The organism is Pseudomonas sp. LBUM920 (assembly GCF_003852315.1).
Classification (GTDB): domain Bacteria; phylum Pseudomonadota; class Gammaproteobacteria; order Pseudomonadales; family Pseudomonadaceae; genus Aquipseudomonas.
In genome coordinates this window covers 3,465,609-3,520,799 of sequence record NZ_CP027762.1, presented here as the reverse complement: position 1 = coordinate 3,520,799, position 55,191 = coordinate 3,465,609, and the positions used below count along the sequence as shown (strand labels likewise).

Here is a 55,191-nt window from a genome sequence, read left to right as displayed (position 1 = left end):
AAACAGCGTCATGTTGCTCACTTTCATCATTCAACCATCAAGATGAATCGTCAGCGATTGGTGGTTACAGCATCATCCTCAACGGTCAGGGTGAGCCGGTATGTGTCATCAGGCTTGTTTCGCTGCGTATCATTCGTTACTGCGACGTGAATGAAGCATTTGCAAGAAAGGAAGGCGAAGGGGACCTCAGCCTCGGATATTGGGCGCAGGGTCATAAAGATTTTTTTCAACGGGAGGGCTCGTTCGACGCGGCGATGGAGCTTGTGGCAGAAGAATTCGAGTTGGTGGAAGTGGTGTAAAGCACAACGTTATCCAACGGTCTTTAGCGTGCTGGCAACGGGTTATTTTTTCAGTGGCAATGTTCGCTTTGGGCCGACAACAGCCGTTCAGGAAACTGCACCTCAACTACTCCAGGCTGCCCGCGAGCACCAGAAAGGCTGGCTACACCGGCGGGCGTCGAGCGATGCGTGCGTTGAGGCCGCAATGGCGACAACGCACGTGGATCATTTCACCGCTGACAATCAACACCAGGCGAGGCGCTTAAAACCACGAACTACTCGGGGCATCGGCGTTGCCCATATGCCTGACAAAGGCTGCGCCTTCGATATGGTAAACCGTTGGTTCGTCGGCGAAATAGGTCTCCAACCCCTGCATAAACAGCCGATGGTCCTCACTCGCCTCGAACCCTGGCGTGTGATCTTCAAGTGATGCCCACTTCACGATCAAGTTGAACACCTGCGGCGTTTCAATGCCTTGTGCGAGCAGGTGCCCGCAATAGCCCTTCGCTCGACACAGCAACGGCTCGACCTGGGTAAATGCGCGCCTGAACGCTTCAACCTGTTCTGTGTAAACCGGGAGCTGGGCGATTTCATAAATCATGGTGTTCCTCCAAAAATGAGTTCAACGGTGCTCACGCCATGAGCGATGGCACGACGGCAATCGCGACTTTTCCTTGAACACCGTTGTGGCGGCTTTCCAGCCGAGCATGGGCCAACGCGATGTCGGCCAACGAATAAACCGCGCCCACGTGGGGCCGCAGCTGACCGCGTTCCACTAATGCGCTCAGCTCGTCCAGCTTGCCGCGATGTTGTCGGGTGAACACAAAGTGATAGGCCGCGTTTTTGCCCCAGGCCTGAACCAGGTTTTGCGGCTGCGTGATGTCCACGATCGAGACCACGCGGCCCCGTTGTGCAAGCGCGTCGGGGCTGCGTGACAAGGTGTCGCCGCCGAGGGTGTCGAACACCACATCGACGCCGCGGCCCGCCGTTTCGCGCAGGATGGCCTCGACGTAATCCTCGCTTTCGTAGTCGATGATCACGTCAGCGCCCATGCTTCGCGCAAACTCAATGTTGGCCGCGCGCACGGTGGTGAACACCCTTGCCCCGATGGCTTTGGCCAGCTGGATTGCCACGTGGCCGACGCCGCCTGCGCCACCGTGTATCAGCACGCTTTCGCCAACCCTGAGCGCCGCGCGTTCGGCGAGTGCTTCCCACGCAGTGCCGCCGACCAGGCTGAGGCTGGCGGCTTCGAGGTGGCTGAGCGAGGCAGGTTTTTTGCCAATGATGCTTTCGGCGGCCACGTGGTACTCGGCGTAGCTGCCGGGGCCGTCGAATATTTGTGGGGTGTACCAGACTTCGTCGCCTGGGGCGAAGGCGGTCACACCTGGCCCGATGGCTTCGACAACGCCAGACACGTCGTGGCCGGTAATGGCTGGGAGTGGCACCGCGTCGGCGTAGTCACCCCGTCGCACCTGGTAATCCAGTGGGTTGATGGCAGTGGCATGTACGCGCACCAGAACGTGCCCCGTATGGGGCACGGGCTTGGGCACGTCGCAGAGTTCGAACGCCTCGGGCCCGCCAAAGGAGTTAAGAATCATCGCTTTCATTGCATTACCTCGTTTCGGGAAAAAGGGATATCGGGAAACATCGATATTATGCGATGAAAAAAAACCTAGAGTTCTTTCCCCAGGATCTCCGTCAGCGCGCGGATGTTGGCTTCGTTACGTTTGTAGTAGGTCCACTGGCCGATACGGCGGATTTCAACCAGGCCTGCGCGGTGCAGGGTCGCCAGGTAGTCAGACACGGTCGACTGGGAAAGGCCGACGCCTTCCTGGATGCTGCTGACGCAGACGCCCACGGTATGAACGTCTCCCTCGTCTTGGGCGGGGAAGTTTTTTTCGGGATCTTTCAAACCTTGCAGGATATCGAGTCGCGTGCGGTTTGAGAGGGCTTTGAATATGTCGAGTAGGTCCATGCGCTCGATAGTATCGGGATTTACCGATATGTCAATGTGCGAGTCAGCCGCCCAAGTTTGAGCTGAGGGCTGCCGCCAGCGGATGAGAAGGCTTGCGAACGATCACATCAAAACGGTGCCCGTTGAGCAGGCCGGAAGGGTTTGTGCTGGATGTGTGCGACTCACGAAGCCGCGTTATTTCCAAGCCCTCGCACATCGCGCGAATGGCCTGCTCGGTGTGGAAGGTCATGTGCGTAGGCGTCGGCCAGCTACGGTGTACGCCAAACCGATGCCCGACGAACACGCCGCCGGGCACCAAGGCATGCAGCACCTGATCCCAGAGCCGCGGGAACCCAGCAGGGCGACAAAAAGGCAGGGCCAGCCCGGTAGGGATAACGCCTCTTTATAAGTCATGCGGCAGGCGCTGCCAGCTCAGGAAGGCGATGGCAGCGCATTCTTGCGCCCACATTCTTCAAGGCCATTTCGCGCTTTACTTGAGCGCAGGCGCAAAATAATCTCTGCCCGGCAAGCGGCGTCCTGCCGTTTTCAGGCACAGCCAGGCGCGTCACATTTATTGGACGAATTGCGGTAAGGCTTGCGGTTGAGCACATTCAACAGCGGCCACCTTTCAAGGAGAGACTGTTTGGCGAGCACCGATGTTGTTCACACACTGCGCCTGCCGGCCGACCTGGATTATTACGACCGCAGGTCGATCCTGCTGCCGGTCGATGTCACCGCGCTTGAAGCCTGGAACATCATGACTGCCGAACCGGGGCCATTCCTGCACATGGCGTTTGGGATCAGGGACGCCATTTGCGCATTGTTTGGTGTGAAACGTATTGGCGGGTTTTCCGGCACGCGGCGAGAGCGTGTGCAGGTCGGCGAGCGGCTGGACTTCTTTTTGGTGGAGCACAGCGCTCCCGACGTACTGGTGCTGACCGAGCGCGACCGGCATCTGGATGTGATGATCTGCCTGTCGATCAGCGATCGTGTGTTCACGATCACCTCATCGGTGGTCATTCATAACGCCTTTGGCCGCTTTTATAGGGTGCCGGTCGGTCAGGTGCACAAGCTGATCGTCAACCGTGACCTGAAGCGACTCCAACGCAGCCTTGAAGGGTAGGGCGGCGGCTCAGTCGCCCTTTTTCCATCGCCGCGTAATACGCCACCAGCGCATTGGCGTGGCCATGGCCCATGCCGTGTTCGGTTTTAAGCCAGGCGACCCTTTCCATGTGCTTCTGGGCATTGACGGTTTTGAGCAGGTCCAGCCAATGGCTGATGGGCTGCCCATACTTTTTTTCAATGGCGGGGAAGTACGACGCCGGCCCGTTTGTTGTTGTGTCGTCGGTCATGCTGCACGCTCCCTTTGGTGCCCACGGTCAGCGAGGGGATTCTCGCCTGAACTCAGGCTAGTAAAACGTGAGGGATTTCGCCTGCCCATGGATACCCGTTCGACATTTTTGGAAGATAGCTAAGCAAGTTAGCTATATGCTAGTGTGGTTGCCACCTCGCGATCCTGAGCAGTCAAACGCATGAAACCATCCGCATCTGTCCCCGTCCCTGACCACGACCCACGTGGCCTGCAGATCGCCAGCGATGCTGTTGCGCAGCAGCTGCAACAGATCGCCATCCTGACGCGCAAAGCCGCCAGCCATCTTGCCGATTCGTTGTCCATCAACCAGACCGACATGGCGGCGCTGGAGCACTTGATTACGGACGGCCCGTTGCCACCGACCGAGCTTGCCTCGCGCCTGTCGGTGACGACCGCCGGCATCACCCAAGTCATCGACCGCCTGGAGCGCGCCGGCCATGTGATTCGTGAGCGCCAGCTTGATGACAAGCGCCGCGTGATGGTGTGTCCGGTTCCCGCCTCGGTGGCCCTGGCTTATCAGCACATTGCGCCAATGCTCAGCGGCCTGAACGCCGTACTGGAGGCGCTTGGGGGCCAGGAGCGCGCGGTGGTCGAGGCGTTTCTTGGCCAGGTGATCGAGGTTTACCGCAGCACGTTGCCGGGCAGCAGCGCCGCTTCAAATCCACAGCAGGAGGCCTGATGAAACGCCAAAAGATTCTTGTCACCGGCGCCAGTGTCGCCGGCCCGGCGCTGGCATATTGGCTGTCCCGGCAGGGCATGCACGTCACAGTGGTCGAAAGGGCACCGGCTTTTCGCGATGGCGGGCAGACGATCGACGTGCGGGGTGCGGGCCGTGTTGTGGTGCAGCGCATGGGCCTGGAGGAACTGATTCGGGCCAATACAACCCACGAACAAGGCATTGCCTTCGTTGACCGCCACAACCGGACCAAGGCCTTCATCGGCGTGAACGACTTTGACGGCGAAGGGCCGATCGCTGAACTGGAGATTCTGCGTGGCGAACTCGCCAAGCTGTTGATCCAGCACAGCGAGGACCGGGTCACGTATCGGTTTGGCGACAGCATTGAAACCCTGCACGACGATGGCCAGCAGGTGCATGTGCGCTTTGCACAGGGGACCGAGCAGGTTTTCGACCTGGTGATTGTGGCGGAAGGAATTGGCTCGACCACGCGCAATCACGTGTTCGGCAACGAAGTCCAGCGCCGCCCGCTGGATGTATACACCGCCTATTTCACCCTGCCGCGTGAGCCAAGCGACGGCCAGATCATGCGCTGGTACAACATTCCCGGCGGTCGCTGCGTGTGTTTACGCCCAGACAACCTGGGCACCACGCGGGCGTTTTTGTCGTTTCAGCAAGCACCCAACGGCTACGAAAAACTCGCGCCAGACGCGCAGAAATCCTTGCTCAAGCAACGCTTTGCCGACGCCGGTTGGGAGACGCCCCGCGTATTGGCGGGGCTGGATGACACAACCGACCTTTACCTGGAAGCGGTAGGTCAGGTCAAAATGCCCCGTTGGTCCAAGGGCCGTATTGCACTGGTGGGCGACGCAGCCTATTGCGCCTCGCCCATCAGTGGCATGGGCACCAGCCTGGGCCTGTGCGGGGCGTATGTGTTGGCCGGCGAGCTGGGGCGCCATGCAGATCACACCCAAGCGTTTGCCGCCTATGAAACCCTGATGCGGCCCTACGTGGCTCAGGCGCAAGGCGTGCCCAAATTTGCACCGCGGTTGGCGTCACCTCATTCGCGCGTTGCAATAGCGCTCGGCCACGCCGTATTGCGGCTGGCGACAGCGCCTGTTTTTAAAAAGCTGCTTGGCAAGTTTCTTTCCCCCAAGGCTGACGCCATTGACCTGCCGGACTATGCCCTGAAACGTCAATTCAAATGAATGACCTTCTTTGAGGTGTATAGGCGTATGGTGGTTTATACCCTCAGTTCAGGCATTCAACATGGACGGCAATTTAGGCGGGCGCTTAAAGGAAGAGCGCAAACGGCTTTTACTCTCCCAGCACGATTTTGGTGTGATCGGGGGCGTGGCCGAAAACGCACAAGGCCACTATGAAAGGGGCGAGAGATTACCCAAATCGGATTATCTGATGGCTATCCGTCGCAAAGGGGTCGATGTGCTTTACGTGCTGAGCGGTGAGCGTTCGCACATGAGCGCGGATGACCTTACTGTGGAAGAAACCGAAGTCGTCAATCAGTACCGCACGCTGCACGAGGCGGATCAGGGCGCGATTGCTCAGATCACCTCCTCATTGTCCCGAGACGCATGACTTCATTGATGAAACCTGCGCCCCAAGGCATCCAGGCGCACGGCAATCGGCGGTAACCGTTCACTGCTGCGCGCCAGCGTTTCCACATCATCCGCGGTGCTTTGCGCAATGCTTTGCACCGCCTGCAAGCGCCCGACAATCTCCAGGTTGGCCGTGGACTGCTCGCGCGTGGTGCTCACAATTCGCCCATTCAGTGCGTCGATGCGCGCGATATCGGCGCCTACCGCTTGCAGCATCTGTACCGCCAACTGGCTGTCTTGTACGCAACGCTCTACGCCTTGCTGGCTGTCATGCATCGCCTCGACGGCCTGACGGCTGCCGTGTTGCAAGCCTTCGATGATCTGTTTGATTTCCTGCGTAGACACCGCCGTGCGCTGGGCCAGGCTGCGCACTTCATCGGCGACCACGGCAAACCCTCGGCCTTGCTCGCCGGCGCGCGCGGCTTCGATGGCGGCGTTGAGGGCGAGCAGGTTGGTCTGGTTGGCGATGCTGCTGATCACTTCGAGCACCGAGCCGATCTGCTCTGCCTGCACGGCGAGGTCTTGCACGGTTGAGTGGGTGCCGTGAATGCGTAGAGCCAGTTGGCTGATTTCATGCTGCGCGCGGCCGACGCTTTCCTGGCCGCGTACGATTTGTTGGCTGGCTTGGCCTGCGTGCTCGACAGCCTGTTCAACGTGCACGGTGATGTGGCCCATGGCGTCTTCCATGCGCTGCATCGAGCCGGTCATCTGGGTGATTTCTGCCAACTGATGGCGTGCGCCTTTTTCCAGGGTGCCGCTGGCACTGGCCAGTTCCTGGCCGAGTTGGCCAAGGCCTTGGGAGTCGCGAGCCACACCGTCGATCAGGTGGGTGATTTGCTGCAGGAAGTGGTCAAAGCGCTTGGCCAGGGAGACGTGCACCTTGCCTTCACCTTGGGCGGTTTCGACGGTGAGCTGGGTGGTCACGGCGAGCATTTTCTCGAGCATTTCCTGGCTTTCGACCGCCTCACGCTGGCTGTGAATGGCCAGGTAGAGCAGGGCGACGGTCTCCATCACCACATAGAAAGCGTGGACGAACACCATGCTCCAGCCGCCGTGGTGTTCCATCACAAACACCGGCAAGCCTTGATGTTGCAAGGCATGAAAGACCACGTGATGCACGGCGATCGTTGCCGCCGCGACCAGGATTGGCAGCCAGTCGCGGTAGAACGTCAGCACCGCCAGCAACGCGAAAATGCCGAAGTGTGATTCGATCACGCCTTGCGCCTGGTTGATGTGCAGGGCAGCCATTACCATCAGGCCGGCGCCCAGCAGGCAGCGCATCAAGCGTGTCCCGCCGAGGGCGCGATAGAGCACCGTCAGCACCACACTGGTGCCTGCGCCCACGGTCAGTGCCTGCAGCCAAGTGTCGTGCCAGAACGCCAGCCCGAGAGAGAACAGAAACATCAGCCAGACCAACGCCAGCATGATGCGATCGGCCTTGCGGTAGTGCTCCAGAAAACGCGGACGGGTGGGCATTCACTCTTACTCCATGTGATCGGCGGGTAACAGGCAAGCATGCGGCGTGCCACGACGGGCCGCCGGTGGAGTGAAGCAGGTATGCGTGTGCTGTTTGATTCAGGGATGCCAAAACCTTATCGGCATCCCTGAACGGGACTTTAAGAACGGCTATCCGAACGGCTATCCGAACGGATAGCCAACGCTGCGATAACGATCAGAAGGTGTACTTGGCGGTCAGCATCATGTTGCGCGGGTTGCCGTAAGCATCACCGCCGTAGCTCACCGAGTTGGCGATGGTGGAGTAGTAGCGCCGGTCGAAGATGTTGTTGGCGTTGAGCTGCAGGTCCAGGTGCTGGTTGACCTGGTAGCCGGCCATCAGGTCGGTGACGGCATAGCTGCCCTGTTTAAGCCGATATTTGCTGCCGTCCGCGAGGTCAAGGTCGTTGTACATGCGGCTCTGCCAGGAGACGTTACCGCCCACACGGAATTTTTCCAGCGGGCCCTGCAGGTTGTAGCGTGTGGTCAGTTTGAACAGCTGTTCTGGCGTGTCGGTGTCGAACTGCTTGTTGACCTTCTGCGGGTTGGCCTCATCCTTGATGGTGTGCGTACGGGCGTAGGTGTAGCCACCGCCGACCTGCCAATTCTCGGTTAACGCGCCTTGTAGTTCGACGTCGATGCCCTCGCTGCGAATTTCGCCGGAGGCTTCGTTGCAGGAGGCCTGCGGGCAGTTTGGCACGAACACTTGCACCGCCCGGTTCTCCTGATCGACGCGGAACAGCGCCAGGCTCGCGTTCAGCGCGCCGCCAAGGTATTCGCCCTTGATGCCGACTTCGTAGTTCTTGCCGACAATCGGCTTGACCGGCTTACCGGACGTGTCCTTGTCACTCTGCGGCGTGAAGATGTCGCTGTAGCTGACGTAGACCGAGTGATGGTCGTCCAGCTCATAAATCAAACCTGCGTAGCGGGTGAGGTTGCGGGTGACATGATAGTCGCCGTCGCCGTCACGGTTGTCATAGTCATACCAGTCCAGGCGTCCGCCGAGGATCAGTTTCAACGGGTCGGCGAGGCTCAGGCGCGTGGTGACGTAGACGCCGTCCTGAGTGGTGACTTCGCGCTGGTTGTCGGTGTGGACGAAGTCTGGCTTGCCCGCGGTGAGTGGCCAGTTGGTGTCGTACGGACTGTAGCTGGTCAGGTCATAGATGCGCTTGCTGGCGCCCACCACCAGTTCATGGGTACGCCCGAACGCCTGGAAAGGGCCGCTGGCAAAGGCGTCGATGCCGGCCTGGTTTTCATCGTAGGCCGCCTGGTAGACCGTGCGGGCCGGGGTGTTGTTGACCCAGCGCGACTGGTAGGAGCCTGAAAACAACGCGTTCTGTTCGGCGTAGTTGGCGTTGACTTGAAGGCTCCAGTCGTTGGCCAGGCGCTGACGCAGCTCGGCGAACACCGTGTTGATTTCCTGGTCCTTGTTCTCCCAGCGAGTACCCGGGTTGTAGGAGCGCGGCAGGTCCAGATGATGGCCGTCCTGACCGACCATCGCCGATCCCCAGAAGTAGTTGGTCTTGTCCTTCTGGTTGGAGAAACCCAGGGTCAGGGTGGTGTCTTCGCTCAGATCCGCTTCGGTGACGGCGTAGAACAGGCCGTGATCTTCCTGGACTTTATCGATGAAACTGTTGGCATCACCGTAAGAAGTGACCACCCGGCCGCGCAATGTGCCGCTGTCGTTGAGCGGGCTGGATGCGTCCAGCTCGCCACGGTAATTGTCCCAGCTGCCGGCGGCGCCGGTGAGGGTGACTTTCTGCTCGTCCAACGGCCGCTTGCGGATCAGGTTGATGGCCGCTGAAGGGTTGCCGGCCCCGGTGACCAGGCCTGTTGCGCCGCGCACTACCTCGACGCGGTCGAACATGGCCAGGTTCGGCTGGGCGCCGACTGTGGCCCCGTTGTAGCCGCTGGGAATGCCGTCATACATCAGGTTGTCGATGTCGAAACCGCGCGAGGTGTACGACTGCCGGCCAGGCCCGTTGGAGAAGTTCAGGAACAACCCGGGCGTGGCCTTGACCACGTCGTTGATGCTGGTCATCGCCTGGTCATCCATGCGTTGTCGCGTGATGACGGTAACGGCCTGTGGGGTTTCGCGCATCGTGAGTGGAAGTTTGGTCGCCGTTGCCATCGAGCCGGTGGTGTAGGACGGGCTGCCTTCGGTGGTCGCACCGAGTTGCTGCTCGGTGTTGATCTGCGTCGCGCCCAACTCGACGACGTCTGCTGGCTGCTGCGCGTCGGCGGCGAAGGCCGCTTGTGAGCTGGCAATACAGATGGCCATCGCGATCAAATTGGGTGAAAAACCTTTACCGCCATGTTGTTGCACAGACATGAAACCGACTCTCCCGGAAGTGCTGTCCCTAGCGAACAATAAAGATGATGATAATTATTCGCATCAGTGTGTCAGATTGGATCCGAGCAAAAAAGCCTTTGACGTTAAATGCTTAACAAATTTTTCACATCGTCGATGCAGCCTTATCGCTAGCTCCGGCGCCAGCAGGTAGTCAATATCCGGCGCAGAACCCCGGTAGTTGGGACGCTATAGTTGTTTTTACACAGCGTTACGTTTAAACATGCGGGTTAATTCCTAACCAGCAAGTCAAGAAAAGGCCCCGTCACGATGAAAGTCAGCGCACGCAACGTATTCAAAGGCCAAGTCAGCCAAGTGCAGGAGGGCGCCGTTAATGCAGAAGTCGTCCTGACCCTGGCCGGTGGTGAGCAACTGGTGGCGGTGGTGACCATACAGAGCGTGCGCAACCTGGGCATCGCCGTGGGCAAAGAGGCCGTGGCACTGATCAAGGCGCCGTGGGTCATGCTGATGACCGATTCCAGCGACATTCGCCTGTCGGCGCGCAACTGCCTGGAAGGCACGGTACTGAGCGTCAACGACGGTTCGGTCAACGCCGAAGTGGTGATCGAATTGGCCGGTGGTTCGAAGGTTTACGCCATCGTCACCCGCGACGCGGTGGCGGAGTTGGGCCTGGCGCCGGGCGTCAGCGCGACGGCGGTGATCAAAGCCTCGCACATCATTCTCGGCGTGCCGGCCTGATCAACGCACGGTGGCCCGAGTCCATTCGGCCCACCGTGTTCAATTGGCACCACTGTTCAAGCCAAAGAATGTCCTTCCCGACAGTCGTGCGCTGAGCAGCAAAAAACACTCCCCGCCCAAGGCCGGTACCCGCGCCAGGTCGTCGCGATAAGGTCACAGGTGATCGGCGTCGAACACGGCCTTGGCGAACGCTGCCGGTGCTTCCTGCGGCAGGTTGTGGCCGATCCCGCCATTGATCTGGCGAAATTCGTACTTGCCGGTGAAGCGCTTGGCGTAGTCCTCGGGTTGCGGGTGCGGTGCGCCGTTGGCGTCGCCTTCGAGGGTGATGGTCGGCACGCCGATGGTGGGCGATTGGGCCAGTCGCTGTTCCAGCGCGTCGTATTGCGCCTCGCCTTGCACCAAACCCAGGCGCCAACGGTAGTTGAAAACCGTGATGGCGACGTGATCGGGGTTATCCAGGCCTTTGGCGCTGCGCGCGAACGTGGCGTCGTCAAAGGCCCACTTCGGCGAAGCGGTTTGCCAGATCAGCCTGGCAAATTCGTGGGTGTTCTTCTGGTACCCGGCGGCGCCGCGCTCGGTGGCGAAGTAAAACTGGTACCACCACTGCAATTCCGCCTTGGGCGGCAGCGGTTGCTTGCCGGCGGCCTGGTTGCCGATCAGGTAACCGCTGACAGACACCAATGCCTTGACCCGCTCCGGCCACAGCGCCGAGACGATATCCGCCGAGCGCGCGCCCCAGTCGTACCCACCGAGCACCGCTTGCTTGATCTTCAGTGCGTCCATGAAGTCGATCACGTCCTGTGCCAACGCTGCCGGTTCGCCGTTGCGCAGGGTTTTATCCGACACAAAACGCGTGGCGCCATAGCCGCGGGCATACGGGATCAACACGCGGTAGCCTTTGGCTGCCAGCCACGGCGCGACATCGGCATAACTGTCGATGTCGTAGGGCCAACCGTGCAGCAGGATCACCACCTGGCCGTTGGCCGGGCCAACGTCGGCGTAGGCCACATCGAGCACCCCGGCCTTGACGTGCTTGAGCGCGCCGAAGGCGGTTTGGTGATGGCTGGCCGGCGTTGGCGGCTCGGGCATTTCAGCATGAGCCACGCCCAGGGCGCCGAATGGCAACAAGGCCAATGCCAGAGCAAGCGGACGGTGTTTGGAGCGACGGGTCAACAGAGTGTGCATGGCGAGCCTCCTGCGGCTGATGGGTGCCTGACACTCAGTTGACCGCTGCGCTGTATCGCGCATGTTTCAGGAACGGTCCCGGGTTAAACGCTGTGTATCGCCACGGCTGCTGTACACAGTGCGATACATAACCGCCTGCTCTACGTGAACACGATCTCATACGGCTCGCGCATGCGTTCGAGCAGTTCCTGGGCGAGCATCGGCGCGAGCCCGATGGCCGGGTCGCCGACCAATTGGCTGGCGTAGGCATGAGCGGCGTGCAGTTTGCGCGCGACGCTCCAGCTGTCCAGACGCACCTTATGCGCCCGTTGCCAAGGCATCATCGCCGCTTCACGCGCCGGACTGTGCCAGGCCCAGATGGGCAGTTCATAAAGCCGCGCGCCGATCAGGCTACAGGCCTTGGCGCTGGCACGGCCGACGGCGTCGTGGTCGTCATTGCCGTCGTTGCGCCACGTGGTGAACACCACGTCGCCCGGCTGCAGGTAACGCGCGATGAACTGGCTCATCGGCTGTTCACTGCTCGCCAGGGCGTCGTCACGAAATCCGCCGCGAATCCACTTCAAGCTGTGCAGCGGCATGCCCAACCTGCGCAGCGCCTCGGCGCTTTCCTGTGGGCGGATCACACTCAGGCGGCTCGCCGGCCATGCGTGAGACCCCGGATGGCTGGCGCTGCCATCGGTGATCGAGATCAGCAGCAGCGGGTGCTCCAGGGTACTGAGCAGTTGCAGCAGCCCTCCACACGCCAGCACTTCATCGCCAGGGTGCGGAGCAATCACCACCACGCGCGCACCAGGTGGCACCAGCGAAGAGGGAGGGATAGCGGGAATTTGCGCCAACTGTGGCGCGCTGTTCCAGATTTGCGCGGGGCCGCGGCGGCCCTCGCTTAAGGAGGCAGGCTTCATGGGTGTCACGTCCTTGTCGATTGATGCTGGGCCGTACCCCGTTGACGGGACGACGCTCTTTTTTTTCAGCGCAGACTCCGCTGCGGTGATGCGCGGCACTCCAACCCTGGAATACCGGCAAGGCGCTCTCAGCATAGTCAAGGATTCATGGCTTTTACATCGTGAAATGTTGATTTTTTCAGCTGGCCTGCATGAGGCTTTTCAAATAGTCACCAAAACCGCCTTCGGCGCGGCAGTCGAGCCGGCCACTGGTAATCACCTGTGGCCGGTGGCTCCACGCGATGGACGCGCCGCAACGCTCCAGATTGCGCACCAGTTGCACATCTTCATGGCAGGCCAGTGGCTCGAACCCGCCGGCTCGCACATAGGCGCCAGCACTCACGCCCAGATTGGCACCGTGTACATGCCGATGGCCGTCTCGGGCCTGGTAGGCCTGGGTGTAGCGAATTTGCGCCGCGGGGTCGAAGCCGTCACTCCAGCCGACCACGGTCACGGTGCCGCACACCGCGTCCACACCCAGCGCCAATTGCGCCACCAGCCAGTCAGGGGCGACGCGGCTGTCGGCGTCCGTGCACGAAATCCAGCGTGCACCTTGATTCAGCAAGTGCCGTGCACCCACACCGCGCACCTGCCCGACATTGCGCGCCTGCACGTGCAGGCTTTGCACCGCATAGGCCTGCACGATCGCCGCACTGCCGTCGTTGCAGCTGTCGAGCACGGTGAGAATCTGGACCTTTTCGCCGAGCAGCTCCGGATGGCGTGCGGCAATCAACGCAGACTTCAGGCATTCGCCCAGCAGCGCTTCTTCGTTATGCACCGGGATCAGAACGCCGATCATCGCAGCCCCTCGAGGGTTGCGACCGAGGTGCGGTCGCGGCTCCACAGGTCGAGCAGGAAATCACTTTCGTGATGCTGCACCACCGGCGGCATATTCAGCCTTTGCTGCAGCAGGGCATGCACTTGTTCAGCGGTCTGCGGGCACCCTTCAATGCGTGGGCGCCAGTGACAGGCCAGCAGTTGCCCGTCTTCGGTCAAGGCGCCAAGGGCGCAGTCAACCAGGCGGTGCAGATCATCGGCATCCAGGTAGTAGCACAGCTCGCTCAACACGATCAGTTCGAATGAACCTGTCGGCCACTGTTCCGGCAAACGGCTTTGCTGCACCTCGGCATGGGCAAACCCCCGCAGCCGGGTTTGCGCCAGCGCCACGGCGGCACTGGCCGTGTCACAACACACCAGGCGGTCACAGCGCGGCGCCAGTTCGGCGCTCAGCTCGCCGTTGGCGCAACCGGGTTCGAATATCGACGCATACCGCGGGCGGGTCAGCGCCGCCAGGGTCAGCGCGCGTTTGCGCTGCTCGTACCAGCGTTGGCGAAATGCCCAAGGGTCGTCATTGCCGGCGAACAGTTGGTCGAAATACGGCGTGGCCACGCTCATACAAACACCACTTCAAAAGGCTGCAGCAGGCGTTCCACCACATAAGGTGCGAGCACAGGCGGCAGGCCGATCTGCGGGTCGCCCTCCAACTGGCTGGCAAACGCGTGGATGGCATGACGCTTACGCGCCACTGTTTCGGGCGTTAGCAGGATTTTGCGCGCGCGGTCCCACGGCACTTGGCTGTCTTCCGGGGTTGCCCAGTGCCAGGTCCATACGGGCAATTCATACAGGGTCGCCCCAACCGCATGCGCGGCCTTTGCACTGGCGCGGCCGACAGCCTCATGGTCGCAGTGCCCATCTTCGCGCCACGTGGTGAACACCACGTCGGTGGGTTTGAGGTAGCGTTGAATGAACGCACTCAGCTGTTCTTCCTGCGCCGCCACCTGACTGTCGCTGAACCCTGCGCGCAGCCATTTGAGGCTGTGCAACGGCACACCCAGGCGGTGCAATGCCTGGGCTGATTCCTGCGGACGCACCACACTCAGGCGCTCCACCGGCCAGCGCTGGGAACCCGGATGGCTGGCGCTGCCATCGGTCACGGAAATCAGCTGAATCGGCCGGCCAATGGCCGCCAGGCCTTGCAGCAGGCCGCCGCAACCGAGCACTTCATCGTCCGGGTGCGGGGCAATGATGACTGCCCGATGCCCTTCGGGTACCAACTGTTCGACGCTGATGTGCGGCAGCTCGGCCATGTGCGACGAGGCTTGCCACTGATGCAGTGGCGTGCCCTGGCCTACGATCGGATTGGGTTTCATAACTGCCACCTCCCTGTGGGTTGCTCGGCCACCTGTTCGCCCAACGCCGCCAGGTCGCGCTCTGCATGGCTTTGGCGCACGTACACCGGCAGGTCCGCCATCAACTGGGCAAAGTGCGGGTCTTTGCAATAAGGCCCTGCACCTGCCGCACGGCCCACATGGTGGATGACCTGCTCGACAGTGTCTTCGATGCACGCCCGCACCTGCTGCGCTAACAGCCGCGCATCCGCGCGTGGAGCGCGGTCCACCTGTTCTGCACTGTCACGCAACACACAGGCCGCACTGTTGAGCACGCTGTCTACCGCGCCCAGGTGGGCGAGGGCATGGGGCTCGGGGCGCTTGCTGCACTGCTCGCGCAACACCTCGGCCAGGCGTTGCGCGCCGCCGTACCAGCAGGCGGCAATGCCAATCCCGCCTTGCCAGAAGCCAGGGCGGGACAGGTAATCTCCCGGCCCGCCGACGGCAATACCCTTGGCCCCGTCAAACACAATCTCGACGCTGCCAGTGGCGGCCATGCCCACGGCGTTCCAGCCTTCATTGGTGACCATAATGCCGGGCTGATCCATGTCCACGGCAACCAGTTGCTGACGGTTTTCGTCGTCCCAGGCGGTCAGCAAGCCATGACTGACCACCGCCGCCCCGGAACACCAGGCCTTGCGCCCATCGACGATCAACCGATGGCCATCACGGCGCACACGCACCTTGGCGGTCGGCGGTTCGGCGGCCCACATGCCCCACAAGCTGCCCAAGGGCGGCAGGGGGCTGTCGAGTTCAGCGATGATCGCCAACGCATCGGTGTGGCCTTCGAATAACTTGCACAGGCGCAAATCGTGGCCCGCCACCTGCGCCAGACGACTGAATCGCTCCAGCGTCTGGCCACTGCCGGGTAACGGCAGCTGGTCCAGGCCTTCTTCCTGAAGTGCCTTCAGGGCTTGGCCCAAAGCGTGCGTGTCCGCATAGCCCCGGTAGCTTTGAAGGAATCCATGCAACGCCATTTCACACCTCGTCGTGCTGCAGTTCAAACAGCAACAGCGAGCGGCCGGTGACTGCGTACTCGTGCTCGAAATCAAAGCGCTCCTGACCGCGCACCGCTGGCTCATTGGTGTCGAGCATGCAGGTCCAGAACTCGCCTTCCGGCACCGGTGGCAGGCGGAAATTGACCATGTCGTGGTGGGCGTTGACCACCAGCAGCAACGTCGCATCGCCACCCGGGCGGCGAATCCCGGTTTCCTGGGCGCGGCCATCCATCAGCATGCCCAGGCAGCGGCCATGGCTGTCTTCCCACTGTTCGGTGGTCATCTCGTTGCCATCCGGCGCCAGCCAGGTGACGTCCTTCACCCCGATGTCTTCGTTGTAGTCACCCACCAGGAAGCGTCCACGGCGCAGGATCGGATACGCCAGGCGCAGCTTGATCAGGCGTTTTACAAACTTGAGCAGCGCCTTGCCGTCGTCGTCCAGCTCCCAGTTGACCCAGCCGATCTCGCTGTCCTGGCAGTAGGCATTGTTGTTGCCGTGCTGGGTGCGAGCGAATTCGTCACCGGCCACCAGCATCGGTGTGCCTTGGGCCAAGAGCAGGGTGGCGAAAAAGTTGCGCATCTGGCGCAGGCGCAGCGCGTTGATTTCCGGGTCTTCGGTAGGCCCTTCGACGCCGTGGTTCCAGGACAGGTTGTTGTTGCTGCCATCCTGGTTGTTTTCGTCGTTGGCTTCGTTGTGCTTGTCGTTGTACGACACCAGGTCGTGCAAGGTGAAGCCGTCGTGCGCGGTGATGAAGTTCACCGAACTGTACGGGCGTCGACCACGCTGGTTGAACATCTCGCCGGACGCAGTCATGCGTGCAGCAAAGTCTGCCAACTGGCCGTCATCGCCTTTCCAGAAGGCGCGCACGGTGTCGCGGAAGCGGTCGTTCCATTCCACCCAGCCCGGTGGGAATTTGCCCACCTGGTAGCCACCGGGGCCGCAGTCCCACGGCTCGGCGATCATTTTCACCTGGCGCAGCACCGGGTCCTGGCGGCAGGCCACGAGGAAGCTGTGGCGTTCGTCGAAGCCATCGCGGTAACGGCCCAGAATGGTCGCCAGGTCAAAGCGGAAACCGTCCACGTGCATCTCGGTGGCCCAGTAACGCAAGGAGTCGGTGACCATTTGCAGCACGCACGGGTGGCTCAGGTCCAGGGTGTTGCCGGTGCCGGAATCGTTGATGTAGAAGCGCTTGTCGTCAGGCATCAGGCGATAGTAGGAGGCGTTGTCGATACCGCGCATGGACAGGGTCGGGCCGCGCTCGTTGCCTTCGGCGGTGTGGTTGTAGACCACGTCGAGGATCACTTCCAGCTTGGCTTCGTGCAGGTGCGCGACCATTTCCTTGAACTCGGCGATCTTGCCGCTGGCCAGGTAACGCGGGTCCGGGGCGAAAAAGGCGATGCTGTTATAGCCCCAATAGTTGGTCATGCCTTTTTGCAGCAGGTGCTGGTCGTTGACGAATGCGTGCACGGGCAGCAATTCCACCGACGACACACCCAGCTGGCGGATGTGCTTGAGCACGTCATCTTCCATCAGCCCGGCGCAGGTGCCGCGCACCGACTCGCCAACCGAAGGATGGCGCATGCTGATGCCGCGCAAGTGGGTTTCATAAATGATCGTACGGTCCCACGGCACCCGCACCGGCTGGTCGTTACCCCAGGTGTGCGCCGGGTCGATGACCTTGCACTTGGGCACGAAGGGCGCGCTGTCGCGTTCGTCGAAACTGAGGTCATCGTCGGGGTGGCCGATGGTGTAGCCGAACAACGCTTCGGACCATTTGAGTTCGCCCACCAGCTGTTTGGCATAGGGGTCGATCAGCAATTTGTTGTGGTTGAAGCGGTGACCATTGGCCGGGTCATATGCACCGTATACGCGGTAGCCGTAAGTCAGCCCAGGGTGGGCGTCGGGCAGGTAACCGTGGAAGGTTTCGTCGGTGTATTCAGGCAGTTCGATGCGTTCCAGCTCAACTTCGCCGGTGTCGTCAAACAGGCACAGTTCAACTTTGGTGGCGTTGGCCGAGAACAGCGCAAAGTTGACGCCCAGGCCGTCCCAGGTGGCGCCGAGGGGGAAGGGCAAACCTTCACGAATCCGCGACGGCTCGTTTTCCGGCGTCGGTTGGTTTTTATCTGGTTTGCTCATTGAGTTGCTCCTGCAAGGGTCTTTTTTCGGGCCGAGCGCGACCGTGCTGGCGATCGTTCAGCTGACGCAGTGGATATTCAAAAGGGAACCTCCTGCCGGCAACGCCGGGAGGAGGCCCGTAAGGTCGTGACGCTTAAGGCTTGGGTTTTTTCGGCGCTGCGGGCTTTTTCGCCGCAGGCGGCGCCGGTTTGCTCGCTGCCGGTGCCGGCGGCTTGGCTTTGGGCGCAGGTTTGGGCGCGGTTTTTGGCTTGGCAGCGGCCTTGGGCTTGCTTGGCGTCAGCGCTTCGGCTTCGGCCAGTTTGCGCGCCATCTCCCAGTGGCGAGTGTCCTCTCCGTGGGGCTTGCCCTCGGATTCCCAGATCTGATGCGCCAATTCGCGAATACGTTTGTCTTCAGTACTCATCACAATGCTCCTCACAGAAAAGTTTCAGCTTTCTTGATCATCAGGATTGATAAAGACATTGACCGGGAAATCCCCCAGGGCAGCGCTGATCAACAGCTCCTTGTTTGGTGTGACTGCGCCTGTATGAAAAAGTCCCTTCCAGTTTTGCGTTGTCGCGGCGAACGGTAATTTAACCCGCGTATCGCCCCAAACCTGCGCGTCGATGTGGGGCCGCTCACCGTTTTCCAGCAAGCGATGAGGCCAGCGCGGCACCACCACCAACAGGCGTTTGCCTTGATGTTCGCGACAGAATGCAACCACGTGTTCTGCGTGCGTGCCGGTGACCTCCAGCGGTGTGTAGTGGCCGCTGCGAAAGATCTCCGGGTCGGCCTTGCGCAACGCCAGCACCTGGGCAATCAGCGCCTGCTTGACGCGCCCGTCGCGCCAGTTGGATAACAGTTCAGGGATGTCCGGCGGTGTGTTCAGCGCGTGTTGCCGCGCGCTGAAGTCCACCGGACGACGGTTGTCCGGGTCCACCAGGCTGAAGTCCCAGAACTCATCGCCCTGGTACAAGTCCGGCACACCCGGCACCGTGATTCGAAGCAAGGATTGCGCCAGGCTGTTGACCGCACCGGCCGCGGCAATCGCGTGAGCGGCGTTGCCCAGGGCGGTGCGCAATGCGCTGCCCACATCGCTGAGCAACAGGCGCGACAGAAACGCCTCGACGCCTTGCTCATACGCCTCGTTCGGCGCGCTCCAACTGCTTTGCAACTTGGCTTCGCGCAGGGCCTTTTGCTGCCATTGCCAGAGGCGCTGCTGGTAATTCTCGACGTCCAGGTGCAGGTCCAGCGGCCAACTGCCCAGCAACACTTGATACAGGATCAGCTCATCACCGGCCGACGGGCTATTGGCATCCTCGCGCAAGGGGGCGGCGAGGGTGCGCCAGTGCTCAACCTGTTCGACATACCACGGCGCGCATTCACTTAATACCGCCAGGCGTGCGCGGGTATCTTCGCCGCGCTTGTGGTCGTGGGTGGCGGTGGCCAGCAGGTTGTCGGGAAAGGTCTGCAAGCGCTGTTGGTTGACGGTGTGAAACGCCGCCACAGGCGCACTGAACTGCTCGGTGCTGAAACCCACGTCATTGCGCGACAGCAGTACTGCCGAGCGATAGAACGCGGTGTCTTCCACGGCCTTGGCCGCGGCCGGAGAGGTCAGTTGCTGGAAGCGTACACAGGCATGTTTGAGTATCTTGCGCTCGCGCCCGATCGGGCGATGGCGCCACGGCTGGCCGCCCAGCCATTTTTCCAGGTGATCGAGCACCGGCCAGTCGCCTTCGCTCAACGTGCTGCGGGCACCGGCCAGGGCTTGCAGGAAAAACACGTCATCGTTTTCGCTGCGGCCACGGGCGCTGATGTAAGTGCGGTACACCGGGAAGTGCACGATCAGCTCCTGCAAGGCGCGGCGGATCGCGCCCAGGGTCAGGTCGCGGGTCATCACATCGTCACGGGCCACCTGCAGCAGGGCCTGGGCCACACTTTCGAAGTCACCGGCCAGCGAGCCATTCAGGATCTGCTGGCGTGCCAGCCAGGCTTCTTCGATAAAGGCCGCTGGCCGTCCGCTGTGGCGGGTCCACAACTCGGCAAGCGGCTCGAAGCCTTGAGGATCATGCTGCAGCAACGACAGCTGATTCATGAATTCGTAGCCGGTGGTGCCGTCTACTTTCCAATCTTCGCGCAGGGTTTCGCCTTCACCGAGGATTTTTTCCACGAAGATCGGCAAGTGCCGTTCGGGCGACAGTGAATCAACCCGACGCCGCAGCTTGCGGCAATAACCGCGTGGGTCGGCCAGGCCGTCGATGTGGTCGATGCGCAGGCCATCTATCAGGCCCTCGCTGATCAGCTCAAAGATCTTGCCGTGGGTGGCCTCGAATACCGCCTTGCGTTCAACGCGCAAGCCGCCCAATTCATTGACATCAAAGAAGCGCCGCCAGTTGATATCGTCCGCCGCCGTGCGCCAGCTGGCGAGCCGGTAGACTTGTTCTTCGAGCAATTGATGCAGGCGATTGAAACCCTCGGGCTGGCGTGCGTCGAACTCGCCCAGGCGTTGCTCGATGGCACGGCGCACGTCGCTTTCGGTCGCGCGTTCGGCCAGCGCCTGCTTGAGCCAGGCGGCTTCGTGGTAGGCATCATCCTGATAGGCCAGCGCGCTGAAACGCTCGGCCAACGGCCGGAGCAGCGCGTCGGCGCCGAGGATCAACGCGTAGTCGCGCGGGCAGATCGGGAAGCGGTGCTCGTAATGCTCGACGTAAAACGCCCCATGCTCGGCGTCAAAATGCAGCGTCAGCGCGCCGGTCTGCAAAGCCTCGCCATAGTCGCTGCCCAGAAACGGCATCAGCAGTTGGCCTTTGAGCAACGGGTCCGGCGAGTGCCACTGAATATCGAAGAACTCGCTGTAGGGGCTCAGGCGTCCCCATTCGAGCAGGTCCAGCCACCACGGATTGTCCGCGCCACCCACGGCCATATGGTTGGAGACGATATCGAGGATCAGCCCCATCTGGTGTTCGCGCAGTGCAGCAACCAGGCGCCGCAACGCGGGTTCGCCGCCCAGTTCGGGGTTGACGGTCGTCGGGTCGACCACGTCGTAGCCGTGCATGGAGCCGGCGCGGGCACTGAGTATCGGTGAGGCGTACACATGGCTGATGCCTAGCTGGGCGAAGTACGGCACCAGAGGCACCGCATCGTCCAGGGTAAAATCTTTATGGAATTGCAGGCGCTGGGTAGCGCGCAGGGGCAGTGCTTTCATCGGTCACGCTCATAGGCTTGGTTGCGCGCAACGGCCAGCAGTTCGAGGCGGCGGGCGGCGCCGGCGTTGTCGAGCAGGCTGGCGGCTTCGCCCGGCAGGCGACGGCGCCAATTGGGATGGGTGTCGGTGGTGCCGGGCAGGTTGGCTTGTTCTTCGATGCCCAGCGCGTCTTCCAAAGGCAGCAATACCAGCGGCGCACGGGTATGGCCGAGGTAGCGCACGCTGGCGTCGATCATGTGGTCGGTGTCGTTGCGGATTTCATCGACAAAGTTCTGCGGGTCCTGGCTCAAGGCCTGGCGCAGTGCCTGACGTTCGCGCAGGCGGTGTTCGCTCCATTGCTCCACCGTCGGTGCGTCGATCAGGCCGAGCTGGATATTCCACTCGATGTCGCGGCTGTGCCACCAGCCGTTGAGGGTCGGCAAGTCGTGGGTGCTGGTGGTCGCCAGGGCGTTGTCCGGCCAGTCAAGGATCGGCCTGAATTGGCCATCGTGACCTTGCTCGAATAGCAGCACGCGCATGCCCAGAATCGAACGCGCGCTGAGTTTTTCGCGCAGGCCATCGGGCACGGTGCCGAGGTCTTCACCCAGCACAATCGCCTTGTGACGCTGGGATTCCAGCGCCAGCAGTCGCAGCAGGTCGTCCACCGGGTAATACAGGTACGCACCCTCGCGCGGGGAGGCATCCATGGGGATCACCCACAGGCGTTGCAGGCCCATCACATGATCGATGCGCAGGCCACCGGCATGGGCGAAGTTGGCCCGCAGCATCTCGATGAAGGCGCGGAAGCCGTTGCGTTTGAGGCCTTCGGGGGAAAACGCAGAGATGCCCCAGCCTTGACCGGCGCGGTTGAGAATATCGGGCGGCGCACCCACGGTGAGGTTCGCCAGCAATTCATCCTGGCGGCTCCAGGCCTGGCTGCCGCCGCCGTCGGCGCCGACGGCCAGGTCGGCAATCAGGCCGACGCCCATGCCGCTGCCACGCGCGGCTTGTTGCGCACGCTCCAGGCAACGCGCGATCAGCCATTGGCTGAACGCGTAGAAGCCGATTTCGTCGCGGTGTTCAGCGGCGAACTTAACCAGTTCAGGGCTTTGCGGCGAGCGCCAGGCTTCAGGCCAGTGACGCCAGTCGAGGTCCTCTCCCGCGGCGGCGCGAACGGCCTGCACGGCTTCGAAACGGCAATGGTTCTCCAGGGCTTCACCGCCGTTCTGGCGAAAGCTCAGGAAATCGGCATGCTGCGGGTGTCCGCCGTGGCGGAAGTCTTCATACAGCGCGCGCAACAGGCGCTGCTTGGCCTTGGCGGCGGCGGGCCAGTCGATCAGGGTGTGCTGTTCCAGCGTGTGCAATTCTTCGGTCAAACCGCAGGCGTCGATGGCATTGCGCACTTCGCGCTCGCCCAGGATGCAGGCAGGCGAGGCGTACAGGCTGTTCAGAAACAGGCGGCTGGACGGCGAGTAGGGGCTATAGCGCTCGGTGTCGGCGCTGAACATCGCGTGCATCGGGCTGATCGCCAACGCATCGGCGCCGCGTTCGGCGGCGGCGCGAACCATGTGCTCCAACGCCTGCGTGTCGCCAAAGCCACCGTCGCCCAGACGACGCAGCGCGTACAGTTGGGCGCTCAAACCCCAGGCGCGCGCCGGTTGGGCGTCGACGGCTTCAGCCACGCTGTAGCAGTGAGCGGGCGCCACGGCCAGGGTGAAGGTCTGGTCGTCGATGTGCACCTGGTGATAGCCCAGCGCGATGACGCCTGGCAGCACGGCATCACCGTCGAGGCGCAGCTCCAGGGTTTCGCCGGTTTCCAGGCTGACCCGGCAGGGCGTGTCTGCGGCAAAGTAGCGTGCCAGGTCGAGGCCTTCGCCGCTGTCGACGGTCATCAAGGGCGGCAGATGTTTGTCTTGCTGCACCTGTTCGAGTTCGAGCAGGCTGGCGTTGATTTCGGCATCGGTATCGGCCGGGTGGCCCAGGCCTTTGAGAACGGCGCGCAAGGCGCCGGGTTTAACATGTTGCGGACGGCCGTTCGCGTCGATCCAATCGACGGCCAGGCCCGCTCGGCTGGCGAGTATTTCCAGGTTCGCTTCGCTCAAAGGTGCTCTCCAACAGGGGATAGGGCAACGCGTGCGCTGAAAGGCGCCAAGTGCGCCCCTTCACCGGCAGGCGTTTCAAATAGCAGGTGCGGCGGCGCAGGGTGATCCAGCGGTTCGGCGCCCAGGTTCAAGTCAATCTGCAACACACTACCGTTGCCCAGGCGCCAGCGCGCGCTGACGGCGCCTTGCCCCAGCACCTGCGCGCCCAAGGCCACGCTGCCGGGCAAGTGCGGCACGATCTGCTGGTGGCGCAGGCTCAACAGTTGGCGGTAGAACTGGGCGTGCTGGTTTTCGGTGAAGGCGGGTGCTGATTGTAAAAAGGTGGGCAGGGCATTCGGGTCGGGAATGTGTTCACGCCTTTGCGGGTCTTTGAATGCGGCAAAATCAGCAAACTCGTTGCGCCGGCCTTCGCGCACGGCTTCGGCCAGCTCGCCATGGTGATCGGTGAAAAACAGGAACGGTTCCTCGGCATTCACTTCATCGCCCATGAACAGCAACGGAATCATCGGCGACAGCAGCAATAACGTCGTGGCTGCCTTGAGCGCCTGCGGTGAGCACAGCTGATGCAGGCGTTCGCCCAGTGCGCGGTTGCCGATCTGGTCGTGGTTCTGCAAAAAGGCCACGAAGGCGCTGGGCGGCAAGTCCCCACTGGGTTCGCCGCGCTCATGGCCGTGGCGGGTGGTGTGGCCCTGATAGATAAAACCCTCACCCAGGCAGCGCGCGAGTTTTTCGGTAGGGTTTTCAGCGAAGTCGCTGTAATAGGCGTCGGTTTCGCCGGTAAGCAATACGTGCAGCACGTTGTGGAAGTCATCGTTCCACTGCGCGTCGAAATCGTTCTTCAGCAGGCTGGCCTGGTTCAGCTCGTTTTCCAGCACCAGCCAGACGTGCCGACCTGTGTCTACCTGTTGGCGAACACGGTGGGCCAGCTCCTTAAGAAAATCGGGATTGTCGATCGCGTGCACCGCATCCAGGCGCAGGCCATCAAAGCGGTATTCGAGCAACCACATCAAGGCATTGTCGAGGAAGAAGTCGCGCACCTCGCGACGATCAAAATCAATGCCTGCGCCCCAGGGCGTGTGCACGTCTTCTTGAAAGAAACCGTTGGCGTATTGGCCCAGGTAGTTGCCGTCCGGGCCGAAGTGGTTGTAAACCACGTCGAGCATCACCGCCAGGCCGTGTTCGTGGGCGCTGTCGATCAATTGCTTGAGCTGTTCCGGCGAGCCATAAGAGGAGTGGGGCGCATAGGGCAGAACCCCGTCGTAACCCCAATTGCGTTCGCCGGGAAATTGCGCCAACGGCATCAATTCAATCGCGGTGACGCCCAGTTCAGCCAGGCGTGGCAGCTGCTTTTGTACGGCGGCGTAGCCACCCAGCACACCCACGTGCAGCTCGTAGATCACCGCTTCGTGCCATGGGCGGCCTTGCCAATGGCTGTGTCGCCACTGATAGGCGAGTGGATCGACAACCACACTCCAACCATGAACATCCTCGGCTTGCGCTCTGGATGCCGGGTCGGGTACGTCGTTTTCGCCGTCGATGTTGTAGCGGTAGCGAGTGCCCGCCGGGCACTGTATCTCTACCTCAAACCAGCCATCTGCCTGGGGCAGCATGGCGATGGACTTGCCGTCTTCCAATTCAACGCTGACATAAAACGCGTCTGGCGCCCACAGGGCAAAACGCGTGTGTTGCGCGTCCAGCATGATTGCGCCGTGGGGCCAGGTTTCCAGAGTCCGTGACGGCATCTATGAAGCCCTCCCTTGATTATTTGTTCGATTTCCCCAGTGCTTTAACCACAAGCTGTTCGTACAGTTCGGCGTAGGGTTCCACCGCCTGGGACCAGTTGAACGGCTGCGTCATGGCGCGGCTGCGCATCGCATTGAGCAGGCCGGTATTGGCAAATACCCTGAAGGCGCGGCTCAACGCTTCCTTGTAGCTTTCAACCGTGGATTCGTTGAACAGAAACCCGGTAACGCCATTTTCAATGGTGTCGGCCAGGCCACCGGTATTGCGCGCCACCGGCAGCGAGCCGAAGCGCTGGGCGTACATCTGGCTCAAGCCGCAGGGCTCATAGCGCGATGGCATCAACAGGAAGTCACTGCCGGCGAACATGCGGCGGGCATCGGTTTCGTTGAAGCCGATGCGCACGCCCACCTGGCCTGGGAACCGCAGGGCCAGCTCACGCATGGCGTGTTCTTCTTCAGGTTCGCCTCGGCCGATGATGGCAATCTGGCCACCGTTCTCAACGATAAAGCTGCTGACCGCCTCGGTGAGGTCCAGGCCTTTTTGGTACACCAGGCGCGAAACCACCGCAAACAGCGGGCCGGTGGAGTCGTGCAGGCCGAACAACTCGCGCACATGGGCGGCGTTGATGGCTTTGCCTTCCCAGTCACCAATGTTGAAGTTGTGGGTCAGGTGCGTGTCAGTGGAGGTTTCCCAGCTTTCATCGATACCGTTGGGGATGCCACTGAGCAGGCCTTGTTGAGTCTTGCTCGCCAGGAAGCCGTCGAGTCCGCAACCGAATTCCGGCGTGGTGATTTCCTGGGCGTAAGTGGCGCTCACGGTGGTGATATGGCTGGAATACGCCATGCCGGCCTTGAGGAACGACATTTTGCCGTAGAACTCCATGCCTTCCTGTTGCAGGGCATGCGGCGGAATCCCCAGTTCAGGGGTGGAAGCCAGGCTGACCACGCCTTGGTAGGCGAGGTTATGAATGGTGAACAGCGTTGGCGTACGCGAACCACGCCAGTGCATGTACGCCGGTGCCAGGCCTGCTGGCCAGTCATGGGCATGCACCAGGTCCGGGCACCAGTGGATCTGTGCGAGGTTGGCGGCCATGTCGGCGGCGGCCAGGCCCAGGCGTGCGAAGCGAATATGGTTGTCCGGCCAGTCGCGCCCGTTGTTGGCGCCGTATGGCGTGCCTTCGCGCTCATACAGTTCGGGGCAGATCAGGACATAGATGACCAGACCATCCTTGAGATCCATGCGCCCGATCTTGCACGGCGGCAGCGCTGCATGGCCACCCAGTTCGCCGATGATATGGATCGGGTTGTCGCTTTCCATCACTTGCGGATAACCCGGAATCAACACGCGCACGTCGTGCAGGTGCGCCATGGCGCGGGGCAGGGCGGCGGACACGTCGCCCAGGCCGCCGGTTTTCACCAGGTCGGCGAATTCGGAGGTGACGAACAGGACTTTCTTTCGGTTCGGGTTCTGACTCACGATCGGCCGCACAGTGTTGGGCAGGTCGGCCAACGCAGTGGGCCCCCCTACCGGCTGACTAAAACGCTCTCCCTGAGTATCTACTGCAGCACTGATCATAATTCTCTCCGACATGTCTGGTTGGCTAATGGCCCGCTGCCATCGGCTCCGAAGACCGCATCCTGCGGCCAGGCGCACAAGCACTGTACAAACTGGCAAGGCGTATGCCAGTTGCACTCATTGCTAAAAAAGAGTGGATGGACGGGCATTTGGCGTGAACCGCGTGCACTCGCCTCCCTTAAAAACTGGACCTACGGCAGAGTTGGAAAGTTTCGATTTTTTGCGGGGTTTTTATTTTGGAACGGACCCATCGGTCATGAGTTTAGGCCAGATCCTAGAGCCTGTAGGGTTTATGCGGGAATTTTGTAGGACAAAAAGCTTTTAACCTTATGCAAGGTTGAATGCTTGCGCTGATCGTGAGGGCTGCCCAGCAAGGCCTGGCCCCGAAGTTTGTTCGCGCCGGGTTGCAACACTGCCCGATGTTCTGCGGTCGAGCCAGAGGCCGCTTCGCGCGCACCAGCGGGTGCACGCACCTCGCCACAGCAGTGCGTACGCCCTTGATTGGTGCGCTACCCGAGCACGCGAATGGGCATGCCGCCGGCCCAGGCCTGGATAGCCTCGATCATCTGCTGGTAGAACTGCCGGTAATTCTGCTCGCTCACGTAACCCACATGTGGCGTGGCCAATACATTGGGCAAGCGCCGAAACGGATGCTCCGCAGGCAGTGGCTCTTGGCTATACACGTCCAGCGCCGCCCCAGCCAGGCGTCCGGTGGACAAGGCCTGCACCAGTGCCTGTTCGTCCACGATCGGCCCGCGCGCCGTATTCACCAGCCGTGCGGTCGGCTTCATCCAGCCCAGCGCCTGGGCATCCACCAGGCCACGGCTGCGATCGCTGAGTACCAGATGCACAGTCAGGATGTCGGCCTGTTCAAACAGCTCACGCTTGCTGACCCAGGTCACTCCCGACTCGGCCGCACGTTCTGGCGTGAGGTTTTCACTCCAGGCAATCACGCGCATGCCGAACACCTGGGCAAATTGCGCGACCTTCTGGCCAATGCTGCCCAGGCCCAGGATTCCCAGGGTCTTGCCATACAGATCACCGCCCAGGCCAACCTGCCAGCCGCCGTCGCGCACCGCATTGGCCTCGACCAACAGGTTGCGGGTCGAGGCCATGATCAGTGCCCAGGTCAATTCCGGCGCCGCCTGCTTATAACTGTCGGTGCCGCACACCTGGATTCCCAAGGCCTTGGCCGCCGCAATGTCGATGGCGGCATTGCGCATGCCGCCGGTCACCAGCAATTTCAGCCGGGGCAGGCCCTCCAACAGAGCCCTGTCGAAGGTCGAGCGTTCGCGCATCACGCAAATCACTTCAAAGCCCTTCAAGCGCTCAATCATCCACGCAGTGTCCGCCGGGTAGTCGTGCAGGAAATGCACCTGGCCCACCGACTGCAGCACCGACCAATCCACCACGCCACTGGCTACATCCTGCCAATCATCAATGACTGCGATCTGTACCGACATTCACGAGTGCCTCGAAAAAGGTTGGATTAAAGGGCGTTCAACCCCTGCAACAGCGTCTGATTAAACTTAACTGGCTCTTCCATCTGCGGCGCGTGCCCAAGGCCCGGGAATTCCACCAGGGTTGCGCGGGGGATCAACTTGGCCACTTGCTTGCCGAGCACGTCGTAATGACCGAGCCTGGCCTTGACCGCCGGCGGCGCGATATCGCTGCCGATGGCGGTGGTATCGGACGTGCCGATCAGCAGCAGCGTGGGCATCTGCAAATCCTTGAACTCGTAGTACACCGGCTGGGTGAAGATCATGTCGTAAATCAACGCCGAGTTCCATGCCACCTGGGTGTGCCCCGGGCCTTTGTTCAAGCCGGCGAGCATGTCGACCCAACGGTCGTACTCTGGCTTCCAGCGCCCGACGTAGTAAGTGTTGAGTTCATACTGGCGAATGCCGTCGGCGCTCAGTTTCAGCTCGCGTTCATACCATTGGTCAACGCTGCGATAGGGCACGCCCAGCGCTTTCCAGTCTTCCAGGCCGATCGGGTTGACCAGCGCCAGCTGCTCGGTCTGCGCCGGGTACAGCAGCGCGTAGCGGGTGGCAAGCATGCCGCCGGTGGAGTGGCCGACGATGGTGGCCTTTTGAATGCCGAGTTTAGCCAGCAGTTGGTGGGTGTTGAGCGCCAGTTGCTGGAAACTGTATTGGTAGTGGTCGGGCTTGCTGGACGTGCAGAAGCCGATCTGGTCGGGCGCGATCACCCGGTAACCGGCGCCGCTCAAGGCTTTAATCGATTCATCCCAGGTGGCGCCGCAAAAATTCTTGCCATGCATCAGTACCACGGCGCGCCCGTTGGCCTTGCCTTGGGCGGGCACGTCCATATAACCCATCTGCAGGCTTTTGCCCTGGGACTCAAAGTTGAAATGCTCGACGGGATAGGGGTACTTGAAGCCTTGCAGCTCGGGGCCATAGGCGGGGCCCTCAGTGGCGGCGAAGGCGGGGACGGCAGTGCTCAGCAACAGGCTGGCTGCGCACAGTGAGCGGATCAACGTCATGGGTCAGGCTCCGAAAACAGTGTCTCGGATGCTGTGGCGAGGGGATTAAGCGAGGATTAACGGAGCGCCGCGTGATCAGCCAGCGCCCCTGCGATAATCGCTTCAGGGCGCGCTCAGGCCCTGCAGCAACGCCGCGTTGAACCGTTCAGGGTCTTCCACTTGCGGCGAGTGGCCCAGGCCGTCGAATTCCACCAGCGTGGCACGCGGTATCAACTGGGCGACCTGCTTGCCCAGCACCTTGTAGTTGCCGATTTTCGCCTGCACTTGCGGCGACGCCAGGTCACTGTTGAGGGCCGTGGTGTCCTCGGTGCCGATCAGCAGCAGCGTCGGCACCTGCAGGTTTTTGAACTCGTAGTACACCGGCTGGGTGAAGAGCATGTCGTACAGCGCGGCGGAATTGCGCACCACCTCCGTGTGGCCGGAGCCATTGGTCAGCCCTACCAGCATGTCCACCCAACGGTCGAAGGCCGGTTCCCAGCGCCCCGCGTAATAATGGCGCTGTTGATAGGCGCGCACGCTTTGGTAGGTCAGCCGGCTCTCTGACTGAGCCCACTGGTCGACGGTACGGTATGGCACACCGAGGGCTTTCCAGTCCTCCAGGCCGATGGGGTTGACCATCACCAGTTGCTCGGTTTGCTGTGGGTAGAGCAAGGCGTAGCGGGTGGCAAGCATGCCGCCGGCGGAATGGCCCAGGACCGTGGCCTTTTGAATGCCAAGCTTTTGCAGCAATTGATGGGTGTTGATCGCCAGCTGCTGGAAGCTGTATTGGTAGTGATCAGGCTTGCTGGAGGTACAAAAGCCGATCTGGTCCGGCACTACCACCCGATAACCGGCATCGCTGAGCGGTTTGATCGAGCCTTCCCAGGTGGCGGCGCAGAAGTTCTTGCCGTGCATCAGCACAATGCTGCGGCCATTGGGCGTGCCTTTGGGCGCAACGTCCATGTACCCCATTTGCACGGTTTGGCCTTGAGACACGAATTTGAACCGTTCCACCGGGTAGGGGTATTTGAACCCCTGCAGCTCGGGACCGTAGGTGTCGTGTTTGCCGGTGGCGCATCCGGTAAGGGTGGCGGCGAGTAACAGGCCGCTGAGATAGAACATACGCTTGGCTTGCATGGTGGGCTCCGCAGTGAAAATCGGATGCTGTCGGCAAGCGATTAATCGAGGATTAACCCCTTGGAACTGCCGATAGGCACAGCTCAACCGCGCGGATAAACAGAAGATTCCTACGGGGAATGCCCGCATAACCGTGCGTATGCATAGGAAATTAAGGGCCCGACCGGGCTCGCGTCTAGCTGTCAGATTTGACAGTGTCGACCAGTGGTCCCGCGCTACCGGTGCGTGAGCTGGCTCAGCGTCACGAGCGCCAGCACCGCGTATCGCGCGCCCTTGGCCACGCTGACCAGCAGCAGGAAGCGCCAGAACGGCTCACGCATGACGCCGGCCACCAGGGTCAGCGGGTCGCCGATAATCGGCAGCCAACTGAGCAACAACGACCAATGCCCCCAGCGCTGGTAGTGCGCGCGGGCCTTTTCCAGGTGCCGCGGGCTGACCGGAAACCAGCGCCGTCCCTTGAAACGCTCGACCGAGCGCCCCAGCCACCAATTCACCACCGAGCCCAATACGTTGCCAACGGTGGCAAGCGCGAGCAGCCACCACAGGCTGTAATGGCCGCTGATCAACAGGCCCACCAGCACTGCTTCCGATTGCAACGGCAACAGCGTGGCGGCCCCGAAGGCGGCGAAGAAAAGGCCCAGGTAACCGGTGAGCACGACTCAATGGGCCGGGTAGTCGGCCACCACCACGTCTTTGCCTTCACGGGTCAGGCCGATGACCTGATAGCCGTCGCTTTTGCCGCCCATCTCCATGCCCGGTGACCCCATGGGCATGCCCGGCGCCGCGATGCCGAGCAAGTCGTCGCGCTTGCGCAACGCCAGCACCTGTTCGGCGGGCACATGGCCTTCGACGAATTTGCCGTCGATCACGGCGGTGTGGCACGAGCCCAGGCGCGGTGCCACGCCCAGGCGCAGCTTGACGGCACTCATGTCGGCTTCGACATGGTCGTTGACCTTGAACCCGTTGCTTTGCAGGTGACTGATCCACTTTTTGCAGCAGCCGCAGTTGGCGTCGCGGTGTACGTCGATAGGGATCAGCTCGGCAGCCTGGGCCAGGCTGGAGGTGAGCAGGGCTGAAAGCAGGGCCAGTCGCAGTGGGTTTTTCATGCGGGTCTCGTGAGCAAGGGGACGTCGTCGGAATGGGGGGCGATCATGACGACGTCATCGCAGGCAAGCCAGCGTCTACAGGTCGAAGAAGGTGCCAGTAATGTTTCCAAATTATACGAAGGGCGCGTTTTCCAGCCGATGCTTGAGCTGGTCCAGGGCAATGTCGGACAGCTCGACCATGCGCTCATGCAAGGTAGCCAGTTGCAGCTCGGTTTCGTAGGTCAATACGCGCTTGAACAGCGTGCCACCGCGATGGGGCTGCAAGAAATAGTGAATGGCGCCGTCCACGGCCAGGGAAGTGAACACAGTCTTGAATTCAGTTGGATGGCGGGCGATTTGCACGCGATAACTCATGGGCACACGCACACCCAGCAGGTCGATGACTTCGGTAAAGCGGGTGCCGGCCGGGAGTGAGCCGGTGGTGCCGGTGTCGGCACTGAGGGAAGTGGGGTGCCACTCGTGCCAGCGGTCAGGCTGGGTCACGTAGTCGTAAACGACATCAATGGGGGATTCGATAAACCGTTCCTGAATGATCCGCTCCAAGCGGCTCGAATGCTCGACAGCGTGCATGACACACCTCCTGTGTGGCGAGACTTTGCACTAGGAGCTGTCAGAATAGTCGCACTCCCGTGTTTTGCACGGGAGTGTTTCATGCATTTATCAGCGCACCTTGAAGCGACTCATCAACGCAATCACTCGGCCATTGGCGTCCAGCAGGCTTTGTGTATTGGTTTCAGTGGCGTGGCCACTTTCCACCAGTTCTTCGACCATATGTCGGATCTGCACCATGCTGCGGTTGATCTCCTCGGTCACCGCGCTTTGCTGCTCGGCGGCAGTGGCGATTTGAGTGCTGAGGTTGTTGATATGGCTGACCGAGCCGGCCATCTCGTCCAGGCCCGTGTTGACTCGCGCGGTTGCATCCGCGGCCGACTGGCAACTGGCCTGGGTGTTTTCCATGGCGGTCACCGACGAACTGACCCCGGTGGTCAGGCGTGCGAGCATTTCGTTGATCTGCGAGGTGCTGGCCTGGGTGCGTGCCGCCAGCGCCCGGACTTCGTCGGCCACCACCGCAAAACCACGGCCTTGCTCACCGGCCCGCGCCGCTTCAATCGCAGCGTTCAACGCCAGAAGGTTGGTCTGGCCGGCAATTGCGCCGATCACGCCAAGGGTTTCGGTGATGCGAGCAGCGTCCTGGCGCATGTTTTCCACGGTGTGGGTGGCGCTGGCCACTTCGCCGATCAACGCGCTGACGCTGGTGGACGCTTCTCCGACCACCACCCGTGAGCGGTCCGCGTGTTCGTTGGCGCGCTGGGTGAAGGAGGCGGTTTCAGCGGCGTTCTGCGCCACGGTGTCGGCAGTGGAGCTCATTTCGGTGATGGCCGTGACCGTTTGATCGGTCTCCGAGGCATGCCGCACCAGAATCCGGTTGGTGTGCGCCGAGGTCTGCTGCAATTGTTCAAGCCCCGTCGACATGGCGCCCGTGGCCAGGGTCACTTCACCGATCATGTTTTGCAGATAGATGATGAAGCGGTTGACCGAATGGCCGATAGCACCCATTTCATCTTCGGCACGGATGGTGATGCGGCGTGTCAGGTCGGCATCGCCGGCAGACAGCGCGTCGATATTGATGCTCAGCGACTTCATGCGCTGCACCAGTTGGCGGATGGCATAGAACGCCAGCAGCACCAGCAGCAACACCATGGGAATTTGCAACAGGGCCAGGCTGCCGAGCACATCATCACGCTGAGCGGTGATCAGCGAGGTCGGCAGGGCGGTAGCCAGGAACCACGGCGTGCCCTCGATCGGGCGCATGTAAAAGGTGCTGGCCACGCCCTGGTTGTCGAATTCGGCGCGCTGGGCCTGGTCGCGGTGGGCGAGGGCCTTGCTGACCTGAGCGGCAAACGCCGAGGTGCCAGCCAATTCGCTGATGTTTTTCAACACCACCGGGCCGCTGATGCGCGTGCTGTTGCTGATGATCTTGCCGTCGCCCTCGACGATCAGCATCTGCCCGCCGATGTCTTTCTCTTTGCTGGCCACCAGGTCATTGAAGAAACCCAGGGTCACGTCAATGGTGGCAACGCCGTAGGCGGCACCGTCGCGCTGGATGGCCATGGCGCAGTTGGTGCGCGGCTCCTGGCTGGCGTCGTCTTTGTAAGCCGCCGCCCAGGCGCACTGGCCACGCGGTGAGGCGAGACCGCCTTTGTACCAGCTCTGGTCGTAGTAATTGGGCGCCGCGTCGCTGTTCCAGAAGGTATTGACTGCCAGCTTGCCCGACGCATCGCGGTGCCAGAACGTGCTGTGCTTGTTGCGCCCCGGCGTGCGCTGATTCGGCAATGGCCAGATGCCGCCGCCGAAGACTTTCAGCTCGCCGTACTGGTCCACCAGGCCGGGCAGGACTTTGTCGATGGCATCGCTGTCGAGCAGGGGGATGGTCTGGGTGATGCTGCGTTGCTGGGCCTGAACCTTGTTCAGTTCGCCCTGAATCTGTTCGGCTACTTCCGCGATGCGGTTGAGCACCACCTGTTCTTCAGTGTGCCGCAGCTTGGGCGCGACCAACTGGCCGATCCCCACCACCGTCAACACAAATAACACCAGGACGAACAGCACCAGAAACAGGGTGTAGCGAGTTTGGATGGAGCGCAGTGGGGGCATGAGGTCGTCCTTACGAAGCGTTTATTATCGACGCGGCTGTGTTAGAGCTTCATCGGGCTATCGGCTTGGCAAGGAGGAGCTTGAGGTACCATCGTGCAAGAAAAGTCAGCGCGCACCGTCAGTGGGTACGCCCTGACCACACAGGCTATTTATTCACCAGGCCCATTGACGCTTCGGTGTAGCGCAAACCCGCGGTAGCGCCCGCCGGAAAGATCGACGTCAGCGCCGCCAATTCGGCAGGGCTCAAGCTGATGTCCAGGGCCGCCACGTTTTCTTCCAGGTATTTGCGCTGCTTGGTGCCCGGAATCGGGATCAGGTAATCACCCTGCGCCAGCACCCAGGCCAGCGCCAATTGCCCGGCTGTCACGCCTTTTTGCGCAGCCAGCGCTTTCACTTGCTCCACCAGCAGCAGGTTTTTGGCAAAGTTCTCACCTTGAAAGCGCGGGCTGGAGCGGCGGTAGTCGTCGGCGGCGAAATCCTCCGGACTTTTCAGCGCGCCGGTGAGAAACCCGCGCCCCAGCGGGCTGTAAGGCACAAAGGCGATGCCCAGGCGCTGGCAGGCGGCCAGGCAACCGTTGTCTTCCTGGTCGCGGCTCCACAGCGAATATTCACTTTGCAGGGCGCTGATCGGGTGCACCTTGTGCGCGCGCTCCAGGCTGGCCGCGGAGGCTTCACTCAGGCCCAGGTAACGCACCTTGCCTTGCTTGACCAGCTCGGCCATCGCGCCGACGCTTTCTTCGATTGCCACGTCGGGATCAACGCGGTGCTGGTAATACAGGTCCAGCGTTTCGATGCCCAGACGTTTCAAAGTGCCGTCAATGGCCTCGCGAATGTACTCGGGGCGGCCATTCACACCGCGTGCCGACGGGTTGGCCGGGTCACGCACAAAGCCGAATTTGCTCGCCAGAAACACTTGGTCGCGTTTGCCGGCGATGGCTTTGCCGATCAGTGCCTCATTGGTGTGCGGGCCATACATGTCGGCGGTGTCGAGCAACGTGACGCCCAACTCCAGGGCGCGGTGCAAGGTTGCAATCGCTTCCTGGGTATCGGTGCCGGTGGTGTAGAAATCAGTCATGCCCATGCAGCCCAGGCCGATGGCGCAGACGTGAGGGCCGTTTTTGCCGAGTTGGCGAGTATGCATCGGGAGAACTCCTTGGAAGGGAAAGGCCCCATTGTTCTCCTCGACAACTGAGGGATAAAGCGGCTAAAACCGCTATCACTATTAGGATTTTCTAAACAATGCCACGGGAGAGCCTGGCTTTGGACCGATTTAACGCCATGCGGGTGTTTACCCGAATCGTCGAACTGGGTGGCTTTGCCAAGGCCGCCGACAGCCTGGAACTGCCACGCGCCTCGGTCACTATCCTGATCAAGCAACTGGAAGCGCACCTGGGCGTGCAGTTGCTGCAGCGCACCACCCGGCAAGTCAGCCCGACGCTGGATGGCGCCGCGTACTACCAGCGCTGCGTCAGCTTGCTGGCAGACCTTGAAGAGACCGAAGCGGTGTTCGCTACCCGAGGCAGCCCGCGTGGCACATTACGCGTCGATATGCCCTCGGGCATCGGCCGATTTCTGGTCATACCCGCGCTGCCGGAATTTTCCGCTCGCTACCCGAACATCGACCTGGAAATCGGCCTCAACGACCGCCCGGTCGACCTGATTCGCGAGGGTGTGGACTGCGTGCTGCGCGGTGGCCTGGCGCTGGACGACTCGCTGGTGGCGCGTCCGCTGGCAATGATGGATCAGGTGACCTGTGCCAGCCCCGCGTACCTGCAGCGTTTCGGCGTGCCCGCCAACCTTGAAGCGCTGGCCGGCCACCAGGTCGTGGAATACTTCTCCAGCAGCAGTGGCAAGCGCTATGGCCTGGAGTTTCAAGTAGGGCAGGCGCTGCGCCTGGTGGACCTGCCCAAGCAGGTTGCCGTCAACAGTGCCGATGGTTACCTCGCCGCCTGCGAAGCGGGCTATGGCCTGGTGCAAACGCCTTATTACCACGTCATGCAGCAACTGCAGGCCGGCAGCCTGGTGGAGGTGCTGGGGGCGATCAAGCCGCCGCGATTAGCGCTGACGGCGCTGTACCCGCCGCACCGCCAGCTGTCACCCCGGGTGCGGGTATTGGTCGATTGGCTGGTGGAGCTGTGCGCGCGGCCGGGCAATGGGTTGCAACGTCAGGCTTGAGCCTTGCGATAGGCGCCGGGTTGCTGCCCGGTGACCTTGTAAAACGCTCGGGTAAACGCCGCCACCGATTGATAACCCACGGCCAGCGCCACATCCGCCACGGTCTGGTCTTGCTTGAACAGTTGGCAAGCGTGGCGCATGCGCATCATCAACAGCACTTGCCCCGGCGACTGCCCGCACAACTCGTTGAAGCGCTTGAAAAACGCCGAACGCGATAGCCCGGTGCAGGCGGCCATGCTTTCCAGCGTCCAGGCATCAGCGGGGTGCGCGATCAACTGTTCCAGCAGGTTGGCGAACGCCGGTTGCCGGCCCAGTGCGGCAAGGCCGCCCAATTCGGGGTTATCGATGACCTGTTGACGCAGCACGTACAGAAACAGCAGGTGGCAAAGACGTTCCAGCAAGGCCGAAGAGGGCGCCGGTGTGCGCTCGCATTCTTGCAGGATCAGTTCGAACAGGTTGCGTGCGGCGATTAGGGACGGGTCGCCGGCACGCAGGATGATCCAGGCGGGCAGGGTGTCGACGATCATGGCCGACAAGCCCGAATGAAAGTGAAAGAACCCGCAGACCAGGCCCACGCCATCGCTGGCCAGGCTGTCCAGCGGCAGCATTGGCCGGCGCGGGCACTCCTGCGCGCCGGCGGCCGTGGCCTCGCCGGACAGGCGATAGGCCAAATCGCGCAACAGAAACACCGCGTCGCCATTGTTCAGCTGCAGAGGGGTGGATTCGCCGTCGATATGCAGCCAGCATTGGCCCTGAACGATCAGGTGAAAGCTCGCCCTTGCCAGCCCTTGCGTGCTCGCATGCCAGTCACCGCAATAGCGGCCGACATGGAACAGACTGGTGTTGAGTTCGAGGCTGTTTAATAACCAATCGACAAGTGCACTGGACGAATTCATCTAACGGAAAGACTCAAGAGCAAGTAATCGCTACTTTAGCCTATTGAGGCGATTTTTTATAACCAACAGACTGGATACACGAATCCATCAGGAGACCACTCCATGTCCCGTGTACCGTTGCTCACCCCCGAAACCGCGCCGGAAGCCGCCAAACCCTTCCTCGAAAACGCCCTGAAGGCCTCGGGTTTCATCCCTAATCTGCTCGCCGTATTGGCCAATGCACCGGCTGCGCTGGAAACCTACATCACGGTTTCGGGCCTCAACGCCAAGGCAGAATTGAGCCTGGCCGACCGCGAAGTGGTGCAGCTGATTGCCGCCACCACCCACGGCTGTGATTTTTGCGTTGCCGGCCACACCGCCGTGGCGCGCAACAAGGCCAAGCTGCCTGAAGACGTGATTGATGCGCTGCGCCAGCGCGGCGAACTGCCCAATGCCCGCTATGAGACACTCGCCGCCTTTACGCGCGAAGTGATCGCCACGCGCGGTGATGTCAGCGATGCAGGCTTCCAGGCGTTCCGTGCTGCCGGTTATTCCGAAGGCCAGGCCCTGGAAGTTATTTTGGGCGTGAGCCTGGCAACCCTGTGCAACTTCGCTAACGTGTTTGCCCGTACACCGCTGAACCCGGAGCTGGCGCAATACCGTTGGGAAAAACCGGCAAGCTGAAGCGCGCATGCGTCGGCGATGGTCCACCTGCTGTAACAAGGAGAAACATGAATGCTTGACCCAATCTTGAGCCGTTGGCTCGATGTTCAAGCGCAGGCCCTGGATGTGGGCAGTTGCGATCCACAGGAAGTGCTGCCAAGGCTGGCAGAGTCCAATGTCTTACGTATCGGCGTGCCCAAAGCGCTGGGTGGCCTGGGCGGCGACGTCACCGCCGCGGTTGACGCCATCGCCAATGTCGCCAGCCATTCCCTGGCGGCGGCATTTGTCTGCTGGGGCCAGCGCTCCTTTATCGAATACTTGCTGCAAAGCCCCAATGAGCGGCTGCGCGAGCACCTGTTGCCGGACTTGCTCAGCGGCAAGCTGGCCGGGGCGACTGGCCTGTCGAATGCAATGAAGTTTTTGTCGGGCATCGAGACCCTGCAAATCAGCGCCGAGCCGACCGAAGACGGCTGGACGCTCAACGGCCGCCTGCACTGGGTGACCAATTTACGCAAGAACGGCTTTGTCGCGGCGGCCGCTATCGAGCATGCCGCGGGCGGTGCGCCGTTTATCCTGGCGATTCCCGATTCGGTTGCCGGCTTGCAACGCTCGCGCGACCTCGAACTGATGGGGTTGCAGTCGAGCAACACCGCCGCGTTGGGCCTCGAAGGCGTCGAGCTGAGCCGTGAGTGGTTGTTGCATGAAGATGCGCGCAAGTTCCTGCCGGCGGTACGCCCGGCGTTTCTGGGCTTGCAATGCGGCATGTCCATTGGCCTGGCCCGTCGTTCGCTGGCGGAGGTGGCCAACCACCTGGGGTCGAGTCGTACAGTGTTGCGCGATGAGTTGGAAGCGCTGCGGGTGACCCTGGATCACTTGGTCAACGACCTGAAAAAGGGCCTGCTCGCCGGGCGCTTTGCGGCCGAGCCAGTGCCGCTGTTCAAGCTGCGGATTGCCCTCGCCGAAACTGCCGCCAGTGCCGTGCAGCTTGAACTGCAAGCCAGCGGCGGCAAGGCCTACCTCACCGCCCACGGCAGCGGTTTTGCACGGCGTTGGCGTGAATCGGCCTTTGTGCCGATCGTGACGCCAAGCCTGGTGCAGTTGCGCACCGAGTTGCATCGCCAGGCCAATCTATGAACCAGGCGGTATTGACGGCCCAGGGCATTTGCCTTGGGTATGCCAGCGGCCCCGTGTTGCATGGGTTTGATTTGCAGCTGCAACCGGGCGAAGTGGTATCGATCCTGGGCCCCAGCGGCGTCGGCAAATCCAGCCTGTTGCGTGTGCTTGCCGGTTTGCAAGCGCCCCAGGGCGGTAGCGTGCGCGTGCTGGGCGAGCCCTTGAATGGCCCGCATCCACGCGTTGCAGTGGCATTCCAGGACCCCAGCCTGTTGCCCTGGCTGAGCCTGGAAAAGAACGTCGCATTTGGCCTGGATTTCGCCCGCCAGCCGCACTTGAGCACCGAGGAGCGGTGCCGTCGCGTTGATCACGCCATTGCGGCGGTCGGGCTGGAACATGCCCGCCAACAGTTTCCGGCGCAATTGTCCGGCGGCATGGCCCAGCGCACCGCATTGGCCCGCTGTCTGGCACGCCAGCCACAGGTGCTGTTGCTGGATGAGCCGTTCGGCGCGTTGGATGAAGTCACTCGCGCCGACATGCAACACCTGTTGCTCAAGGTCAACCGCGAGCAAGGTTCGGCGGCGGTGCTGATCACCCACGACATCGACGAGGCGCTGCTGCTGTCCGACCGCATCCTGCTACTGGGCAACCGCCCAGCGCGGACGTTGGGCGAGTGGCACATTGACCTGCCACAGCCGCGTGAAGAACAGGTCGAGGCCATCGGCGCGCTGCGTATCGACATTCTGAAAACCTTACGGCAGGCGAGCCGCCCTCAACCCAACCCCCTTGAACTGCTGGAGCCCAACCATGTGTCTGGATGACCTCACTCACTCGCGCCGTGACTTTCTCAAACTTTCGGCGGTGCTCAGTGCCGCCGGTGCCATGCCGCTGCTGAGCAGTTTGCAGGCGCGCGCCGCCAGCGAACCGGACGCGCCGGTGCGCATCGGTTATTTGCCGATCACCGACGCCACGCCGCTGCTGGTCGCACACAACAACGGCCTGTTCGAAGCCGAAGGCATCAAGGCCGAGCGCCCGGTGCTGCTGCGCAGTTGGGCCCAGGTGATCGAGGCGTTCATTTCGGGACAGGTCAACGTGATTCACCTGTTGTCGCCGATGACGGTGTGGGCGCGCTATGGCAGCAAGGTGCCTGCCAAGGTTGTGGCCTGGAACCACGTCGGCGGTTCCGGCCTGACGGTGTCGCCGGGCATCACCGACGTCAAGCAACTGGGCGGCAAGTCGGTGGCGATTCCGTTCTGGTACTCGATCCACAACGTGGTCGTGCAGCAGTTGTTCCGTGATAACGGCCTGACCCCCGTGGCGCGTGCTGCCGGCAGTGCGATTGCCGCCAACGAGGTCAACCTCATCGTGTTGCCGCCTTCCGACATGCCGCCGGCCCTGGCCAGCAAGCGCATCGACGGCTATATCGTCGCCGAGCCGTTCAACGCCCTGGCAGAAAACCTCAAGGTCGGCCGGGTGCAGCGCTTTACCGGCGATGTGTGGCGCAACCATGCGTGCTGCGTGGTGTTCATGCACGAGCATGATCTGACCAACCGCCCCGAATGGTCGCAAAAGGTCGTGAATGCGATCGTCAAGGCTCAGGTCTGGACGCGTGACAACCGTGAAGAGGCGGTGAAGCTGCTGTCCAAAGACGGCCCGAACCGCTACACGCCACACGCCGAGCCGGTCTTGAGCAAAGTCCTCGCACCCGCTGCCGCCGACCGTGCTGCCTACCTGGCCGACGGGGCGATCCAGCATGCCAATTGGGATGAACACCGCATCGACTTCCAGCCTTACCCATTCCCCAGCTACACCGAGGAACTGGTGCGGCGCTTGAAGGACACGCTGATTGAAGGCGACAAGAAATTCCTCGCCGACCTCGATCCGGCGTTCGTTGCCAAAGACTTGGTCGACGACCGTTTTGTGCGTAACGCCATCGAGTCGGTGGGCGGCATGAAAACCTTCGGTTTGCCGGATGGGTACGAACGGCACGAGGAGATTGGCGCTTGAATAAAGGCAGAATCCCGGGCTGGTTGCTGGGGCTGAGTGGCTTGGCAGGCTTGCTGTTTTTGTGGTGGCTGGGCGTCAAGGTATTCGGCGACGCCGACGGTTTGTCGGCGCGGTTTTCAGTGGCGGCGACCTTCAGTAGCTTGTGGGAACTGCTCGGGCGCAGCGAGCTGTACCTGCACATAGCGGTCAGCCTGAAACGCATTTTCGTCGGGCTGTTTCTGGCGTTGTGGGTAGGCGTGCCACTGGGCCTGCTGGTGGGCAGTTCGCGCAACCTGGAGGCGGCCACCACGCCGGCTTTCCAGTTTCTGCGGATGATTTCGCCGCTGTCGTGGATGCCGATCGTGGTGATGTTGATGGGCGTAGGCGACCAGCCGATCTATTTCCTGCTGGCCTTTGCGGCTGTGTGGCCGATCATGCTCAACACCGCTGCCGGCGTGCGTCAGCTGGACCCGCGTTGGCTGCAGTTGAGTAAGAGTTTGAGCGCTACACGCTGGGAAACCTTGCGGCGGGTGATCATCCCCGGCGTGGTGGGGCATGTGCTGACCGGCGTGCGCCTGGCCATCGGTATCTTGTGGATCGTACTGGTGCCGTGCGAAATGCTTGGGGTCAGTGCGGGGCTGGGCTACTACATCCTCGACACTCGGGACCGTCTGGCCTATTCGGAACTGATGGCCATGGTGCTGCTGATCGGGCTGTTGGGCTTTGCCCTGGATGCGTTTGCGCGTTGGTTGCATCAGCGCTGGGTGCATGCTGGCTGAGCGCCCCGGTTTCCGGCCTGGAAAGCGGGGCGCAGGCGCGATCAGCGGTGCTCGTAGCCTGGGCCGCCGTCGTAGCGATGATCGTGCCAGCCGCCACCGCCGCCGTGTGGGAAAAAGAAGCAGCCGCTCATGCTCAGCATGATCAGCAATGGAATCAGCAGTGTGATTCGACGTAACATTTGAAAATCCTCTAGGGTGCTCACAAGGTCAATCAGGCGTGGGACAAGCCAAACTTTTTCATCGCCTGTAACATACGACCCTGCCGACCCTCATCCATCCCCGTCACTGGGTATGTGCTTGGCATGTTCGGCGATACAAAGTGGATACATTTATCAGGTTCAGGAACCCCGTCATGACCCAAAAGCAACGTTTGAAATATTCGATTCTGATTTCCCTTGTGGTGCTGGGGACGATGTTCGGCCTGTCCTACCTGCAGAACACTGGGGTCATCAGCGAAAAAACGTTCCAGTACATCGCCATTGCCGTGGCGGTGACCGTGGTAGTGATCAACGGCATCATGCGCCGCAAGGTCAAGCCCAACTTCTGATCGCGTCAGTCAGGCGCGACTATCGAGCACTTTGGCAGCCTCTTCATGGAGGCTGTAGCTTTTATCGGCATTGAGGGTGATCACGCCCTCGCTGCACAGGCGCTTGAGCACCTCACGCACGCTGAGAAACGACAACGGAATGCCCAGCTCCAGCAAATGGCTGTGCACGCCGCGCACCCCGAGGGTGCGCTGGTTGTCGGCAGCGGTGAGGAGGGCGTCGATGACCTTCAGCCGAATCAGGCTGGTGCGCAAACCGAAGCACTTGAGCAAATGGCGTATACGCTGGTTGCCTTGCTGTTCGGGCGCTTTGCCGAACGCGTGTGCGCCGCCGCTGCCGTAATTGGCGTCGGCGGCCGGTGAATGTCCGTCCGTGGGCAGTTGCGAGTTGTACATGCAAAAAACTCCTTATCAGAGCCTGATCAGGAAAATGATGGCGCTCTTACCTAATAAGACGAACGAGCGACAGAAATCATGAAGTGCTGGATGTAGAAATTTTGTTGGTATCGACTTTGTCACAGCGCGCACGCCTTAAATAAACGCGTCCGGCGGCTAAATTATTCCCGGTTCATTGCGTCCTTACGGTGGGGTAGTTGCCCCTTGTGAGGGTGTTCAATTTGACTGTGGAGCTTGCGTGATTATTTCCAACCGGTTGTCCAGGGTGTGCGTGGCGGGGCTGTTGCTGGGGGCGAGTCTTGCCGCGTCGGCGCGCGAGCAAGTGACGCAGGCGTCGGCGGACATTCGCCGCACCACGTTTGGGGTGCCGCACATTCGCGCCAACGACGAACGCGGCCTGGGCTATGGCATCGGCTACGCCTATGCCCAGGACAACCTGTGCCTGCTGGCCAACGAAGTGGTCACGGTGAGCGGCGAGCGCGCCAAGTATTTCGGCCCCGAACAGGCGACCCTGGAGGAGCGCAACAACCTTGTCAGCGATGTGTTTTTCACCTGGCTGAATACACCCCAAGCGGTGAGCGCTTTTTGGAACGCCCAGACGCCACAGATACAGCAGCGGATTGAAGGCTACGTCGCCGGCTACAACCGCTACCTGAAAGAGCAGGGCGCGCCGGCACAATGCCAGGCGGCGTGGGTTCGACCGCTTGTGGCGCAAGACGTGATCAAGCTGACGCGCAGGCTGCTGGTGGAAGGCGGTGTCGGGCAATTTGCCGACGCCCTGGCTGGCGCCACACCGCCTCAAGCCACTGCCAGTGTGAAACCCGGTTTGAAAGCCTTTGAACAGGCATCGGCCAACCAGCAGCGTTTCAGCCTCGACCGCGGCAGTAACGCCGTCGCGGTAGGCCGTGATCGTTCGTTTAATGGCCGTGGCATGCTGTTGGCCAACCCGCATTTTCCGTGGGTGGGCGGCATGCGTTTTTATGAGATGCACCTGACCATCCCCGGCCAACTGGACGTGATGGGCGCCGCGCTGCCAGGCTTGCCGCTGATCAACATCGGCTTCAACCAGCATGTGGCCTGGACCCACACGGTCGACACGTCCAAGCATTTCACCCTCTACCGCCTGACCCTTGATCCCAAGGATTCGACGCGCTACCTGCTCGACGGTCAATCCATTCCCCTGGAGAAAACCTCCGTCACCGTGCAGGTCAAGCAGGCCGATGGCAGCCTGAGGCCGCAGGCGCAGACGGTGTACAGCTCGCAGTTCGGCCCGGTGGTGCAATGGCCCGGCAAGCTGGATTGGGACAGCCACTATGCCTTCAGCCTGCGCGACGCCAACCTGGGCAACGACCGCGTCCTGCAGCAGTGGGACGCCATGAACCGCGCTACCAGCCTCAAGGCGCTGCAAACCTCGGTGCACACCCTGCAAGGCATCCCGTGGGTCAACACCCTGGCCGCCGATGATCAAGGCCAGAGCCTGTACATGAACCTGTCAGTGGTACCCAACGTCAGCGCGGCCAAACTTGCGCAATGCAGTGACCCGCGCGCCGGCCTGCAACTGATCGTGCTCGACGGCTCCCACAGCGCCTGTGCCTGGGACATTGACCCGCGTGCCGCCCAACCCGGCATCTTCGCCGCCGCCGACCTGCCGCAGCTGGAACGCACCGACTACGTGCAACACGCCAATGATTCAGCGTGGATGGCCAACCCCAAGGCGCCGTTGACCGGGTTTTCGCCGGTGATCAGCCAGGATCATATCGGCCTGGGACCGCGCGCCCGATTCGCCCTGCAGCGCCTGCAATCGCTGGCCAAACAACCGATCAAGGTGACGGACCTGCAAAACATGGTCATGGACAACGAGGTCTACCTCGCCAGCCAAGTCATGCCCGACCTGCTCGCGTTCTGCGCCAACCGCCTCGGCGCGGATGCGGCAACATTGCAGCCACTGTGCACCAGCCTTAAACACTGGGACCAACACGCCAACCTCGACAGCGGCGTCGGCCTGGTGCACTTCATCAATCTGTTCGAACACCTGCAGGCACTCCCCGACGCCTGGCGCGTCGCCTTCGACCCGGCGCACCCGCTGACCACTCCGCGTGGGCTGGCCATCGAGCGCGAACCCGTGGCCAACGCCCTGCGCGAAGCCATGCTGGCCTCGACGGCGGCGGTGGGCCAGCTTGGGTTGACCCGCTGGGGCGACATCCAAGTCAGCGGCCAAACTCCGATGCACGGCGGCCCGCAGCAGCTGGGCATCTATAACGCGATGCAAACCGTGCCACGTGCCGATGGCAAACGCGAAGTCGTCAGCGGCACCAGCTATTTGCAAATCGTCACCTTCGACGACCACGGCCCGCAGGCCATGGGCGTATTGGCATTCTCCGAATCCAGCAACCCTGTCTCTGGGTATTCGAAGGACCAGACCCGCGCCTTCTCCGAGAAAAAACTGCGCCCGCTGCCCTTCACCGACGCCCAGATCCAGGCTGACTCGCAGTATCAGCAACAGCTCATCGAGGAGTAGGGCAGGTGCGCAACCCCTTGATGCCAATACGAAATATTTTTGAAATCAAGGGGTTGCAGGTAAAAGCAAATGAGTACATAATGGCGCCCATCGAACGCAACGAAGCATTAAAAACTTCAATGTATTCAATGATTTAGAGTAGAGGCAGGGTTTTATAGCCCACTCAAGTTTTTATGCGGTGAATGTTAGCGATCAGAGCATTTGTCGTTTGAGGCCGAGTAGCAAAATGGTTATGCAGCGGATTGCAAATCCGCCTACGCCGGTTCGATTCCGACCTCGGCCTCCACTCTTAGAAACCCCGTAGATTAACGTCTGCGGGGTTTTTTATTTGCTGCGATATGCCTACCGCTTCCGCATCTTTTCGAATCACTTCCGCAACAACCTGCACGGCATTGATGAATTTAGGGCGTTTAGGGTACGGCTCAAGCGTTCAATTATTCTGCGGCTAGGCTTTCATAAATGGCTTAAAATTGAACGAAATGGGCTTTTTCGCAAAAGAATGCATGACTTACTAGACGGTAATAAGTTGTCCTTTTAAGGTGCGACTGCTCAACTGTCAGCCGCATTTAATACTCAGTCAGCCTGACTACTCTTGACACGGAAACATGCGTGCTACCTAGCTAGCCGGCAGTAGAATGGGATTTTGGCCACGACAAGATTGTATTGGTCAGTGATGAGGGGGTTGCCCTCTATTTTCACTCGCAGTAGTGTGAACCTTCTGCGGTAAGACAAATCTCAATGACGGCTTAATCTCTCCACCTGCAGGGCGACGCAGTGAACTCTAATGACTAGTGAGTTTAGTGAAACCGATTATCTGAGATCTGAGAACGAGGCGCTTCGCTCGAGATTAGCTGCGGCCGATGCACAAATGGAACGTGACGCGCGCGCTCGTCAGGACCTAGAGCATCTGAGTGTCGCCTTAACGGCTGGTGGAGTTATTGGGACCTGGAATTGGATCCCAAAGCGAGACTGTTTCACCGGAGACGCAGGATTCGCCAAAGCGTTTGGACTTGATCTAGCCCTGGTCAACGTTGAAATCCCCATCGGCAGAGTTCTTGAACACGTTCATCCTGAAGACAGGCCGAGCTTGGACGCTGCAATTGAAAGGGCCATCGTCCTAGGTGGTGCTTATTCTCATCAATATCGAGTGATGCGCTCAGACGGCAAATATTATTGGCTGCTCGCGAGCGGACGAGTTGATTACGATGAACAAGGAGAACCGATAAGTTTCCCAGGATTTGTAATCGATGTAACAGAACGACGGACAGCAGAGGAGCGTCTTCGCATTAGCGAAGCCCTTGCGCAAGAAAACGTGCAGAGGGTGCAGCTTGCACTAGATGCAGGTGCAATAATAGGAACGTGGAACTGGGACCTGCAAACGGACCTTTTCAATGTCGACCAAGCGTTCGCTAGCGCATTTGGGCTTGACCCAGCACTTGGACGAGTGGGCATCCCTTTCGCTCAAATTGTGGCCACTGTTCATCCGGATGATCAGCAAGGTTTGGCATCTGCCATTCACGACGCCAGAACGCGTGGAGGCGCGTACGCACATCAGTATCGCGTGAAGCGTAATGACGGACGTTATTACTGGCTAGAGGCCAATGGTTTCGTGGAGCACTCGCCTGAGGGTATACCCCTTCGTTTCCCAGGAGTTCTCATAGACGTTGAGGGTAGGCGAGCTATCGAAGCGGAACGTGATCGCGCAATAACAGAGCTGCGGGCTTTGAATGATACGCTCGAGCAGCGCGTCGCGGAGCGTACTGCTGAGTTGATCAAAGCACAAGAGAGACTGCGCCAATCTCAAAAAATGGAGGCCGTTGGACAGCTGACTGGTGGCTTAGCACACGACTTTAATAACCTGCTAGCTGGCATTTCGGGGGCGTTGGAAATCATGCTGATCCGACTACGCCAGGAGCGCTTTAGCGATATAGGGCGTTATATAGCAGTAGCTCAGGATGCATCAAAGCGTGCCGCCGCTTTGACCCATCGGCTACTTGCCTTTTCCCGTCGCCAGACACTCGACCCTAGACCAACAAATATCGGCCGGCTCGTTGATGGAATGCAGGACCTGATCCAGCGAACAGTTGGCCCTAGTATCACAGTGGAAGTCATCAGTGCGCCGGGGCTTTGGGTTACCTTGGTGGATCCATCACAGTTAGAAAATGCACTTTTAAATCTTTGTATTAATGCACGTGATGCGATGCCTAGTGGTGGTCGAATAACCATTGAAACGGCTAATCAGTTCATTGATGGGCAAGATTCACATCTACACCAGGTCTCGACTGGAGACTACCTTTCACTCCGTGTGGTTGACACGGGTGTAGGCATGTCGCCTGAAGTAATATCCCGGGCCTTTGAGCCTTTCTTCACCACCAAGCCTCTCGGCGAAGGTACTGGTCTTGGGCTGTCCATGATTTATGGATTTGCTCAGCAGTCAGGTGGGCAGGTTCGTATCAATTCAGAGGAAGGGCATGGCACAGCGGTGCATATTTACCTTCCCCGTTATGATGACGAAACAGTAGTCGAAGCGGATACACCCGAGTCTCCCGGATTGCATCTCCAGGAGCTGATAAAGGGAGGGACGGTATTAGTTGTTGACGACGAGCCCTCTGTTCGTATGCTGGTTTCAGATATTCTGGACGATCTTGGCTACGTCTCGATCGAGGCAGTAGACAGCGTTGCTGGCCTTAAACTGCTGCAGTCTAACTTACGAATCGATCTGCTTATCACAGATGTTGGCTTGCCTGGCGGGCTAAATGGACGTCAGATGGCCGACGCTGCTCGCGTGTTTCGTTCGGATCTCAAGGTTTTGTTTATCACGGGCTATGCTGAGAGCTCGATAATAGGGAGCGAACAACTGCCTCTAGGGATGTCTGTACTCACCAAGCCTTTTCAAGTCGATAAAATGGTTTCGCATATCCTTTCACTTATAGAAGGTCGCCCCGTTGAGTGAGTTAATGTTATTGGGCATCTTTAACAAGCGGTTACTTTAGCCAGATCAACATGGATCGTGCGCGTTCATAGGTTTATTGTGTGCGATATCAGACTATTTTTTTTATTACTTTGAGTGATTTCTAGACAAGCCTGAATTTATCTTAACTAAGTTAAAATTATCTTGTTGGCTTAACTACCTCACCCACTCGCCTATAAACTCTCTTTGTTATCTCTTCAGTTGAGTGGCCCAGCAGACGGCTAGCATGAGCTAACTCGATTTCGCTAGCGGCTTTCGGCCTGATATCCTTGAACTGGAACTGCCTAATGCTAGTAGCCAGCGCGGGATCACCATCAGTGGCGGCTTTTATCGCAGCTTTCTCTCTTGCGTCGTCCCACCTGTTGCGCAACATCTGCTGGCTCATTCGAAGTCCAGACGCGTTTGTTATCAAAGTTGACGTGCGGATTCCATTGACGGCTCTGCGTTCTTGCAGGTCGTCGATAAAGCTACTCAGGCCGGATTGGATTCCGTCATCTTCCAAGCGCAGACGGAGACGTTTTTCGGTCTTGCCCTGACCAATCAGCAAAAAGCCATTGCTCAAGTCGGTGGCTGCAACCTTGAGCACATCAGCGGGACGTTGGCCGGTCAGGTAGGCCAGATCCATCGCGTCCTTGAGTTCCTGTACTGCTTCCGCGTATACCGCGTTCCATACGGTTTCACCGGCATAATAGTCACGTGGCTTTTCCTTGTTGCGGCGAACGCCAAAGCAAGGGTTTGCTTTGTCAGTCAGCCCCCATTCTCGTGCAATGGTAAATGCATGGGAGAGCAGGGCGATCTCACGATTGGCCCTCACCTTGGCTGTCCTTGCGTCACGATACTGCGCTACTACCTGAGGCGTGATCGACTCAATAGGGGCGCCCTCAAATGCTCTTCTTAGCTGCTTGAGTTCCTTGCGGTTGTCGGATTGGGTGCGTATCGACTTGCCCGGGATGATTTCCTTTTCGTAGCGATCAAATACATAGCTCATCAGATGGGTAGGCTTAGGCGGTGTCTTGCGCTCCAGTCTTGCCCATTCCACTTTGGCCTGATCGAGGTCTGTTCCGAGTGGTATTTCCTTCCGCTTCCCGTCGGTAGTTCTCCCGTCGTAGTAATACGATGTCCAAGTCTTTCCACTCTTACCCTTGCGGGTGCGCCGTATCATCCGTGGTGGCAGATCTCTATTGGCTTTACTTCTCTGGCGCATCAGTCAGCCCACCTTTGCAAGGTCGAGCGACCATGTTTCAGCCACGGTATTAACAGCGGATGGTTTGACTCCTGACAGTTTCATTCGGGCGTAAATCCGGCCAACTATTGGGCGGCGAGCGCCTGTCAGAACAAACTCCCAGTGGTTTTCGGTCAACCACTGGATCTGCTTGGAGGGGATCTGATAGCCGGTGATGGTCGCCAGTTCTTCATCGGCAAGGGTTTCGCTTTGGACTTCCATCATCATGCCTCCGCATCAAGTTGCGCAGGGTAGGCCGCCAGCCACATCTTCGCGGCAAAGGCGCTAAGCTGCAGGCGCTGTTTGTTCACCCTGCCGACCATGATTTCTGTGCCTTGGAACGCTTGCCAAGTTTCGACGGCGAGTCGCAGTGACGTGGTGACATTCGTCATCAGTTCGTGGTCTTCAAGGGTGCAGGCTGACGATGCGGCATTCTGCTCGCGGGCCAGGTTGGCGCCACGATCAAAGCCGCGCGCGAAGGCTTTCTTGCGTGCTTTAATAAGGAAAAACGCTGTCGCAATCCAACCTACGAGCAGGCCGGCGACGATGATGTAAGTTTCGATTTGCATGTGCTGCGCCTCATTAGAGCCCGCCGCCGGACAGTTTTGGTGAGAGGACGGCGACGGGGTGTTGCAGGGAGTTAGTTAGAACGTGGCTTCATAGAGCGGCACGTTGGTGATGTCGCCTTCGATCTTGGCGCGCACGGCGTGGTAGGCTTCTTCGAGCACCTTGTCGGCGCGCACCAGTTCGTACCACATGACCAAGCGACCTTCCTGAATGCGGTAGCGGAAGCGGGCGGGCACGCAGAAGGTATCGCCGCCGAGGAACGGCTTGAGCGCAATGAAGAACTCTTCGGGGATACGCAACTGGCCAGCTTCGCCTGCGCGCCCGTCGATCTCTTCGTTGTAGGTCAATTGCACCTGGCCGTTGTCAAGGCGAGTGCCTTGTCGGAACGTGATGTTCTTCTTGGCTTCCAGGGTGCGGCTGATTTCTAGCATGTCGGCAGCGCTTGGGGTGTTCTCATACTCGGGGTGGTGAGTGATGTCTTTCACGTTGTCTTCGATGAATTCGGCGAAGGTAGCCTGGTCCATGCGCTTGCGATCCTTTTCCTTCCAGTTGCCCCATTCAACGGTGGTCGGGCAGCGATACGTCGCTTCATGATCGCGCCACGCGGGTGTGGCCGGATCGTGGTAGTCGATGACTGCCGTGAAAGTCCGGCCTTCGGGGCCGTTGCAAAACACTGCCGTGGCCTGAGTGGAAAAGCGATTCACGTAGCTGATGAACGACTCGGCATCGAGCACGGTGAGCTTCTGCTTGATGCGTGAAGGTGCGGGCAGCAGGTGTTCCAGGCTTTCGATGCTGACCCCGTTCGGTACGAGTGCCAGCGGCGCAGGTATGCCCGGGACCTCCATTGGTTTGCCGAGGGACTGAGCCAGGGTGACCATGTGCTGTAGGGCTTGTTGCATTGGATGTGCTCCAGTGGGTGAAAATTTGGTGAGAGGTTGGTGGGGCGGGTGTTACTGACTGACCTGGCGCAAAGCGCCAGGCCCGGGCTCCTCCACGACACTGCGCAGCGGGATTTCCTGCTGGCGTGGGTCGCGGCGGGTGATGTTGCCTTCGGGCGTAAGGAAGAACAGAGATGTACCGCGAGCCAGAACAGGCTCTTTGGTCTTAACGTCGGCCTTCACGGTCATCTGGCCGCCGCCATCAGGCTTGTAGGTGAGCTTGATGGTTAGATCGCCGCCCTTGCCGGTCATACGGATGGCGTCGATCAGGCTGTGCTGGGCTTCGGTGAGTTCGTCCAGTAGGCCACCGGCCTCAATGTCGCGCAGGGTGTCCATAAAGGGACGTGCTTTGGTGTTCATGTGCTGTGCCTCATTGGATGTGTCGCCCCTGATCGGCAGGGGCTACCGTTTGAATCAGGCCGCTTGCTTCGTTGCTTGGGCGTCGAGGTAATCGGCCAGGTCGTGGAGGTAAACGACTGGCTTGGCGCGGGCGGAGCAGTGCAGCCGCTTAACCACCAGCGCGATCCGACCGGCCTTGATTTCGCTCAGTAGGTAACGGTCGGTACGTATATGCGTGAAGTACTGTTCACGCACGGCGGTCAAGCTTGGGCACGGCGTGGCGAACTGGCGCCGGAGTTGGTCCAGAGTGGTTGTCACGCGGAATCCTCCCCTTGCCCCTCCTTTTGGGGCACCAGCTTGAGGCGGATCAGTTCGGCGAGACCTTCTTTGCTTTTGCCCTTGGCCGCTGCCAGGACGTTGCCTTCGACGTCCGCAACGACGGCGCCGTAGGGATATTCCGGGCACTTCACCGGCGTCACATAAGCGACCTGGCCTTCGGAGATCACTGCATCGACACAGCGGAAAACTTCGGCCAGCTCGACCGACACGCAGGGCAATGCCTCCAGCAGTTCAACGGCTTCGGCTGAGGCGCCGATCAGAGTGGCGCGGCTGATTACCGTTGGGTGGTTGAGGTACATCGGCACCAATTTCAGGGCGCCTACAGCGGAGTTGATGGCGTTCGGCGTCTTCATGCTGCTGCGTCCTTGTTGGTGATAGTGATGTCCAGCTTCTTGGCGATCCACTCAACGCCGGCTTCCTTGACCATCACTACGGCGTAATGCACGGGCTTGCCGATCATTGGATTCCAGCGAACGCGAGCGTCCGAAAACAGGTAGCCGCGCTCGCGATGGGCGCTGGCCAGGTCGCCTGATGAGTTGATCACGCCAAGTTCCCGCAACCTGGTGCGGAAGGCGCGGGGCTTGAGCCCGAGCAAAGCTGCGGTTTGATCCAGGGTGCGGTTCATGGCTGCGGCCTCAGGCTGTGAGATGTTCGGAGTGTTGCTGGATGCGGCGAACCATCAGGAACGCCTTATCCAGCGAGCGCAGGAACTCCTCGACCGTGCCGTAATTAGTCAGCGTTAGATCATCCTTATGAGCAGCTACCCCGGCCTCGCTGACGTGAGGGTTCACGGCTGGTGCATCGGCCCGAAAAATATGAATGACCGTGCCGCCGCGGCGACGAATCAGGTCCGCTTCGTTTTCAAAGCGCACGTCGCTGATGACGAAGCCCAGCACCGCGCCCAGCGCCTTCGTCATGTAATCGAGGTTTTGTTCAGCGAGCTTTACCCATACATCTGGGTGCACGGTGTTGCGTGCCCACTCAGTGCCCATTGACTGCATCAGCTGACGTGGCGAGCGGTCGAGCCAAGCCAGTGGCTGCTCCTTGCGATTGTCTTCGAAGTCGGTAGGGTCGAGGTTGAAGATCGCCATCAAGCCATCGCGGAGCGGATCAGCGAATGCGTAGTGCTCCAGAAGGTAAGTGCCAACCAGGTGTTCGGCGGCTGTCGACTTGCCGGAGCGGGCGCGGCCAGTGAGGCCAATCAGAATAGGCCTCATGCTGCGTCGCCTCCCAATGGGCCCAGGTCATCGCTGGCGGTGGCGATGGCGGAGGGGGTGGGGGTGGGGGCGGGAGCAATCGTGGCGCGACCCAGATTGACGATGACCAGAAGGCCGGTGTTGCGCTGGATGCGTTCTACGGCGGCGGGGCTGGTTGCCGCCGCCGGGTGAAGGTAGACCGGGCAGCGGGTGTTGCTGTGCTGTGTCGTTTGCATGGTTCGTACTCTTTGGTGAGAGGTAACTATGCAAACGATACAAATGCGTATTGATCCAGTCAATACGTATTTGAATTGATTTTGGTCTGGGCATAAAAAGGCACGCATCAAGCGTGCCTTCGTGCTGATAGCTACTTAAAAAATTTCGAGCTTGGAGAATACAACCCCGCAAATCGTGGCGTCTTGGCTCAGCTCAATAATTGGCTCCGGCCACGCAGGATTCAATGGTTTTAAAAAGCGTCTGCTTCCCTCCATTACCAGCTGCTTGAAGGTCGCTTCCTGGCTTTCGACTAGTTTTGCGATAACAAGCGATCCATTTTCAGCCTCTTTCGCCGGGTCGACGAAAATTATATCGCCGTCGCGGAAAGAGCGGCGCTCGTGTTGGTTGAACATAGATAGCCCCCTCACACGCAAAGCGTAGCTTTGGTTACTGTGAGAGGCGGCGCAGGGAAGCCATAGCTCTGCATCATCGAGCGTTTTAACGTCCGTGATTTCGCACCATGCCCCAGCTTGAACCCACGATATCAATGGTACATATCCCTTGATGGTTGGGCCCGGCTCAACATTATGCTCCTCGGCTGCGGCGCCATTAATTTGTTTGGCCCCTTGGTCTGATTGATCGCCCCCCTTCCACAGCCAGTTGCTGCTGACCTTGAGAGCCTTTGCAATCTTTTCGACGTTTTGGTGGCGTGGGCTGGCAACTGCGTTGGTCACAATCCTGTGTATCGTCGGTTGGGGAACGCCAGAGCGCCGGCCAAGTTCGCCTTCGGACAAATTCATCTCATGCATACGCTGAGCAATGCGATCGCCAATCACTTTTTTCCTGCCTTGATTCAGAAACGTATCATCAAGTGTATTGAATCAATCAATACGTTTGTGTATTGTGGCGGTCAATGCGAAAGCGCATCGGTGATTGATATGACTATTCAGCAAATGCTCGCGGAGTTACTGAGCACTGGTTTATCCCAGCGCGTCATTGCAGAGCGTGTGGGTACGACACAGCCAACAATTAATCGGGCAGCCAAGGGGGCGGATGTTCGGTATGTAACTGGAAAAGCTATTGAGAGCCTTTATTCCCAAGAAAAAGAAGCAGCTGGCTTGAAATCGGCAGCTTGAAAAGGTGCCGGACTGAGGCCTCTCACCAAAGATCCCCCAGCCCGGCTACGACGACACACAGCACATGCACATCGGTCGTGGTCGTAGGATAGGGCGTGCCCGTTTCTATGGCTAGACCGTAAAAGAGGTATTTACGGTTATGAGTCGAACAGATCAATCACCGGCCACTGGGCCGGTTCTTTCTCTGCGCAAAGCGATCTACCGCGCGGCCCATGATTACCGGGGCGGCGTGACTGCTTTGGCGCTGGACATGGTGCTCGATTACGACAGCCTGCAGAAGAAGGTCAAGCACGACGAAGAGCGGCGCTGGCTGGATCCTGACGAAATGGAAGAGGTGATCAGGCTGACCGCCGATCCTTGCCTGTTAGATGCCCTGGTAAGGCCGGCGGGTGCCGTTTGGTACAAGCCAATTCCGGTACCGGCAACTGCCGATGCGTTGAAGGCCGTCGGCAAGATGCTTGAGGAGTCAGGCCAGTTCGTGGCCTGCATGCACGACGGCGCCGCCGATAACATCTGGGAACCCCACGAAGTCCTCCTGCTGGAACAGCGCGGCATGGATGTTATCCGCGAGGTGCTGGGCATCATGGCTGGTGCGCGCAAGGCTATGGAGGGCACTGACAATGTCTGATGATATCGATATCGCCAACGATGCTGCTGAGCATTTCCGACAGCTCGCACTGGCGAGCCGTCCACGCCCAACGTGCTCCCTCAGCGCGCAATTCTGTGAGGATTGCGACGAGCCTATCCCGTTACTTCGTCAGCAGACGATCCAGGGTTGTGCTACCTGCGTCAGTTGCCAGGGGTTGCGGGAGCGGCGGCGATGAGTGAGCAATCCACCAGCACAGCGATATCGTCCTGGGCTCGCCGCTACATCGAAACCTTTAGCCTTGCCCTGGTCCCAATTGACCCTGGCGAAAAAGCGCCGAAGGGCATGGGCTGGAACAAGCCGGGCGGTTACATCACCGACCCGGTTGCCGCCGAAACTTTCTGGCAGCGCAATCCAAATCACAACATGGGCGTAGTGCTCGGGCCTAGCCGTGTCTGCTCGTTGGACGTGGACGATGTGCAGTGGGCGCGGTTTGTATTGTTCGACCAGATGGGCCTCGATCTAGATGCCATGGCAGTGGTTTATCCGACCATCGTGGGCAACCCTTTGCGGTTCCGCGTGCTGTTTAAAATGCCGGATGACATTGAGCTGACGCGCCACTCGCTTTCTTGGCCCAATGAGAAAGACCCCGATGGGTCGATTCACAAGGGGTTGATGGCTCGCTCGAAAGCGGCAAAAGAGCAGGGGAATGCTGCAGGCGAGGCTGCTGCGAAAGCCGAGGCTGAGGAATACAAACGCTTCACGGTGTTTGAACTTCGTGCGGGCCTGGTGCAGGACGTGTTC

At 60.4% G+C, this 55,191-nt stretch carries 57 protein-coding genes, 1 tRNA gene and 2 pseudogenes (2 of these 60 running past the window's edge); 20 read left to right on the top strand and 40 right to left on the bottom strand.

Annotation, left to right across the window (positions count from 1 at the left end; all coding sequences use genetic code 11):
• Positions 1–299: the 3' portion of an ASCH domain-containing protein gene (locus tag C4J83_RS16415; protein WP_218568297.1), read on the top strand. The gene continues 106 nt to the left of window position 1, outside the view; only the last 299 of its 405 coding nucleotides appear in the window; its start codon lies beyond the left edge, outside the window; its stop codon occupies positions 297–299.
• Positions 300–540: 241 nt separating this feature from the next.
• Here the strand turns inward: C4J83_RS16415 and C4J83_RS16410 are convergent, their stop codons facing one another.
• The 3 genes from C4J83_RS16410 to C4J83_RS16400 all read right to left on the bottom strand — a co-directional run bounded on the left by C4J83_RS16410 (position 541) and on the right by C4J83_RS16400 (position 2,253).
• A complete protein-coding gene (locus tag C4J83_RS16410; protein ID WP_124417628.1) occupies positions 541–879 on the bottom strand; it encodes an antibiotic biosynthesis monooxygenase family protein in 339 nt (112 codons plus the stop codon).
• A 31-nt stretch (positions 880–910) separates the two neighbouring features.
• Positions 911–1,885 carry a zinc-dependent alcohol dehydrogenase family protein gene (locus C4J83_RS16405; RefSeq protein ID WP_124417627.1) on the bottom strand — a complete coding sequence of 325 codons (975 nt, stop codon included), beginning with the start codon at positions 1,883–1,885 and terminating at the stop codon, positions 911–913.
• Positions 1,886–1,950: 65 nt separating this feature from the next.
• The gene (locus tag C4J83_RS16400) at positions 1,951–2,253 is read right to left on the bottom strand and encodes an ArsR/SmtB family transcription factor (RefSeq protein ID WP_119740110.1); all 303 of its coding nucleotides are present in this window, start codon (positions 2,251–2,253) and stop codon (positions 1,951–1,953) included.
• Between the two features lie 622 nt (positions 2,254–2,875).
• On the opposite strand from C4J83_RS16400, the gene C4J83_RS16395 reads away from it, so the two are divergent.
• Positions 2,876–3,355: a DUF2867 domain-containing protein gene (locus tag C4J83_RS16395; RefSeq protein ID WP_124417626.1), complete on the top strand. Its 480-nt coding sequence runs from the start codon at positions 2,876–2,878 to the stop codon at positions 3,353–3,355.
• 19 nt (positions 3,356–3,374) lie between these two features.
• Here C4J83_RS16395 and C4J83_RS16390 read toward each other — a convergent pair.
• Positions 3,375–3,584, bottom strand: a pseudogene (locus C4J83_RS16390) (DUF4287 domain-containing protein); the annotation flags it as partial.
• Between the two features lie 180 nt (positions 3,585–3,764).
• On the opposite strand from C4J83_RS16390, the gene C4J83_RS16385 reads away from it, so the two are divergent.
• The 3 genes from C4J83_RS16385 to C4J83_RS16375 all read left to right on the top strand — a co-directional run bounded on the left by C4J83_RS16385 (position 3,765) and on the right by C4J83_RS16375 (position 5,876).
• Complete coding sequence (locus tag C4J83_RS16385; RefSeq protein ID WP_119740116.1) at positions 3,765–4,283, top strand: MarR family winged helix-turn-helix transcriptional regulator; 519 nt, start codon at positions 3,765–3,767, stop codon at positions 4,281–4,283.
• Positions 4,283–5,488, top strand: coding sequence for an FAD-dependent monooxygenase (locus C4J83_RS16380; protein ID WP_124417624.1), 1,206 nt, complete (start codon positions 4,283–4,285; stop codon positions 5,486–5,488). The genes C4J83_RS16385 and C4J83_RS16380 overlap by 1 nt, the downstream gene beginning before the upstream one ends.
• Before the next feature lie 61 nt (positions 5,489–5,549).
• Positions 5,550–5,876 carry a helix-turn-helix domain-containing protein gene (locus tag C4J83_RS16375; protein WP_106579053.1) on the top strand — a complete coding sequence of 109 codons (327 nt, stop codon included), beginning with the start codon at positions 5,550–5,552 and terminating at the stop codon, positions 5,874–5,876.
• 2 nt (positions 5,877–5,878) lie between these two features.
• On the opposite strand, the gene C4J83_RS16370 is transcribed toward C4J83_RS16375, so the two are convergent.
• Together C4J83_RS16370 and C4J83_RS16365 are read right to left on the bottom strand one after the other, a co-directional pair.
• Positions 5,879–7,372: a methyl-accepting chemotaxis protein gene (locus C4J83_RS16370; RefSeq protein WP_124417623.1), complete on the bottom strand. Its 1,494-nt coding sequence runs from the start codon at positions 7,370–7,372 to the stop codon at positions 5,879–5,881.
• Between the two features lie 196 nt (positions 7,373–7,568).
• Positions 7,569–9,722: a TonB-dependent siderophore receptor gene (locus C4J83_RS16365; protein WP_124417622.1), complete on the bottom strand. Its 2,154-nt coding sequence runs from the start codon at positions 9,720–9,722 to the stop codon at positions 7,569–7,571.
• A gap of 288 nt (positions 9,723–10,010) precedes the next feature.
• Here C4J83_RS16365 and C4J83_RS16360 point away from each other — a divergent pair, with 288 nt between their 5' ends.
• Positions 10,011–10,439, top strand: a complete 429-nt coding sequence (locus C4J83_RS16360; protein WP_124417621.1) for a TOBE domain-containing protein — start codon at positions 10,011–10,013, stop codon at positions 10,437–10,439.
• A 153-nt stretch (positions 10,440–10,592) separates the two neighbouring features.
• On the opposite strand, the gene C4J83_RS16355 is transcribed toward C4J83_RS16360, so the two are convergent.
• From C4J83_RS16355 to C4J83_RS16260, 20 genes are all read right to left on the bottom strand, one after another.
• Positions 10,593–11,624, bottom strand: coding sequence for an alpha/beta fold hydrolase (locus C4J83_RS16355; protein WP_119740127.1), 1,032 nt, complete (start codon positions 11,622–11,624; stop codon positions 10,593–10,595).
• A gap of 140 nt (positions 11,625–11,764) precedes the next feature.
• On the bottom strand, positions 11,765–12,526 hold the full coding sequence (locus C4J83_RS16350; protein ID WP_106579058.1) for a PIG-L deacetylase family protein: 762 nt from the start codon (positions 12,524–12,526) through the stop codon (positions 11,765–11,767).
• Between the two features lie 178 nt (positions 12,527–12,704).
• Positions 12,705–13,364, bottom strand: coding sequence for a glycosyltransferase family 2 protein (locus C4J83_RS16345; RefSeq protein WP_124417620.1), 660 nt, complete (start codon positions 13,362–13,364; stop codon positions 12,705–12,707).
• Positions 13,361–13,960, bottom strand: a complete 600-nt coding sequence (locus C4J83_RS16340) for an SAM-dependent methyltransferase (RefSeq protein ID WP_124417619.1) — start codon at positions 13,958–13,960, stop codon at positions 13,361–13,363. Before C4J83_RS16340 ends, C4J83_RS16345 begins: the two co-directional genes overlap by 4 nt.
• Complete coding sequence (locus C4J83_RS16335) at positions 13,957–14,715, bottom strand: PIG-L deacetylase family protein (RefSeq protein WP_124417618.1); 759 nt, start codon at positions 14,713–14,715, stop codon at positions 13,957–13,959. The genes C4J83_RS16340 and C4J83_RS16335 overlap by 4 nt, the downstream gene beginning before the upstream one ends.
• Complete coding sequence (locus C4J83_RS16330; RefSeq protein ID WP_124417617.1) at positions 14,712–15,710, bottom strand: acyl-CoA dehydrogenase family protein; 999 nt, start codon at positions 15,708–15,710, stop codon at positions 14,712–14,714. The genes C4J83_RS16335 and C4J83_RS16330 overlap by 4 nt, the downstream gene beginning before the upstream one ends.
• A gap of 1 nt (position 15,711) precedes the next feature.
• Complete coding sequence (gene glgX, locus C4J83_RS16325) at positions 15,712–17,868, bottom strand: glycogen debranching protein GlgX (protein WP_124417616.1); 2,157 nt, start codon at positions 17,866–17,868, stop codon at positions 15,712–15,714.
• 133 nt (positions 17,869–18,001) lie between these two features.
• On the bottom strand, positions 18,002–18,271 hold the full coding sequence (locus C4J83_RS16320) for a DUF2934 domain-containing protein (protein ID WP_106579064.1): 270 nt from the start codon (positions 18,269–18,271) through the stop codon (positions 18,002–18,004).
• Positions 18,272–18,295: 24 nt separating this feature from the next.
• Positions 18,296–21,052 (bottom strand): malto-oligosyltrehalose synthase, encoded by a 2,757-nt coding sequence (locus C4J83_RS16315; RefSeq protein WP_124417615.1) that lies wholly within the window; start codon positions 21,050–21,052, stop codon positions 18,296–18,298.
• On the bottom strand, positions 21,049–23,133 hold the full coding sequence (gene malQ, locus C4J83_RS16310) for a 4-alpha-glucanotransferase (RefSeq protein ID WP_124417614.1): 2,085 nt from the start codon (positions 23,131–23,133) through the stop codon (positions 21,049–21,051). The genes C4J83_RS16315 and malQ overlap by 4 nt, the downstream gene beginning before the upstream one ends.
• Positions 23,130–24,875: a malto-oligosyltrehalose trehalohydrolase gene (treZ, locus tag C4J83_RS16305; RefSeq protein ID WP_119740141.1), complete on the bottom strand. Its 1,746-nt coding sequence runs from the start codon at positions 24,873–24,875 to the stop codon at positions 23,130–23,132. The genes malQ and treZ overlap by 4 nt, the downstream gene beginning before the upstream one ends.
• Before the next feature lie 19 nt (positions 24,876–24,894).
• Positions 24,895–26,451, bottom strand: a complete 1,557-nt coding sequence (gene glgA, locus C4J83_RS16300; RefSeq protein WP_106579068.1) for a glycogen synthase GlgA — start codon at positions 26,449–26,451, stop codon at positions 24,895–24,897.
• 509 nt (positions 26,452–26,960) lie between these two features.
• The gene (locus tag C4J83_RS16295) at positions 26,961–27,914 is read right to left on the bottom strand and encodes a D-2-hydroxyacid dehydrogenase family protein (RefSeq protein WP_124417613.1); all 954 of its coding nucleotides are present in this window, start codon (positions 27,912–27,914) and stop codon (positions 26,961–26,963) included.
• 26 nt (positions 27,915–27,940) lie between these two features.
• Entirely contained in the window at positions 27,941–28,954 is a 1,014-nt protein-coding gene (locus C4J83_RS16290) for an alpha/beta fold hydrolase (protein WP_124417612.1), read from the bottom strand.
• Positions 28,955–29,056: 102 nt separating this feature from the next.
• The gene (locus C4J83_RS16285) at positions 29,057–30,070 is read right to left on the bottom strand and encodes an alpha/beta fold hydrolase (protein WP_124417611.1); all 1,014 of its coding nucleotides are present in this window, start codon (positions 30,068–30,070) and stop codon (positions 29,057–29,059) included.
• A gap of 215 nt (positions 30,071–30,285) precedes the next feature.
• Complete coding sequence (locus C4J83_RS16280; RefSeq protein WP_119740150.1) at positions 30,286–30,726, bottom strand: YqaA family protein; 441 nt, start codon at positions 30,724–30,726, stop codon at positions 30,286–30,288.
• A gap of 3 nt (positions 30,727–30,729) precedes the next feature.
• Complete coding sequence (locus C4J83_RS16275; RefSeq protein ID WP_124417610.1) at positions 30,730–31,176, bottom strand: DUF411 domain-containing protein; 447 nt, start codon at positions 31,174–31,176, stop codon at positions 30,730–30,732.
• Positions 31,177–31,287: 111 nt separating this feature from the next.
• Positions 31,288–31,746, bottom strand: coding sequence for an SRPBCC family protein (locus C4J83_RS16270; RefSeq protein WP_124417609.1), 459 nt, complete (start codon positions 31,744–31,746; stop codon positions 31,288–31,290).
• Between the two features lie 90 nt (positions 31,747–31,836).
• A complete protein-coding gene (locus tag C4J83_RS16265) occupies positions 31,837–33,828 on the bottom strand; it encodes a methyl-accepting chemotaxis protein (RefSeq protein WP_124417608.1) in 1,992 nt (663 codons plus the stop codon).
• 145 nt (positions 33,829–33,973) lie between these two features.
• Complete coding sequence (locus C4J83_RS16260) at positions 33,974–34,969, bottom strand: aldo/keto reductase (protein WP_124417607.1); 996 nt, start codon at positions 34,967–34,969, stop codon at positions 33,974–33,976.
• A gap of 119 nt (positions 34,970–35,088) precedes the next feature.
• Here C4J83_RS16260 and C4J83_RS16255 point away from each other — a divergent pair, with 119 nt between their 5' ends.
• Positions 35,089–36,003 (top strand): LysR family transcriptional regulator, encoded by a 915-nt coding sequence (locus C4J83_RS16255; RefSeq protein WP_124417606.1) that lies wholly within the window; start codon positions 35,089–35,091, stop codon positions 36,001–36,003.
• On the opposite strand, the gene C4J83_RS16250 is transcribed toward C4J83_RS16255, so the two are convergent.
• Positions 35,994–36,899 (bottom strand): AraC family transcriptional regulator, encoded by a 906-nt coding sequence (locus tag C4J83_RS16250; RefSeq protein WP_124417605.1) that lies wholly within the window; start codon positions 36,897–36,899, stop codon positions 35,994–35,996. The two genes, C4J83_RS16255 and C4J83_RS16250, sit on opposite strands and share 10 nt — an antisense overlap.
• Before the next feature lie 102 nt (positions 36,900–37,001).
• Here C4J83_RS16250 and C4J83_RS16245 point away from each other — a divergent pair, with 102 nt between their 5' ends.
• Genes C4J83_RS16245 through C4J83_RS16225 form a run of 5 tightly spaced genes read left to right on the top strand, consistent with a single transcriptional unit; the run spans position 37,002 to position 41,419 of the window.
• Positions 37,002–37,562, top strand: a complete 561-nt coding sequence (locus tag C4J83_RS16245; RefSeq protein WP_124417604.1) for a carboxymuconolactone decarboxylase family protein — start codon at positions 37,002–37,004, stop codon at positions 37,560–37,562.
• Positions 37,563–37,613: 51 nt separating this feature from the next.
• A complete protein-coding gene (locus C4J83_RS16240) occupies positions 37,614–38,675 on the top strand; it encodes an acyl-CoA dehydrogenase family protein (protein ID WP_106579080.1) in 1,062 nt (353 codons plus the stop codon).
• Positions 38,672–39,475 carry an ABC transporter ATP-binding protein gene (locus C4J83_RS16235; RefSeq protein ID WP_124417603.1) on the top strand — a complete coding sequence of 268 codons (804 nt, stop codon included), beginning with the start codon at positions 38,672–38,674 and terminating at the stop codon, positions 39,473–39,475. The genes C4J83_RS16240 and C4J83_RS16235 overlap by 4 nt, the downstream gene beginning before the upstream one ends.
• Positions 39,462–40,661 (top strand): ABC transporter substrate-binding protein, encoded by a 1,200-nt coding sequence (locus C4J83_RS16230; protein WP_124417602.1) that lies wholly within the window; start codon positions 39,462–39,464, stop codon positions 40,659–40,661. The genes C4J83_RS16235 and C4J83_RS16230 overlap by 14 nt, the downstream gene beginning before the upstream one ends.
• Positions 40,662–40,672: 11 nt before the next feature.
• Positions 40,673–41,419, top strand: a complete 747-nt coding sequence (locus C4J83_RS16225; protein ID WP_372239330.1) for an ABC transporter permease — start codon at positions 40,673–40,675, stop codon at positions 41,417–41,419.
• Between the two features lie 41 nt (positions 41,420–41,460).
• On the opposite strand, the gene C4J83_RS30520 is transcribed toward C4J83_RS16225, so the two are convergent.
• Positions 41,461–41,598, bottom strand: a complete 138-nt coding sequence (locus tag C4J83_RS30520; protein WP_164487942.1) for a hypothetical protein — start codon at positions 41,596–41,598, stop codon at positions 41,461–41,463.
• Positions 41,599–41,771: 173 nt separating this feature from the next.
• Between C4J83_RS30520 and C4J83_RS16220 the strand changes: the two genes are divergently transcribed.
• On the top strand, positions 41,772–41,966 hold the full coding sequence (locus C4J83_RS16220) for a hypothetical protein (RefSeq protein WP_053255884.1): 195 nt from the start codon (positions 41,772–41,774) through the stop codon (positions 41,964–41,966).
• 9 nt (positions 41,967–41,975) lie between these two features.
• On the opposite strand, the gene C4J83_RS16215 is transcribed toward C4J83_RS16220, so the two are convergent.
• Entirely contained in the window at positions 41,976–42,359 is a 384-nt protein-coding gene (locus C4J83_RS16215) for a fe2+ zn2+ uptake regulation protein (RefSeq protein ID WP_124417601.1), read from the bottom strand.
• A 238-nt stretch (positions 42,360–42,597) separates the two neighbouring features.
• On the opposite strand from C4J83_RS16215, the gene pvdQ reads away from it, so the two are divergent.
• From pvdQ to C4J83_RS16200, 3 genes are all read left to right on the top strand, one after another.
• Positions 42,598–44,877, top strand: a complete 2,280-nt coding sequence (gene pvdQ, locus C4J83_RS16210; RefSeq protein WP_124417600.1) for a bifunctional acylase PvdQ — start codon at positions 42,598–42,600, stop codon at positions 44,875–44,877.
• 212 nt (positions 44,878–45,089) lie between these two features.
• Positions 45,090–45,163, top strand: a tRNA-Cys gene (locus C4J83_RS16205).
• A gap of 498 nt (positions 45,164–45,661) precedes the next feature.
• Positions 45,662–47,830, top strand: a complete 2,169-nt coding sequence (locus C4J83_RS16200) for a hybrid sensor histidine kinase/response regulator (protein ID WP_305955557.1) — start codon at positions 45,662–45,664, stop codon at positions 47,828–47,830.
• 157 nt (positions 47,831–47,987) lie between these two features.
• Here the strand turns inward: C4J83_RS16200 and C4J83_RS16195 are convergent, their stop codons facing one another.
• From C4J83_RS16195 to C4J83_RS16145, 11 genes are all read right to left on the bottom strand, one after another.
• A complete protein-coding gene (locus C4J83_RS16195) occupies positions 47,988–49,052 on the bottom strand; it encodes a tyrosine-type recombinase/integrase (RefSeq protein ID WP_124417599.1) in 1,065 nt (354 codons plus the stop codon).
• A 3-nt stretch (positions 49,053–49,055) separates the two neighbouring features.
• On the bottom strand, positions 49,056–49,292 hold the full coding sequence (locus C4J83_RS16190; protein WP_124418880.1) for a DUF4224 domain-containing protein: 237 nt from the start codon (positions 49,290–49,292) through the stop codon (positions 49,056–49,058).
• Positions 49,293–49,294: 2 nt separating this feature from the next.
• Positions 49,295–49,639, bottom strand: coding sequence for a hypothetical protein (locus C4J83_RS16185; protein WP_124417598.1), 345 nt, complete (start codon positions 49,637–49,639; stop codon positions 49,295–49,297).
• Positions 49,640–49,714: 75 nt separating this feature from the next.
• Positions 49,715–50,536: a YfdQ family protein gene (locus C4J83_RS16180; protein WP_124417597.1), complete on the bottom strand. Its 822-nt coding sequence runs from the start codon at positions 50,534–50,536 to the stop codon at positions 49,715–49,717.
• 51 nt (positions 50,537–50,587) lie between these two features.
• Positions 50,588–50,935 carry a YfdP family phage-associated protein gene (locus C4J83_RS16175; RefSeq protein WP_124417596.1) on the bottom strand — a complete coding sequence of 116 codons (348 nt, stop codon included), beginning with the start codon at positions 50,933–50,935 and terminating at the stop codon, positions 50,588–50,590.
• Positions 50,936–50,989: 54 nt separating this feature from the next.
• Positions 50,990–51,232 (bottom strand): pyocin activator PrtN family protein, encoded by a 243-nt coding sequence (locus C4J83_RS16170; protein ID WP_124417595.1) that lies wholly within the window; start codon positions 51,230–51,232, stop codon positions 50,990–50,992.
• Positions 51,229–51,606, bottom strand: a complete 378-nt coding sequence (locus C4J83_RS16165; protein ID WP_124417594.1) for a hypothetical protein — start codon at positions 51,604–51,606, stop codon at positions 51,229–51,231. Before C4J83_RS16165 ends, C4J83_RS16170 begins: the two co-directional genes overlap by 4 nt.
• Positions 51,603–51,878, bottom strand: coding sequence for a hypothetical protein (locus tag C4J83_RS16160; RefSeq protein ID WP_124417593.1), 276 nt, complete (start codon positions 51,876–51,878; stop codon positions 51,603–51,605). The genes C4J83_RS16165 and C4J83_RS16160 overlap by 4 nt, the downstream gene beginning before the upstream one ends.
• Positions 51,879–51,888: 10 nt before the next feature.
• Entirely contained in the window at positions 51,889–52,470 is a 582-nt protein-coding gene (locus C4J83_RS16155; protein ID WP_124417592.1) for a deoxynucleotide monophosphate kinase family protein, read from the bottom strand.
• The gene (locus C4J83_RS16150; protein ID WP_124417591.1) at positions 52,467–52,685 is read right to left on the bottom strand and encodes a hypothetical protein; all 219 of its coding nucleotides are present in this window, start codon (positions 52,683–52,685) and stop codon (positions 52,467–52,469) included. Before C4J83_RS16150 ends, C4J83_RS16155 begins: the two co-directional genes overlap by 4 nt.
• Positions 52,686–52,820: 135 nt before the next feature.
• A complete protein-coding gene (locus C4J83_RS16145; RefSeq protein ID WP_256660602.1) occupies positions 52,821–53,465 on the bottom strand; it encodes a helix-turn-helix domain-containing protein in 645 nt (214 codons plus the stop codon).
• A 3-nt stretch (positions 53,466–53,468) separates the two neighbouring features.
• Between C4J83_RS16145 and C4J83_RS30775 the strand changes: the two genes are divergently transcribed.
• From C4J83_RS30775 to C4J83_RS16125, 4 genes and pseudogenes are all read left to right on the top strand, one after another.
• The gene (locus tag C4J83_RS30775) at positions 53,469–53,801 is read left to right on the top strand and encodes a helix-turn-helix domain-containing protein (protein WP_256593081.1); all 333 of its coding nucleotides are present in this window, start codon (positions 53,469–53,471) and stop codon (positions 53,799–53,801) included.
• Positions 53,802–53,940: 139 nt separating this feature from the next.
• A complete protein-coding gene (locus tag C4J83_RS16135) occupies positions 53,941–54,429 on the top strand; it encodes a phage regulatory CII family protein (protein WP_069023708.1) in 489 nt (162 codons plus the stop codon).
• Positions 54,359–54,625 carry a TraR/DksA C4-type zinc finger protein gene (locus C4J83_RS16130; protein ID WP_372239273.1) on the top strand — a complete coding sequence of 89 codons (267 nt, stop codon included), beginning with the start codon at positions 54,359–54,361 and terminating at the stop codon, positions 54,623–54,625. Before C4J83_RS16135 ends, C4J83_RS16130 begins: the two co-directional genes overlap by 71 nt.
• Positions 54,622–55,191 (top strand): annotated as a pseudogene (locus C4J83_RS16125) (bifunctional DNA primase/polymerase) (it continues 2,120 nt past the right edge of the window). Before C4J83_RS16130 ends, C4J83_RS16125 begins: the two are co-directional and overlap by 4 nt.

Bases quoted from the DNA above. Each gene is read 5' to 3' on its own strand.
- C4J83_RS16335 (WP_124417618.1), bottom strand. From the start codon at position 14,715: ATGAAACCCAATCCGATCGTAGGCCAGGGCACGCCACTGCATCAGTGG.
- C4J83_RS16380 (WP_124417624.1), top strand. From the start codon at position 4,283: ATGAAACGCCAAAAGATTCTTGTCACCGGCGCCAGTGTCGCCGGCCCG.
- glgA (WP_106579068.1), bottom strand. From the start codon at position 26,451: ATGATCAGTGCTGCAGTAGATACTCAGGGAGAGCGTTTTAGTCAGCCG.
- C4J83_RS16340 (WP_124417619.1), bottom strand. From the start codon at position 13,960: ATGAGCGTGGCCACGCCGTATTTCGACCAACTGTTCGCCGGCAATGAC.
- C4J83_RS30775 (WP_256593081.1), top strand. From the start codon at position 53,469: ATGCATACGCTGAGCAATGCGATCGCCAATCACTTTTTTCCTGCCTTG.
- C4J83_RS16245 (WP_124417604.1), top strand. From the start codon at position 37,002: ATGTCCCGTGTACCGTTGCTCACCCCCGAAACCGCGCCGGAAGCCGCC.
- C4J83_RS16320 (WP_106579064.1), bottom strand. From the start codon at position 18,271: ATGAGTACTGAAGACAAACGTATTCGCGAATTGGCGCATCAGATCTGG.
- C4J83_RS16200 (WP_305955557.1), top strand. From the start codon at position 45,662: ATGACTAGTGAGTTTAGTGAAACCGATTATCTGAGATCTGAGAACGAG.
- C4J83_RS16295 (WP_124417613.1), bottom strand. From the start codon at position 27,914: ATGTCGGTACAGATCGCAGTCATTGATGATTGGCAGGATGTAGCCAGT.
- C4J83_RS16195 (WP_124417599.1), bottom strand. From the start codon at position 49,052: ATGCGCCAGAGAAGTAAAGCCAATAGAGATCTGCCACCACGGATGATA.
- C4J83_RS16400 (WP_119740110.1), bottom strand. From the start codon at position 2,253: ATGGACCTACTCGACATATTCAAAGCCCTCTCAAACCGCACGCGACTC.
- C4J83_RS16220 (WP_053255884.1), top strand. From the start codon at position 41,772: ATGACCCAAAAGCAACGTTTGAAATATTCGATTCTGATTTCCCTTGTG.
- C4J83_RS16135 (WP_069023708.1), top strand. From the start codon at position 53,941: ATGAGTCGAACAGATCAATCACCGGCCACTGGGCCGGTTCTTTCTCTG.
- C4J83_RS16130 (WP_372239273.1), top strand. From the start codon at position 54,359: ATGTTATCCGCGAGGTGCTGGGCATCATGGCTGGTGCGCGCAAGGCTA.
- C4J83_RS30520 (WP_164487942.1), bottom strand. From the start codon at position 41,598: ATGTTACGTCGAATCACACTGCTGATTCCATTGCTGATCATGCTGAGC.
- C4J83_RS16275 (WP_124417610.1), bottom strand. From the start codon at position 31,176: ATGAAAAACCCACTGCGACTGGCCCTGCTTTCAGCCCTGCTCACCTCC.
- C4J83_RS16345 (WP_124417620.1), bottom strand. From the start codon at position 13,364: ATGATCGGCGTTCTGATCCCGGTGCATAACGAAGAAGCGCTGCTGGGC.
- C4J83_RS16315 (WP_124417615.1), bottom strand. From the start codon at position 21,052: ATGAAAGCACTGCCCCTGCGCGCTACCCAGCGCCTGCAATTCCATAAA.
- C4J83_RS16365 (WP_124417622.1), bottom strand. From the start codon at position 9,722: ATGTCTGTGCAACAACATGGCGGTAAAGGTTTTTCACCCAATTTGATC.
- C4J83_RS16155 (WP_124417592.1), bottom strand. From the start codon at position 52,470: ATGAGGCCTATTCTGATTGGCCTCACTGGCCGCGCCCGCTCCGGCAAG.
- treZ (WP_119740141.1), bottom strand. From the start codon at position 24,875: ATGCCGTCACGGACTCTGGAAACCTGGCCCCACGGCGCAATCATGCTG.
- C4J83_RS16190 (WP_124418880.1), bottom strand. From the start codon at position 49,292: ATGGAAGTCCAAAGCGAAACCCTTGCCGATGAAGAACTGGCGACCATC.
- C4J83_RS16270 (WP_124417609.1), bottom strand. From the start codon at position 31,746: ATGCACGCTGTCGAGCATTCGAGCCGCTTGGAGCGGATCATTCAGGAA.
- C4J83_RS16250 (WP_124417605.1), bottom strand. From the start codon at position 36,899: ATGAATTCGTCCAGTGCACTTGTCGATTGGTTATTAAACAGCCTCGAA.
- C4J83_RS16370 (WP_124417623.1), bottom strand. From the start codon at position 7,372: ATGCCCACCCGTCCGCGTTTTCTGGAGCACTACCGCAAGGCCGATCGC.
- glgX (WP_124417616.1), bottom strand. From the start codon at position 17,868: ATGAGCAAACCAGATAAAAACCAACCGACGCCGGAAAACGAGCCGTCG.
- C4J83_RS16160 (WP_124417593.1), bottom strand. From the start codon at position 51,878: ATGAACCGCACCCTGGATCAAACCGCAGCTTTGCTCGGGCTCAAGCCC.
- C4J83_RS16330 (WP_124417617.1), bottom strand. From the start codon at position 15,710: ATGGCGTTGCATGGATTCCTTCAAAGCTACCGGGGCTATGCGGACACG.
- C4J83_RS16235 (WP_124417603.1), top strand. From the start codon at position 38,672: ATGAACCAGGCGGTATTGACGGCCCAGGGCATTTGCCTTGGGTATGCC.
- C4J83_RS16355 (WP_119740127.1), bottom strand. From the start codon at position 11,624: ATGCACACTCTGTTGACCCGTCGCTCCAAACACCGTCCGCTTGCTCTG.
- C4J83_RS16215 (WP_124417601.1), bottom strand. From the start codon at position 42,359: ATGTACAACTCGCAACTGCCCACGGACGGACATTCACCGGCCGCCGAC.
- C4J83_RS16350 (WP_106579058.1), bottom strand. From the start codon at position 12,526: ATGAAGCCTGCCTCCTTAAGCGAGGGCCGCCGCGGCCCCGCGCAAATC.
- C4J83_RS16290 (WP_124417612.1), bottom strand. From the start codon at position 28,954: ATGACGTTGATCCGCTCACTGTGCGCAGCCAGCCTGTTGCTGAGCACT.
- C4J83_RS16240 (WP_106579080.1), top strand. From the start codon at position 37,614: ATGCTTGACCCAATCTTGAGCCGTTGGCTCGATGTTCAAGCGCAGGCC.
- C4J83_RS16265 (WP_124417608.1), bottom strand. From the start codon at position 33,828: ATGCCCCCACTGCGCTCCATCCAAACTCGCTACACCCTGTTTCTGGTG.
- C4J83_RS16175 (WP_124417596.1), bottom strand. From the start codon at position 50,935: ATGAACACCAAAGCACGTCCCTTTATGGACACCCTGCGCGACATTGAG.
- C4J83_RS16285 (WP_124417611.1), bottom strand. From the start codon at position 30,070: ATGCAAGCCAAGCGTATGTTCTATCTCAGCGGCCTGTTACTCGCCGCC.
- C4J83_RS16410 (WP_124417628.1), bottom strand. From the start codon at position 879: ATGATTTATGAAATCGCCCAGCTCCCGGTTTACACAGAACAGGTTGAA.
- C4J83_RS16180 (WP_124417597.1), bottom strand. From the start codon at position 50,536: ATGCAACAAGCCCTACAGCACATGGTCACCCTGGCTCAGTCCCTCGGC.
- C4J83_RS16360 (WP_124417621.1), top strand. From the start codon at position 10,011: ATGAAAGTCAGCGCACGCAACGTATTCAAAGGCCAAGTCAGCCAAGTG.
- C4J83_RS16230 (WP_124417602.1), top strand. From the start codon at position 39,462: ATGTGTCTGGATGACCTCACTCACTCGCGCCGTGACTTTCTCAAACTT.
- C4J83_RS16405 (WP_124417627.1), bottom strand. From the start codon at position 1,885: ATGAAAGCGATGATTCTTAACTCCTTTGGCGGGCCCGAGGCGTTCGAA.
- C4J83_RS16185 (WP_124417598.1), bottom strand. From the start codon at position 49,639: ATGCAAATCGAAACTTACATCATCGTCGCCGGCCTGCTCGTAGGTTGG.
- C4J83_RS16165 (WP_124417594.1), bottom strand. From the start codon at position 51,606: ATGAAGACGCCGAACGCCATCAACTCCGCTGTAGGCGCCCTGAAATTG.
- C4J83_RS16150 (WP_124417591.1), bottom strand. From the start codon at position 52,685: ATGCAAACGACACAGCACAGCAACACCCGCTGCCCGGTCTACCTTCAC.
- C4J83_RS16375 (WP_106579053.1), top strand. From the start codon at position 5,550: ATGGACGGCAATTTAGGCGGGCGCTTAAAGGAAGAGCGCAAACGGCTT.
- C4J83_RS16145 (WP_256660602.1), bottom strand. From the start codon at position 53,465: ATGAATTTGTCCGAAGGCGAACTTGGCCGGCGCTCTGGCGTTCCCCAA.
- C4J83_RS16385 (WP_119740116.1), top strand. From the start codon at position 3,765: ATGAAACCATCCGCATCTGTCCCCGTCCCTGACCACGACCCACGTGGC.
- C4J83_RS16260 (WP_124417607.1), bottom strand. From the start codon at position 34,969: ATGCATACTCGCCAACTCGGCAAAAACGGCCCTCACGTCTGCGCCATC.